General features: G+C 51.7%; 44 protein-coding genes and 1 other annotated feature (1 of these 45 running past the window's edge). Of the genes, 19 read left to right on the top strand and 25 right to left on the bottom strand.

What is annotated here, in order from left to right; all coding sequences use genetic code 11:
* Nucleotides 1-38 precede the first annotated feature (38 nt).
* Nucleotides 39-1622, bottom strand: a complete 1584-nt coding sequence (locus tag D6029_RS06545) for an EAL domain-containing protein (RefSeq protein ID WP_120063981.1) — start codon at nt 1620-1622, stop codon at nt 39-41.
* 132 nt (nt 1623-1754) lie between these two features.
* Here D6029_RS06545 and D6029_RS06540 point away from each other — a divergent pair, with 132 nt between their 5' ends.
* On the top strand, nt 1755-2477 hold the full coding sequence (locus tag D6029_RS06540) for a GntR family transcriptional regulator (protein ID WP_120063980.1): 723 nt from the start codon (nt 1755-1757) through the stop codon (nt 2475-2477).
* Here D6029_RS06540 and D6029_RS06535 read toward each other — a convergent pair.
* Complete coding sequence (locus tag D6029_RS06535) at nt 2465-3664, bottom strand: enolase C-terminal domain-like protein (protein ID WP_120063979.1); 1200 nt, start codon at nt 3662-3664, stop codon at nt 2465-2467. The genes D6029_RS06540 and D6029_RS06535 overlap by 13 nt on opposite strands.
* Before the next feature lie 304 nt (nt 3665-3968).
* On the opposite strand from D6029_RS06535, the gene D6029_RS06530 reads away from it, so the two are divergent.
* On the top strand, nt 3969-5339 hold the full coding sequence (locus tag D6029_RS06530; RefSeq protein WP_120063978.1) for a PTS transporter subunit EIIC: 1371 nt from the start codon (nt 3969-3971) through the stop codon (nt 5337-5339).
* 105 nt (nt 5340-5444) lie between these two features.
* On the opposite strand, the gene D6029_RS06525 is transcribed toward D6029_RS06530, so the two are convergent.
* The 4 genes from D6029_RS06525 to D6029_RS06510 are packed head-to-tail and all read right to left on the bottom strand — an operon-like array spanning nt 5445 to nt 8754.
* Nucleotides 5445-6116 carry a methionine ABC transporter permease gene (locus tag D6029_RS06525; RefSeq protein ID WP_120063977.1) on the bottom strand — a complete coding sequence of 224 codons (672 nt, stop codon included), beginning with the start codon at nt 6114-6116 and terminating at the stop codon, nt 5445-5447.
* Entirely contained in the window at nt 6101-6892 is a 792-nt protein-coding gene (locus D6029_RS06520; RefSeq protein ID WP_120063976.1) for a methionine ABC transporter ATP-binding protein, read from the bottom strand. Before D6029_RS06520 ends, D6029_RS06525 begins: the two co-directional genes overlap by 16 nt.
* Nucleotides 6889-7698 carry a MetQ/NlpA family ABC transporter substrate-binding protein gene (locus tag D6029_RS06515; RefSeq protein ID WP_120063975.1) on the bottom strand — a complete coding sequence of 270 codons (810 nt, stop codon included), beginning with the start codon at nt 7696-7698 and terminating at the stop codon, nt 6889-6891. Before D6029_RS06515 ends, D6029_RS06520 begins: the two co-directional genes overlap by 4 nt.
* Before the next feature lie 18 nt (nt 7699-7716).
* A complete protein-coding gene (locus D6029_RS06510) occupies nt 7717-8754 on the bottom strand; it encodes an isopenicillin N synthase family dioxygenase (protein WP_120063974.1) in 1038 nt (345 codons plus the stop codon).
* A gap of 308 nt (nt 8755-9062) precedes the next feature.
* On the opposite strand from D6029_RS06510, the gene ykgO reads away from it, so the two are divergent.
* The gene (ykgO, locus tag D6029_RS06505; protein ID WP_120063973.1) at nt 9063-9203 is read left to right on the top strand and encodes a type B 50S ribosomal protein L36; all 141 of its coding nucleotides are present in this window, start codon (nt 9063-9065) and stop codon (nt 9201-9203) included.
* A gap of 40 nt (nt 9204-9243) precedes the next feature.
* Here the strand turns inward: ykgO and D6029_RS06500 are convergent, their stop codons facing one another.
* The 6 genes from D6029_RS06500 to acrA form a co-directional block, all read right to left on the bottom strand.
* The gene (locus tag D6029_RS06500; protein WP_120063972.1) at nt 9244-9702 is read right to left on the bottom strand and encodes a YlaC family protein; all 459 of its coding nucleotides are present in this window, start codon (nt 9700-9702) and stop codon (nt 9244-9246) included.
* Between the two features lie 102 nt (nt 9703-9804).
* Nucleotides 9805-10359, bottom strand: coding sequence for a maltose O-acetyltransferase (gene maa, locus D6029_RS06495; RefSeq protein ID WP_120063971.1), 555 nt, complete (start codon nt 10357-10359; stop codon nt 9805-9807).
* 219 nt (nt 10360-10578) lie between these two features.
* On the bottom strand, nt 10579-10797 hold the full coding sequence (locus D6029_RS06490) for an HHA domain-containing protein (RefSeq protein ID WP_034493744.1): 219 nt from the start codon (nt 10795-10797) through the stop codon (nt 10579-10581).
* Between the two features lie 28 nt (nt 10798-10825).
* Nucleotides 10826-11200 carry an Hha toxicity modulator TomB gene (gene tomB, locus D6029_RS06485; RefSeq protein ID WP_120063970.1) on the bottom strand — a complete coding sequence of 125 codons (375 nt, stop codon included), beginning with the start codon at nt 11198-11200 and terminating at the stop codon, nt 10826-10828.
* A gap of 677 nt (nt 11201-11877) precedes the next feature.
* A complete protein-coding gene (acrB, locus tag D6029_RS06480) occupies nt 11878-15027 on the bottom strand; it encodes a multidrug efflux RND transporter permease subunit AcrB (protein WP_120063969.1) in 3150 nt (1049 codons plus the stop codon).
* A 22-nt stretch (nt 15028-15049) separates the two neighbouring features.
* The gene (gene acrA, locus D6029_RS06475) at nt 15050-16249 is read right to left on the bottom strand and encodes a multidrug efflux RND transporter periplasmic adaptor subunit AcrA (RefSeq protein WP_120063968.1); all 1200 of its coding nucleotides are present in this window, start codon (nt 16247-16249) and stop codon (nt 15050-15052) included.
* Nucleotides 16250-16392: 143 nt separating this feature from the next.
* On the opposite strand from acrA, the gene acrR reads away from it, so the two are divergent.
* On the top strand, nt 16393-17034 hold the full coding sequence (acrR, locus tag D6029_RS06470) for a multidrug efflux transporter transcriptional repressor AcrR (RefSeq protein ID WP_120063967.1): 642 nt from the start codon (nt 16393-16395) through the stop codon (nt 17032-17034).
* Nucleotides 17035-17165: 131 nt separating this feature from the next.
* A complete protein-coding gene (gene mscK, locus D6029_RS06465) occupies nt 17166-20546 on the top strand; it encodes a mechanosensitive channel MscK (protein ID WP_120063966.1) in 3381 nt (1126 codons plus the stop codon).
* A gap of 3 nt (nt 20547-20549) precedes the next feature.
* Here the strand turns inward: mscK and rsmS are convergent, their stop codons facing one another.
* Together rsmS and priC are read right to left on the bottom strand one after the other, a co-directional pair.
* Nucleotides 20550-20705, bottom strand: coding sequence for a pleiotropic regulatory protein RsmS (gene rsmS / locus D6029_RS06460; protein WP_120063965.1), 156 nt, complete (start codon nt 20703-20705; stop codon nt 20550-20552).
* A 38-nt stretch (nt 20706-20743) separates the two neighbouring features.
* Nucleotides 20744-21280: a primosomal replication protein PriC gene (priC, locus tag D6029_RS06455; protein WP_120063964.1), complete on the bottom strand. Its 537-nt coding sequence runs from the start codon at nt 21278-21280 to the stop codon at nt 20744-20746.
* 51 nt (nt 21281-21331) lie between these two features.
* On the opposite strand from priC, the gene D6029_RS06450 reads away from it, so the two are divergent.
* The 4 genes from D6029_RS06450 (at nt 21332) to D6029_RS06435 (ending at nt 24824) form a co-directional block, all read left to right on the top strand.
* Nucleotides 21332-21709, top strand: a complete 378-nt coding sequence (locus D6029_RS06450; RefSeq protein ID WP_120063963.1) for a DUF454 family protein — start codon at nt 21332-21334, stop codon at nt 21707-21709.
* Between the two features lie 126 nt (nt 21710-21835).
* Complete coding sequence (gene apt / locus D6029_RS06445; RefSeq protein WP_034493753.1) at nt 21836-22387, top strand: adenine phosphoribosyltransferase; 552 nt, start codon at nt 21836-21838, stop codon at nt 22385-22387.
* 100 nt (nt 22388-22487) lie between these two features.
* Nucleotides 22488-24407: a DNA polymerase III subunit gamma/tau gene (gene dnaX, locus D6029_RS06440; protein ID WP_120063962.1), complete on the top strand. Its 1920-nt coding sequence runs from the start codon at nt 22488-22490 to the stop codon at nt 24405-24407.
* Nucleotides 23740-23804, top strand: a sequence feature (DnaX frameshifting element). Its footprint overlaps the gene before it by 65 nt.
* Nucleotides 24408-24494: 87 nt before the next feature.
* The gene (locus D6029_RS06435) at nt 24495-24824 is read left to right on the top strand and encodes a YbaB/EbfC family nucleoid-associated protein (protein WP_034458087.1); all 330 of its coding nucleotides are present in this window, start codon (nt 24495-24497) and stop codon (nt 24822-24824) included.
* Nucleotides 24825-25018: 194 nt separating this feature from the next.
* Here the strand turns inward: D6029_RS06435 and D6029_RS06430 are convergent, their stop codons facing one another.
* Entirely contained in the window at nt 25019-25924 is a 906-nt protein-coding gene (locus D6029_RS06430) for a LysR family transcriptional regulator (protein ID WP_120063961.1), read from the bottom strand.
* Between the two features lie 110 nt (nt 25925-26034).
* Here D6029_RS06430 and D6029_RS06425 point away from each other — a divergent pair, with 110 nt between their 5' ends.
* From D6029_RS06425 to D6029_RS06395, 7 genes are all read left to right on the top strand, one after another.
* Nucleotides 26035-26901 carry a pirin family protein gene (locus D6029_RS06425; RefSeq protein ID WP_120063960.1) on the top strand — a complete coding sequence of 289 codons (867 nt, stop codon included), beginning with the start codon at nt 26035-26037 and terminating at the stop codon, nt 26899-26901.
* Between the two features lie 62 nt (nt 26902-26963).
* Nucleotides 26964-27641 (top strand): isochorismatase family protein, encoded by a 678-nt coding sequence (locus D6029_RS06420; RefSeq protein ID WP_120063959.1) that lies wholly within the window; start codon nt 26964-26966, stop codon nt 27639-27641.
* A gap of 108 nt (nt 27642-27749) precedes the next feature.
* Nucleotides 27750-28355: a recombination mediator RecR gene (gene recR, locus D6029_RS06415; protein ID WP_120063958.1), complete on the top strand. Its 606-nt coding sequence runs from the start codon at nt 27750-27752 to the stop codon at nt 28353-28355.
* A gap of 117 nt (nt 28356-28472) precedes the next feature.
* Nucleotides 28473-30347 carry a molecular chaperone HtpG gene (htpG, locus tag D6029_RS06410; protein WP_120063990.1) on the top strand — a complete coding sequence of 625 codons (1875 nt, stop codon included), beginning with the start codon at nt 28473-28475 and terminating at the stop codon, nt 30345-30347.
* A gap of 173 nt (nt 30348-30520) precedes the next feature.
* Nucleotides 30521-31165: an adenylate kinase gene (adk, locus tag D6029_RS06405; RefSeq protein ID WP_034458097.1), complete on the top strand. Its 645-nt coding sequence runs from the start codon at nt 30521-30523 to the stop codon at nt 31163-31165.
* Nucleotides 31166-31299: 134 nt separating this feature from the next.
* Nucleotides 31300-32262, top strand: coding sequence for a ferrochelatase (hemH, locus tag D6029_RS06400; RefSeq protein ID WP_120063957.1), 963 nt, complete (start codon nt 31300-31302; stop codon nt 32260-32262).
* A gap of 63 nt (nt 32263-32325) precedes the next feature.
* On the top strand, nt 32326-33630 hold the full coding sequence (locus D6029_RS06395; RefSeq protein ID WP_120063956.1) for an inosine/guanosine kinase: 1305 nt from the start codon (nt 32326-32328) through the stop codon (nt 33628-33630).
* Here the strand turns inward: D6029_RS06395 and D6029_RS22915 are convergent.
* The 3 genes from D6029_RS22915 to D6029_RS06380 all read right to left on the bottom strand — a co-directional run bounded on the left by D6029_RS22915 (nt 33627) and on the right by D6029_RS06380 (nt 36994).
* Entirely contained in the window at nt 33627-33857 is a 231-nt protein-coding gene (locus D6029_RS22915; protein ID WP_472297465.1) for an inner membrane complex domain-containing protein, read from the bottom strand. The genes D6029_RS06395 and D6029_RS22915 overlap by 4 nt on opposite strands.
* A gap of 46 nt (nt 33858-33903) precedes the next feature.
* Nucleotides 33904-35562 carry a YbaL family putative K(+) efflux transporter gene (ybaL, locus tag D6029_RS06385; protein WP_120063955.1) on the bottom strand — a complete coding sequence of 553 codons (1659 nt, stop codon included), beginning with the start codon at nt 35560-35562 and terminating at the stop codon, nt 33904-33906.
* 223 nt (nt 35563-35785) lie between these two features.
* Nucleotides 35786-36994 (bottom strand): MFS transporter, encoded by a 1209-nt coding sequence (locus D6029_RS06380; RefSeq protein ID WP_120063954.1) that lies wholly within the window; start codon nt 36992-36994, stop codon nt 35786-35788.
* 189 nt (nt 36995-37183) lie between these two features.
* Here D6029_RS06380 and ushA point away from each other — a divergent pair, with 189 nt between their 5' ends.
* Entirely contained in the window at nt 37184-38836 is a 1653-nt protein-coding gene (ushA, locus tag D6029_RS06375; protein ID WP_120063953.1) for a bifunctional UDP-sugar hydrolase/5'-nucleotidase UshA, read from the top strand.
* A 130-nt stretch (nt 38837-38966) separates the two neighbouring features.
* Here ushA and D6029_RS06370 read toward each other — a convergent pair whose 3' ends face one another.
* The 7 genes from D6029_RS06370 to D6029_RS06340 form a co-directional block, all read right to left on the bottom strand.
* Nucleotides 38967-39854, bottom strand: coding sequence for an AraC family transcriptional regulator (locus D6029_RS06370; protein WP_120063952.1), 888 nt, complete (start codon nt 39852-39854; stop codon nt 38967-38969).
* An 82-nt stretch (nt 39855-39936) separates the two neighbouring features.
* Entirely contained in the window at nt 39937-40416 is a 480-nt protein-coding gene (ybaK, locus tag D6029_RS06365; RefSeq protein WP_120063951.1) for a Cys-tRNA(Pro)/Cys-tRNA(Cys) deacylase YbaK, read from the bottom strand.
* Nucleotides 40417-40739: 323 nt separating this feature from the next.
* Nucleotides 40740-41546: a TraB/GumN family protein gene (locus D6029_RS06360; protein ID WP_120063988.1), complete on the bottom strand. Its 807-nt coding sequence runs from the start codon at nt 41544-41546 to the stop codon at nt 40740-40742.
* A gap of 99 nt (nt 41547-41645) precedes the next feature.
* Complete coding sequence (gene copA, locus D6029_RS06355) at nt 41646-44153, bottom strand: copper-exporting P-type ATPase CopA (protein WP_120063950.1); 2508 nt, start codon at nt 44151-44153, stop codon at nt 41646-41648.
* Nucleotides 44154-44230: 77 nt separating this feature from the next.
* A complete protein-coding gene (locus tag D6029_RS06350; protein ID WP_208642668.1) occupies nt 44231-45655 on the bottom strand; it encodes a TolC family protein in 1425 nt (474 codons plus the stop codon).
* Nucleotides 45645-47036, bottom strand: coding sequence for a beta-barrel domain-containing protein (locus D6029_RS06345; RefSeq protein WP_120063949.1), 1392 nt, complete (start codon nt 47034-47036; stop codon nt 45645-45647). Before D6029_RS06345 ends, D6029_RS06350 begins: the two co-directional genes overlap by 11 nt.
* Nucleotides 47033-49201 (bottom strand): type I secretion system permease/ATPase, encoded by a 2169-nt coding sequence (locus tag D6029_RS06340; RefSeq protein ID WP_120063948.1) that lies wholly within the window; start codon nt 49199-49201, stop codon nt 47033-47035. Before D6029_RS06340 ends, D6029_RS06345 begins: the two co-directional genes overlap by 4 nt.
* A gap of 519 nt (nt 49202-49720) precedes the next feature.
* Here D6029_RS06340 and D6029_RS06335 point away from each other — a divergent pair.
* Both D6029_RS06335 and D6029_RS06330 read left to right on the top strand, forming a co-directional pair.
* A complete protein-coding gene (locus D6029_RS06335; RefSeq protein WP_167455977.1) occupies nt 49721-52141 on the top strand; it encodes a C2 family cysteine protease in 2421 nt (806 codons plus the stop codon).
* 218 nt (nt 52142-52359) lie between these two features.
* Nucleotides 52360-57187, top strand: the 5' portion of a protein-coding gene (locus D6029_RS06330) for an autotransporter-associated beta strand repeat-containing protein (RefSeq protein ID WP_120063946.1). The gene runs 4667 nt beyond the window's last position; only the first 4828 of its 9495 coding nucleotides appear in the window; it begins with the start codon at nt 52360-52362; its stop codon lies off the right edge, out of view.

The raw sequence follows: 57187 nt of genomic DNA, 5'->3' as shown, positions 1-57187 counted from the left end.
CCACCATTTGCGCCGGAATAGCCGGATGACGCTGGCGCTTATCCGATCGACGAACTCGGTTTTACCCGTCTGGCGCGATCGCTTGCCACCCACTGAATAAAGTCGTCTTTTGCCAGGGCTTTGCTGAACAGCCAGCCCTGGCCGTACTGCACGCCTTGTTCGCGTAACCACGTCGCCTGGCGTGGCGTTTCAATACCTTCGGCGACCATCAAAATCCCTAACGCATTAGCCATTTCTATAATATGTGGCGTGACGTTTTTATATTCCAGCGCATCGACAAACGACTTGTCGATCTTAAGAATATCAACATCAAGATCTTGTAAATAACTCAGGCTTGAGTAGCCCGTGCCGAAATCATCAATGTAGATGGCGTGACCCGCTTTGCGATATTGCGCAATGATCGGCGCAGTAATTTTGGGGTCAGCAAAACCGCGCTCGGTAATTTCAAATGCGATTTGTCCCGGCTTGACGGAATAACGCGCAAGGTAAGGGTGAATAACCTCAAGAATATGCAAACTGTGTACATCGCTAACCCCCAAATTAACCGAAATATGGTGGTCAGGATGTTGATTTAGCCAGTCGCCCAGCTCGGTGAATATATGCTCAATCACCTGTTCGGTTAATTGCGTGACCAGCCCGGTTTGCTCTGCCAGCGGAATAAAGACATCCGGATTCAGCATTGAGCCATCGGCTTGTTGCCAGCGAATCAGGGCTTCTGCGCCCACGCTTTCACCACTTTGCAGGTGAACAATCGGCTGATACACCACGCTAATTTCATGGTTCTTAATGGCATCCATCAAGCGGTTACGTGGCGATAATAAACGGCGCAGAATACTGACCAGGAATGCTCCGGCAGCAAGGCTAATCACCAGACCAATCGGCAGCCAAATAAACAGTTGTTCATACCAGACCCGACTCATTGGCTCGCGCGACGCCCAGGCAATCATTGCCAAACCGAGTTCGTTATCCCGGCGGATAATATAAAAATCATCGTCGCTCTGAAATTCATCCACGCCCTGCGTAAGCGGTGTACGCCAATCATCAGGAACATAATGACTATTACTGGCAATCAGCTGGTTTTTGCCCAGACCTACCATCGCAATATTTAAGGTGTATTTGCCAAACGGCAGAATATCAATAAAAGACATGGGATCGATAAGCGCCAGATGAGGCGGTTTGCCGATATACACCATCTTCCGTTTAAAACCCGGTGTCGGCGGTGTGGTGTACCAGGCGCTATATCCATCGGGGCCAATACGATCCGGTTCGTCAATGGGTTTACTTTGATTGAATGCTTCCAGTGAGGTGCAGAGAATATGGTTATTCTCCTGGAACATCACCTCTTGCACGTAGCGATATTTAAGTGAGACGCGGTGCATGGCTTCTGCATGTGCACTTGAACACGTAAGGTCTTTAACCTGGTTGATTTCATCTATGGCAGCAACAGCCTGCTCGACGACTTTGCCAGTGCGAAACATGGCGTGATCGGCAAACTCGGCTAATTCCTCATGAAAAACAGCTTCAGCATTTCGATGAGCAAAATAGACGCTGAGCAAAATAGGCAACAGCACGGCCAGGATCAGCACACCACTTACCAGGCTTATCAACTTACGGGTTGTCATTCTTTTAGACCCAGTTAAGAGGTTCGTTTTTATAAGAGTTTTCCATAGACGAGGTTAGTCTATCTCACCTGGATATAGGATGTTATGTTTAAAATAGTCAACATGTGAAAGTGAGCCTCTGGTGAGTCAGTGATGAAGAAAAAAGAGTTTGTTATTCAGGATCTATTAAGCAAAATTTACCAGAACAGTGATAACCAGAGACGCAAATTACCGCCTGAACGCCAGCTTGCCCTGGAATACGATGTTTCGCGTTTTACTATCCGCAAAGCACTGGAGAAATTGGTCAGTATTGGCGTGGTCGAGATTATTCAGGGTTCCGGTATCTGGATTAATTCTCAGGCCCGGAATAACCCGCTGGTTTATAACTCCATCACCGAAAAGCGTTTTGACCAAATGGCCTTTCGCATGGTGAATCTGCATAAAAAATTACCCGGCCTCGAAGAACAGCAGGTATTTGGCCTGGGCGCTGATGAGTATATTTGGCAATTTTGCCGCCTGCGCTATGTGGATGATCAAAAAGTACAAATTGAAACATCACAGATGCCCGTGAAGGATTTTCCCGATTTGAATCAGAAGGTTATTGAAAAGTCCATTCAACAGTATGTACTCAGTAAAGGTTTCCGTATTTCACACTTATTAACCAGTTATCAAGCGGTCGCCATTAGCAAAGAACAAGCAGTATTGCTGGAGTGTAAAAAAGGCAGCCCGGCGATGCGTATCATCAACCGGGGCATTCTCGAAGGAGGACGCGTTTTCGAAATTAGCGATATCGTTGATATCAATTATTCCTGTACTTACGTCACTCCCTATAACCACGACAACTTAGCTTATCGGCAGGGGACTCAAGGCGTGTGAATCGCGCCATTCGGCAAACGGCTTTGCGTCCATTCGTGTGGGCGATATTCCACCGGGAATGATTCGGCTTTTTGCTGATCGAACCCGACTCCAATACCCGGTTTTTCCAGTGGATAAATATATCCTTGCTCCGCAACAGGTGCGCCTGGGAATACGGATTCAGTATTTGGCTTGTTCGGGATAAATTCCTGAATCGCCGCATTATGCAGATGAATATTTAAATGGGTATTCACGGCCACACCAATCGGCGTCATGTCTGACGGGCCGTGCCAGGCGAGGCGCACGCCAAATGCCTGGCAAAGAATCGCCAACTTCAGCGCAGGCGTAATCCCACCAATTTGTGAAACGTGGCAGCGGATGAAATCGATACGGCGATTCACAATCAAATCATGCCATTCAGCCGGATTATTGAATAACTCCCCCATGGCGAGCGGAACTGATGAATGTGCGCGCACTTGCTCAAGCCAGGCACTTTGCTGCGGTGGCAGAATATCTTCGATAAACCACGGCTGGTAAGGCTCCAGGGCTTTTGCCAGTTGCACAGCTTGCTGCGGGAACAAGCGCTCATGCACATCATGCAGAATATGAAATTGGTTGCCGTATTTCTCACGCAGCGCTTTAAACATCGCTACGGTGTTCGCCATGTATTCATCCTGGTCATAATATGCGCCCGGCGTCGGGGATTTTGTGGCGTGTAAACCCTGCGGTGTGCCGCCATAAAACCCGAGTTGGCAGCGGATGTAGCGATAACCTTGTGCCAGCAGTTTGTCGACTTCGAGGTACAACCCTTCCAGCGTTTCACTGGCGGCGTGGCTGTAAGCGGCAATCGCGTCTTTCGATTTACCACCAAATAGCTGATACAGCGGCATATTTGCCAACTGGCCTTTGATGTCCCACAGCGCCATATCGACACCGGCAATGGCGTTGTTGATCACCGGGCCGTTGCGCCAGTAAGCATTGACCGTCATCATTTGCCACAGGTCTTCGATGTTATTGGCATCACGCCCGATCAGCAGCGGTTTGAGGTATTCATCAACCATGGCTTTGACCGCAATCGGGCGCTGCTGGAAAGTGGCACAACCCAGCCCGGTAACGCCTTTGTTGGTCGTCACACGCACAGTCACCAGGTTATGGCGGTCGGGGCGGGTAATAAAGCATTCGATATTTTCAATAAGGGTTGGTAGCACGAGATGACTCCAGACGCGGTTTAATCACGGTCAATGACTTATCAGATTTAAGGTTTCTGTTTATTACTATCACCTTATTTTTGAGTGCCGGTAAATCATTTTTTTTGCTTATTTTTATTGGTCAGGAAAAGGTGCGTAGAGTGTGAAAAAACCATACCAATTTGCTTGAAGGTGGGTTTTTAACCCTTTTGTGGTGGCTAATTGTGACCGTGTTCAAAGTTTATTGGTTTGTTTTAGTGGTTGTGATTCCCTAACATCACTGGCATTCAGCACATAACAATAAGCAATTCTTTGGGAGTGACAAATGGGGACTCGTGATGCCATTAATAATATTATTCACCTGATTGGCGGTGCGGATAATATTAGTAAAGCCTGGCACTGTATGACGCGCTTGCGCTTCTCTCTGGTTGACGAAAATAAGATTGATCAGACGGCCATTAAAAAAATACCCGGCGTTTTAGGGGCGCAAATTCAAAGCGATCAATTTCAGATTATTATTGGCCCGCAGGTTAATACCTGGTACGAACAACTGACGAATGTGCTCGGTTCATCGCCAGAGCAAACCGCAGATGCGAGCCAGAAGAAAACACGCAAAAGCCTGGTGTCGATGTTTATGGATACCGTGTCTGGCGTGTTTGGCCCGATTGTTCCCGCCATCGCTGGCGCCGGGATGATCAAAGGCCTGCTCGCGGGGTTGATCGCGCTGAAAATGGTTTCAGCCAAAAGCGATACGGTGATCGTCATCGATTTGATTGCTAGTGGCGTGTTCTACTTTTTACCGTTCTTCCTTGCCATTTCTGCCGCTCGTATCTTTAAAACCAACGAGTATTTAGCCGCTGCGGTCGCCGCCTGCCTGATGTATCCGTCGCTGATTGAAGCGGCAAAATTGCTGGCGAGTCATTCCCCAAATGCGGTGGATGCGTTCTATTTTCTGAACGTGGTGCCGATTTCAGTCTTTAACTACGCATCAAGCGTGATCCCGGTTATTTTCTCGGTGCTGGCGCTGAGTTACATCCACCGTTGGGTGGATAAATTTATGCCGGACGTGCTGAAAACCGTGTTTACGCCGACGCTGACTTTGTTCCTTTCCGCACTGGTTGCGCTGGTGGTTATCGGGCCGCTGGGGATTTATCTGGGTAAAGCGCTGGCGTGGTTTATCGAAGGGCTGTTTGGTGTTTCGGCAAGTTTTGCCGGGCTGGTGGTTGGAGCGATTCGCCCGGTGGCGATTTTAACCGGTATGCACCACGCGATGACGCCGATTGCGCTACAAAACTTCACCGACCGTGGCTATGACATGCTGATGCCAATGATGTTTATGGCGAATATGGCGATTGCCGGTGCAACGTTTGCCATCTGGAAGCAAAGCAAATCTCGTGAAGAACGGGCGGTGGTGTTGCCTGCGGCGATTTCCGCTCTGCTGGGAATTACCGAACCGGCATTATTTGGCGTGCTGACTCGCTATAAGAAAGCGTTTATTGCCGCCACGGTGGCAAGCTCTATCGCTTCGGCGTTTATCGCCTTCTTCGGCGTGCGTTTGTATGGCTATATTTTATCGAGCATTTTCAGCCTGCCCGCGTACATTGGCCCGTATTTTGTGTTTGCGTTAATGGGCGTGGCGCTGGCTTTGGTTTTGTCATTTACGCTGACGACTTTGCTGGTGCGTGAGAAAGCCTGAAAAACTGGCGGATGACGCTTGCGCTTATCCGCCCTACGAAAGATTACGGGTGTTGTGGTGTAACGGATGTGGTAGGTCGGATAAGCGTCAGCGTCATCCGACACTTTAACGTCGGTGTGCGAGTCTGCGCACCAGACGATCACCCACACTTTGTACCAACTGCACCATCGCCACCAAAATCACCACCGTTCCGACCATCACCTGGTCGTCAAAACGCTGATAACCATAGCGAATCGCCAGATCCCCCAGACCGCCGCCGCCAATCACCCCCGCCATCGAAGAAAAGCCAATCAGCATCACCACGGTGAGGGTAATCCCGGCCAGCAGCGCGGGCAGCGCTTCGGGCAATAACACTTTGCCGATGATATGCCACACATTGCCGCCCATGGATAAAATGGCTTCGATGCGCCCTTTATCGACTTCATCCAACGCGTTTTCGACCACCCGCGCAAAGAACGGGAATGCGCCAATCGTAATCGGAACCACCGCCGCAGTGCTACCTAACGTGGTGCCGACGATTAACCGCGTGAAGGGGATCAGCGCAATCAACAACACAATAAAGGGCAGCGAACGCCCGACGTTCACTACGCTGCCGATAATCTGATTTAGTTTTGGGGCTGGCAGCACGCCATCGCGGCGGGTGAGGAACAGTAATACGCCTAACGGCAAACCGATAATCACCGTAAACAGCGCCGCAAGACTCACCATGTAAAGCGTGTCCAGCGTGCCGTCGAGCAGTAACGGCCACAAATCTTCCCAGGCTAGGCGACTTCGCATAACACTCTCCCTGAAACGCCGATGCGGCGTAAAAATGCTTTTTCTGCCGCATCGCCAGGTAACAATGCCTGGCGCAGGCGGGAATAGGGGGCGACTAACAATTCAGACAGCGAACCGCTTTCGATGAGTTTGCCGTGCTCAAGTAATGCCGCGTGGTCGCAAATGGCTTTCACCACTTCCAGTTGATGAGTAATCAGCACGATGGTGACGCCGAGTTTACGGTTGATGTCCATCAGCAGCGCCAGCACAGAGGCGGTGGTTTCGCTGTCTAACGCGCTGGTGGCTTCATCGCAAAGTAATACGTCAGGATGAGCGGCGAGGGCGCGGGCAATGCCCACGCGCTGTTTTTGCCCCCCGGAAAGTTGTGAAGGGAAGGCGTGTGCTTTATCGCTCAGGCCGACTAATTCGAGCAGCTCATGAACACGCTGTTGGCGCAGTTCACGTGGCTGCCCGGCGATTTCCAGCGGCACCGCAATGTTGTCTGCCACGTTGCGCGCATGAATCAAATTGAAATGCTGAAATACCATGCCGGTGCGCTGGCGATGAGCGCGCAACTGGCGATTATTCAGCGTGGTGATGTCCACGCCGTGCATCAGAATGCGGCCCGACGTGGGCCGCTCCAGTAGATTGAGACAGCGAATCAAGGTACTTTTCCCGGCGCCACTGCGCCCGAGAATGCCGTAGATTGCGCCTTCTGGCACAGTCAGTGAGACGTCATCCAGTGCCGGTTGGCCTCCTCCGGCATACACTTTGCTCAGCCGCTCAAGGGTAATCATGATTGAGGCGCGGCAACCGGGATCACAGAACCGTTGAACTGCTTGCGAATAAAATCGGCCACCTGTGGCGATTGCAGATCTTTCGCCAGCTCTTTAATGCGCGGATCGTTGGCTAAATCCGGGTTCGTCACCAGAATATTGGCATACGGATTATGCGTCGCACTTTCCAGCCCCAACGCATCTTTTGACGGCGTTAAACCGGCTTCCAGCGCATAGTTGCCGTTGATCACTGCCAAATCCACATCATCAAGCGAGCGCGGCAATTGCGGTGCTTCGATTTCAACAATCTTCAGATGTTTCGGGTTGCTGGCGATATCACGCGGCGTGGCCTGGTTTTGCGCCGCATCTTTAAATTCTGACTTCAGCGTAATCAGCCCTTTGTCCTGCAATAAATACAGCGCACGGCTCAGGTTGGTGACGTTGTTCGGCAGCGCGATAGTGGCGTTATCGGGTACCGATTTCAGGTCTTTGTATTTGTGCGAGTAAATTCCCAGCGGCTCGATATGAACGGTGGCGGCAACGGTGAATTTTTTACCGAGCGCTTTTTCCTGTTCGCGCAAATACGGCACATGCTGGAAGTAGTTGGCGTCGACATCGCCGTTCGCCAGCAATTCATTGGCATTCACGCCGTTACTCAGTTCAACCACTTTGAGCTTTAAATTGGGATCGAGTTTTTGTACGAACGCCAGGATTTCTGCGTGCGGCACCGCATCGGCGGCAATGCGTAAGGTGTCGGCGGCGTGAGCGCTGAAAGCCAGAGTCAAAGACAGCGCGATCCCTGCCAGTTTAAAAGAGGCATTTTTCATGGTGTTTTCCTTTAATGTTTAAGCGATGAGTTCAGTGCTGTTACGCAAGACATCCGGGTAATAACGTTCCGCCACGTCAGGGTGCGAGCGCAGGCGGCCTTTTAAATAGTTCCAGCCAACATCGCGCAGCAAGGGGTTTTGCGGGTCACTTTCCGGCCCTAAAGCCTGTTGTGCGAGTTCGGGCGGCAGGGCATAAACCGGCACCACGGCGTCGAGCTGTGCGCCGAGGAAAAAGGCAATCGACTGGCGCTGCTGCCCGACTGGCGGCGAAATCACGCGGTGAACGGTGGCGCGTAAATAGCCATTGGTCGCAAGCTCCAGCAACTCACCAATATTCACCACAAAACTACCGGGCAGCGGCGCGGCATCGACCCAGTTATCCGGCGAGACTTCGACCTGCAAACCTTGCTGCTGGTCTTGCAGCAAAAAGCTCAGGAAGCCGGAGTCTTTATGCGCCCCGACGCCCTGATTGCTATCCGTTGCGGACTTTCCTGGATAGCGAATCAGCTTGATGTGCTCGTTGGGTTTATTGCCGTACAGGTTATCGAAGCTGTCAGCCGGTAATTCCAGCGCTTGTGCAAAGGTGCGCAGCAGTTTGAGCGCGACCGCAGTCATCTCGCGTTGGAACTGTAAAAGGGTCGGTTTTAGCGTCGGTTGCGCTTCAGGCCACAGGTTGGGCCCTTGTAGCCGCAGCCAGCCGGGCCGGGATTCATCAACGGAAAGTGCCGGGCGTTCAGCACCAATATCGAACTGTTCACGCCAGTCAGGTTTGCCGCGCGTTAATTCGCTGGCAGCGCGGTTGTAACCGCGAAAATGAGGAGAGTGGATCATTGCCACTTTCTGTTTTTCAGCTTCTGGTAAAGCGAAAAACTGTTGTGCTTCATCCTGAACCGCTTGTTGCAGTTCCGGGTTGATACCATGGTTTATGAGATAGAAGAAACCAATGTCACGAGCTGCGAGGCGCAATTGTTCGAGAAATGCAGCGCGGTCGGTTGCTGTGCCCTCAAGGGCTAAGAGATCGAGTATTGGCAATGCCTTGATCGTTGTTTTGCTCATTCTGGACTCCGCATATTTCAGATTTTTTCTTGCTAGGTTCTGATTTTTTCGCCCGACAATTTGTTTCACAACAACAGCGCTGATTCATGATTTATCCCTTCTGGATTGATGTGATGTGCATGGAATTACATTGCCCCAGGCACGCCGAGCCTCCCAATATTGTTATCTTCTAAGTTATTGCCGTGCGGGGTTCTAAGCTTTTGCGGGATTTAGCTATGGCGGGTTTTGCAGACAAACTGGCTTGCGTTTTAGTCGCTCATCTTTTATCTTATTGTTATGTTATAAAGTAACAATAAAAAGGTGTAAACATGAAGGTTTTAAATTCGTTACGCAGTGCTAAGCAGCGCCATCCGGATTGCCAGATAGTGAAGCGCAAAGGGCGGTTGTATGTGATTTGCAAAAGTAATCCGCGTTTTAAAGCGGTGCAGGGCGGGAAAAAGCGGCGTTAAAACAAGGGGCATTGGCCCCTTATTTTGCTCATTTGGAAGGTCAGGTGCGGGCGAGCGAGAAGATATCGTAGAAAGAGAGTTCGCCTTTGGTGGTCACCATTTTATGCAGCAGCGATTTTTTCTGTTCGTCAACGCCAGGGGATTGCAGGATTTTATCAATCAAAGTTGGCGGCACGTTGCGCGTGTTGTACCACTCGCCGTTGTAGCAAACGCGTAAGTCCAGCACATCAATATCGTCGTAACGATAGCGCGGATTGACATCAAAAAAGAAAAAGCCGTTGAGCAGCGCAAATAACACGACCAGCAACCAGACTGAACCGGCGAGCGTGTCCGACTCCAGCATCACCCAAAGTGTGGCAAACCAGCCAATCCACATGCCGATAAACAAACCCGGATGTTTGCGAATAAAGCTGATGCTAAAACGCGGGCGATTATCGCGTTTTTCATCGGCATTGAGTTGCTCAATGGTGTCGGTGAGCAGGCGCTGAATTTCAGTCATGATGGGCCTTTTGAACAGAAACGCTACAGGCAGGGAACTGTTATTTTAAGAATCCCTTGCGGGGCGTAAAAGTAACAGTTCTGCCAAAAAAAAGCATAACAGTTAGTCGACCATTTTAATCAGGCGCGCTGGGTTCCCGGCCACGACTGAGTTTGCTGGAATATCTTTTGTGACGACTGAGCCTGCGCCAATCACCACGTTATCACCGATGGTGACGCCGGGATTTATCACCGCACGCCCGCCAATCCACACATTGTGCCCAATCGTAACGGGTTTCCCGAATTCCACACCGCTGTTGCGGGTTTCGGCATCCAGCGGGTGCGTGGCGGTATAAATATGAACGCCTGGGGCCAGCATGCAATTGTCGCCAATATAAACCGGGCAAACGTCGAGGATCACACAGTCGAAATTAGCGTAGAAGTTTTTGCCGAGGAAAATATTGTAGCCATAATCGCATCGAAACGAGGGTTCAATATATGCATCCAGGCTTTGACCAAGCAGTTGGCCCAGCAATTCGGCACGAACAGCCTGTTCATCAGGAGCGGTATGATTAAAGCGGTGAATCAAGTGACGAGCGTTAACACGATCGGCACGAAGTTGCGTGTCAGCAGGGCGATAGAGTTCGCCTGCTATCATTTTCTTTTTTTCTTCACTCACGGCGATGCCTTTAATAGATAATCGGGACAGCGGTTAACGTAAGCGATTAGTTTGTAATTAATGTGAGCGCTCTTTCATTTTGTGATTGTAATCACACAGTTAATTCTGAGTTTTAACAATCAAAGATGAAGGAAAGCTGTAGACGCATTGCTCCAGCAGGCCGATGGTGTAACAGCATGTCAATCTAAATGCCAAAAACGTAATAATAATTCAGAAGTATTAACGAATAAATGACCATACAGAGGGTGGTATTTTATCGTAAAGCTTATTCATGGTCAGTTCCGCAAGACGGTGGTCCGCAGCTGAATAAAATACAGCCAATTCATTATCTGATAATTCGTATTTATTCTTTTCAATCACACGTTCTAATGTATCAATTGTTTGGCAGCGTCGCAGGCGCATCAAATAATCGGTCTTTGTTAATGGTTTTGTAGTCATGAAATCACCTTATACATCTTGTAATAGTTTAAAAGGATAGGCTTACAGGGTTAGCGCGGCTCTCTGTAACAAAACATCGGAATAATCGGCTTCCGGACTTTCTCCATTTCTGGAGGTCCTGGGCATTGATGCCGTAGTTACTGAACAGCATAAATGTATCGTCCAAATATTCATCAATTTGTTCAATCAATTTACTCTCATCATCGTACTTAATTTTGTAATTAAGTGCGAAAGCAGCAATGTGCTCAATCAATTCATTTAACTGCAAGTTAATGGCCGACGTAGGATCATTAACCCAACCATGATTACTCTCGCCAAGGTTGGTAAGGCAGTCATGATACATGTTTTCGCAGAGAAATTTAAGCTGCGCGATATCATGCCTTTTTGGTGAGTATTCGTCCATAATGCAGCCCCTTTTATCGAAGAAAATTTGATAAACATAACGCGTTGGGGTGGACACACCTGGATGAGGTGGGGATCAATTACAACGATTATTCCATATGCTTTTACTATAAATCAATCCGTAGCAGATTTCCTTTCGGTATTACGAAAAATTACATTTGTTGTAAAGCTGTTTACGCTAACGCAATGTTTATTAAGAGTTTCACGATTTTTAAAAGCTTTTTCCTATAAATTAACCAAAATGGCTACTCCAGGAAATAGTTTATTTTCAAGAGGTTAATTTTATGTTGCCCGATAGCCAATTGATGCGGTGCAAATAAATAAGATGATTAGGACTTATCCTAATAAATAAGTATGAATCAGTTTTGGGTGTTTAGCCGGGAATTTAAGAAATATCTTGGTACACATTCAGGATTAGTTGCGGTTATATCGCAACATTTTGAAACCCATCGTATAAAAAATCGACATCGCTGATTTATTAATTAATATGACAAATCTGACTTCGCATATACCCGTTAGCATTCGAGTTGCAGGTAGGCGGCCAGGGAACTTATCCCGATGAGCTTACTTAAGTAAGTGATTCGGGTAAGTGAGTGCAGCCAACACCCCTGCAGCTTGAAGGATGATGGGTATAAATAAAAAGGGCCGCTTGCGCGGCCCTTTAGATGCTTAACTCACTTACTTGTGATGTTCTACTGCGTGGGTGTGTTCTACATCTTCAGACTTACGGCTGAAGCGGCGGCGTACCACCACGAAGAACACTGGTACGAAGAAGATAGCCAGAACAGTTGCTGTCACCATCCCGCCCATTACACCCGTACCTACTGCGTTCTGTGCACCTGAACCTGCACCAGAGCTGATTACCAGTGGCATTACACCAAGGATAAACGCCAGTGATGTCATCAGAATCGGACGCAGACGCATACGAACCGCTTCGAGTGTCGCTTCAATCAGGCCTTTGCCTTCTTTTTCCATCAGGTCTTTGGCGAATTCCACGATAAGTATCGCGTTCTTCGCCGACAAGCCAATGGTTGTCAGCAGGCCTACTTGGAAGTACACGTCGTTAGTCAGACCACGGAAGGTGGCGGCAAGTAACGCACCGACAACACCGAGTGGAACAACCAGCATAACCGAGAATGGAATCGACCAGCTCTCGTACAATGCAGCCAGACACAGGAATACCACAATCAAGGAAATCGCATACAGGGCAGGGGCCTGGTTACCAGACAAACGCTCCTGATATGACATACCCGTCCAGTCGTAACCGATACCGGTTGGCAGTTTGCTCGCCAACTCTTGCATCAGATCCATTGCTTCACCGGTACTTTTACCCGGTGCGGCCTGGCCTAGGATTTCCATGGAAGGTAAGCCGTTGTAACGTTCCAGACGTGGTGAACCATATTCCCAGTGCGCGGTTGAGAACGCGGAGAATGGCACCATCTGGCCGGTCGAACCACGGACATACCAGGTGTTGATATCGCTTGGCAGCATACGGAATGGCGCATCCGCCATCAGGTAAACTTTCTTCACACGACCACGGTCGATGAAGTCGTTCACGTAGCTACCACCCCATGCTGCACCCAGCGTTGTGTTGATATCACTGATAGAAACGCCCAATGCCTGCGCTTTTTCCTGGTCGATATCGACTTTAAACTGCGGCGTATCTTCCAGACCGTTTGGACGCACGCCCACTAACAGGTCAGGATGTTTTGCCACTTCGCCAAACAACTGGTTACGCGCCTGAGTCAGTTTTTCGTGCCCAAGGTTTGCCTGGTCAATCAACTGGAAGTCGAAGCCCGTTGCAGTACCCAGTTCTACGATAGCTGGCAGGTTAAATGCGAACACGATGGCATCTTTGATTTTCGAGAATTCGGCGCTTGCGCGACCAGCAATGGCTGGAACCTTATTCTCTTCACCCGGACGCTCATCCCAGTCTTTCAACGATACGAATGCCAGACCGGTGTTCTGCCCTTGTCCAGAGAAGCCAAAGCCGTTAACGGTAAACACCGAGTTAACGTTGTCTTTCTCTTTTTCGAGGTAGTACTTGCTCACATCATCAAGAACGGCTTGTGTACGTTCTTGCGTTGCACCCGCAGGCAACTGCGCCATGGTCAGGAACACGCCCTGGTCTTCATCTGGCAAGAAGGAACTTGGCAGACGAATAAACAGGAAGGCCATGCCAACCACAATCAGCAGATACAACACCAGGTAACGACCGGTGCTACGCAAGATGTTACCGACGCTGTCGGTATAATGATGCGTGCTCTTGTCGAACATGTTGTTAAACCAGCCGAAGAAGCCTTTCTTCTCGTGGTGTTCGCCTTTCGCAATCGGCTTAAGCAAGGTGGCGCAAAGTGCGGGTGTCAGAATCATTGCCACCAGTACAGAAAGCACCATTGCCGATACGATGGTAATAGAGAACTGACGATAGATTGCCCCTGTGGAACCGCCGAAGAACGCCATCGGTATAAATACCGCTGACAGAACCATCGCGATGCCCACCAGAGCGCCCTGAATCTGTTCCATTGATTTACGTGTGGCTTCTTTCGGTGGCAATCCTTCTTCCACCATCACACGCTCAACGTTTTCTACTACGACGATGGCGTCATCCACCAACAGGCCTATCGCAAGCACCATCCCGAACATCGTTAGGGTGTTTATCGAATAGCCAAATATCGCAAGGATAGCGAACGTCCCCAGCAGTACCACCGGTACGGCAATCGTTGGAATCAGTGTGGCGCGGAAGTTCTGCAAGAACAGATACATTACCAGGAACACCAGCACGATGGCTTCAACGAGGGTTTTTACTACCTCTTTGATGGAGATTTTAACGAACGGCGTGGTGTCGTATGGATAAACGACTTTCAAACCTGCCGGGAAGAACGGTTGCAGTTTTTCCACGGTGGCACGTACCGCATTGGCGGTATCCAGGGCGTTAGCACCGGTTGCCAGTTTGATACCTAAACCAGACGCAGGCTGGCCGTTGAATCGTGCGACAACGTTATAGTTCTCGCCGCCCAACTCAACTTTTGCCACATCTTTAAGCAGAACACGTGAGCCATCTTGATTCACTTTCAGCAAAATTTTGCTGAACTCATCGGCAGATTTCAAACGAGTCTGAGCAATGATAGAGGCGTTAAGCTGCTGGCCTTTAACCGGTGGAGTACCGCCTAACTGACCTGCTGCTACCTGGGCGTTCTGAGATTTGATAGCGTTAATAATATCTACCGGCGTGAGCTGGTAGTTGTTCAGTTTGTTCGGGTCCATCCAGATACGCATGGCGTACTGAGCACCAAACAGCTGAACGTCACCCACACCACGCGTACGGCTGATTGGGTCTTTAATGGTTGCGCCGACGTAGTCCGAAATATCTTCCTGCGTCATGGAACCGTCGGTATTGATCATACCGAGAACCATCAGGAAGCTACTGGAGGACTTCTCAACGCTAACACCTTGCTGCTGTACTTCTTGTGGCAGCAGCGGCATTGCCAGTTGCAATTTGTTCTGCACCTGAACCTGTGCGATATCGGCATCAGTGCCGGAATCGAAGGTAATGGTGATGGTGACAGAACCCGAGGAGTCACTGGAAGAGGACATGTACAGCAGGTTATCGATACCGTTCATGTTCTGTTCGATAACCTGTGTCACGGTATCCTGTACCGTCTTCGCATCAGCACCTGGATAGTTTGCAGAGATAGAAATCGCCGGTGGCGCAATGGTTGGATATTGCGCGATAGGCAATTTCATGATCGCAAGCCCACCCGCCAACATAATAATGATGGCGATTACCCAGGCGAAAATAGGGCGATCGATAAAAAACTTAGCCATGTCTTAACGGCTCCTGTTTAAGTTAAGACTTCGTTTGTTCAGACTGTGCGCCAGCGGCTGCTTGATCCTGACCTTTATTATCTGCTGCCACTTCCTGCGCCTTCACCTGAACACCGGGTTTCACTTTTTGCAAACCGGTTACAATTACGCGATCGCCATCTTTCAGCCCTTCAGTGACTAACCATTTGTCACCAATCGCTTGTGTTGCAGTGATATTGCGAACTTCTACTTTGTCGTCTTTACCAATCACCATTGCGGAAGCATCACCACGCGGTGTACGAGTCACACCTTGTTGCGGCACTAACAACGCATCTGGATTGGTTCCTTCTTCCAGTTTCGCGCGAACAAACATGCCTGGAAGCAAAGTTTTGTCCGGGTTCGGGAAGATGGCACGCAAAGTAATAGAGCCGGTGGTCTGGTCAACCGTCACATCAGAGAACTCTAAAGAGCCTTCCTGAGCGAAAGTGATACCGTCTTGAGTGACCAACTGGACTTTCGCTTTACCGTTTTCTTGTTTCAGTTTGCCGTCAGCCAGTTCTTGCTTAAGACGCAAGAAATCATTGCTGGACTGGGTTACATCGACATAAATCGGGTCGAGCTGTTGAACGGTTGCCAAAGCTGTTGCCTGGCCGCTCGTAACCAGCGCACCTTCTGTCACAGAAGATTTACCAATACGACCGCTAATAGGCGAGGTCACTTTGGTATACGCAAGATTGATACGAGCAGATTCAACGGCGGCTTTAGCGGCAACGACGGAAGCATTTGCCTGTTGAGAATCGGCAAGCGCGGTGTCGTAATCTTGTTGACTGATGTACTTAGTACCCAAAAGTTTCTGATAACGTTTAAGCGTCAGCTGAGCAATGTTGGCACTTGCCTGTGCTTTAGCGAGGTCGCCTTTGGCGCTGTCATAAGCCGCCTGGTAGGTTGCAGGATCGATTTGGTACAGCGAAACGCCAGCTTTAATTTCACTACCTTCTTCAAAGTTGCGTTTCAGAATGATGCCACTTACCTGTGGACGCACTTCTGCAATACGATATGCGCTGGTACGGCCTGGTAGCTCTGTAGTTATCTGCAAAGGAGCACTTTTCAAAGTCACCACACCCACTTCCGGGGTATGTGGGGCACTCTGTTGTGTCTCTTTGTCATTACATCCTGTAAGCACTAAGCTGCCTGAAAGCATCAGAACGGCCGCCAGAGGCGTAAACCCTCTGTTTTTGTTCATATGTAAACCTCGAGTGTCCGATTTCAAAGTTGTTCAATGGATCAAGTGTCCACAAACCCATTGCTGCGTTTATATTATCGTCGTGCTATGGTACATACATTCACAAATGTATGTAAATCTAACTACCGTTATTTCACCCACTTATGGCACGAAAAACCAAACAACAAGCACTAGAGACCCGCCAACATCTTTTAGATGTTGCAATCCGCTTGTTTTCCCAACACGGTGTTTCCGCAACTTCGCTGGCGGATATCGCAAAGGCAGCTGGTGTCACCCGTGGTGCAATCTACTGGCATTTCAAAAATAAGTCGGATTTGTTTAATGAAATCTGGGAGCTAACTGAGTCCAGTATTGGTGACTTAGAAACTGAGTATCAGGCAAAATTTCCTGACGATCCACTTTCTGTTGTCAGAGAGTTACTTATTTACATATTACAAGCAACTGTCACCGATGAACGCCGTCGCCTGATGACTGAAATCATCTTCCATAAGTGTGAATTTGTCGGGGAACTGGCTGTTTTACAACAGGCCAGGCGCGAACTTTATATGGAAGGTAATGAAAGAATCGAAAGCAGTTTGCAGCGTTGCATTGATGCAGAAATGTTACCAAAAAACTTACGCATCTCCCACGCCGTTATTCTCCTTCGTAGTTATATCACTGGGCTAATTGAAAACTGGTTAGTTGCGCCCGACAGCTTCGATCTTCATGGCCAGGCGGAAGACTACGTGGCTATATTATTGGAAATGTTCCAGAACTGCCCAACGCTGCGCTCTATCCCACAATAAAAATAAGCATATTAGGGTAATTCTGAACATAGTTGACCAAGGCTTTTCCGAAAAGACGTGGTAATCTTGCGGCTCGTATTTCGTCTTTAACTCGCCTACTTTTTCGGCCTGTTTTTAAACACTGTCAAACTATGCCGCAACTCTTGTGTTCACTGTATTCACGTCGTATTTCTGCGCAGTTTTTACTTATCACATTCCTCAGCCTTTTTTGTGTGCTGGCGCAGCCAGTCTGGGCGAAAAGTAATTCCAGCGATCTCCCAAGCCGCGAAGAAATTCAAAACCAGCTCAACGCGCTGAATAAGCAAAAAACGCTGTCGCCCAATGACAAACTCACTCAGCAAGACCTCAACGAAACGCTTGAGGCGCTGGACAAAATTGATCGGGTCAAGGACGAAACGGCAAAGCTTCATCAGCAGGTCACCGAAGCGCCAAAAGCATTACGCAAAGCGACTGAAGCATTAAATGAACTGAAAAATCAGGCCGAGAATCAGGCCAATGAAGAGGCCGAAATTGAAGCGCTGAGTTTGCGCCAGCTCGAGACGCGTCTGAATGATTTGATGACGGATTTGCAAAACTCGCAAAGCGATTTAGCCACCTGGAACAGCCAGCTAATTTCTCTGCAAACCCAGCCTGAGCGGGTGCAGAACGCCATGATGGCGGTATCGGCCCAGCTTGAAACCATTCGCAACCGTCTGAACGGGGTGACTCCAGGGGCGGTGGAGCTGCGTCCAAGCCAGCAAACATTGTTGCTGACTCAGCAGGCGTTGCTTAATGCACAACTCGATCAGCAGCGCGATAGCCTGAAAGGCAACACCATTTTGCAGGATACCCTGCAAAAGCAGCGTGACTATACCAACGCCCACATCAATCAGCTTGAGCACACGCTGCAATTGTTGCAAAAAGCGGTCAGCAGCAAACGTTTGACGCTGACTCAGCAAACGGCGCAGGAAGCCATCGACTCCGAAGACACGGTTAAAATTCAGCAAAACCCGTTGGTAAAACAAGAGCTGGATATCAACCATCAGCTCAGCCAGCGCTTGATTGACGCCACGCAGCATGCCAATGAAATGGTGCCGCCGAGTATTCGCATCAAAAACACCCTCGACCGTGCGCTGCAATCTGAGCGTAACCTCAAAGAACAAATCGCAGTCCTGAAAGGCAGCCTGTTGTTGTCGCGTATTCTTTATCAACAGCAACAACAAAACTTGCCGTCGGCGGAAGATACCGAAGACCTGACCAACCGTATTGCGGATATCCGTCTCGAACAATTTGATGTCAACCAGCAGCGTGACGCGCTTTTCCAGCCTGACGAACTGGTGCAGAAAATAGAAGATGGGCACACCGATGAGGTGACGCCTGATGTTCACGACGCGTTATTACAAATTCTGGATACGCGCCGCGAATTGCTCGATCAACTGAACAAACAGCTCGGCATGCAATTGATGCTGGCCATCAATTTGCAGAACAATAAGCAACAACTGCAAAACGTCACCAAATCGCTCGATCAGATTCTGACTGAGCAAATTTTCTGGGTGACCAGTAACAAGCCGATGGACTGGGACTGGCTGAAATCTTTGCCTTCCTCGTTGCGCGACCAGTTTAAAAACGCCCGCCTTAACTTTAAAGGGCCAGAAAGCTCGCTGAAAATCATCGCTATTTTGTTGTTGATGATTCCGGCGCTGTTGATTGCTGGCGTAATACGCTGGCGCTTTAAAGCTATCGACCGTTACCTCGAAAAACAGGCGAGTCGAGTAGGGCAATTACGTAATGACAGTCAGATGCTGACGCCGAAAGCGATAGCCCTCACGCTGGTGAAAGTGCTGCCTGGCGCGCTGGTCATTTACGCGATAGGGCTGGTGTTTGCTGGCATGGAAATGAACATCAGCGAGTCCATGCTGGCGTTTTGCAAACAACTTTCCCTGTCGTGGTTAGTGTTCGGCTTAACCTACCAGGTGCTTTCCACCAATGGCGTTGCCGTCAGCCACTTTAATATGGCGCCGCAATTGTGCAGCCACTATCGTCGCCAGCTTGTGCGCATCGGTTGTGCGTTGTTGCCGCTGTTATTCTGGTCGGTACTGGGTGAACGTTCGCCGTTGCATCTGGTGGAAGATGCGCTCGGGCAGTTGATTATCTTCTTCAACTTGCTGCTGATTACCGCGCTGGTATTCCCGATGTGTCGCGAAAACTGGCGCAACAAAAACAACCATACCATTCAGTTGTTTACCGTCACCATGATGGGCGTAGTGCCTGTTATCCTGATGGTGCTGACAGCGATGGGGTACTTCTATACCACGCTTCGCCTGGCAGGGCGCTGGATTGAAACCATCTACCTGATTCTTATCTGGAACCTGGTTTATCAAACCGTGTTGCGCGGGTTGAGCGTTGCAGCACGCCGCATGGCTTATCGCCGCGCAGTATTGCGCCGTGAAAACCTGGTGAAAGAGGGCGCAGAAGGCGGCGAGCCGGTAGAAGAGCCACCGCTGGCACTCGACCAAATCAACCAGCAAACCATGCGTCTGGCGATCATTGCGCTGTTCGCGCTGTTTGCCATTGTGTTCTACACCATTTGGTCAGATTTGTTCGGCGTATTCGGTTATCTCGATAGCATCCAGTTGTGGAACTACAACGGAACGGAAGCCGGTGCTGCGGTGGTGAAACACGTCACCATGGGCAGCCTGTTATTTGCGGTTATTGCCTTCGCCGTTGCGTGGGTGCTGATTCGCAACTTACCGGGCTTGCTGGAAGTGCTGGTGCTCTCGCGTTTGCAAATGCGCCAGGGCGCGTCGTACGCCATTACCACCATTCTTAACTACGTGATTATTGCCATCGGGGCGATGACCATCTTTGGTTCGCTCGGGGTGTCGTGGGATAAATTGCAATGGCTGGCGGCGGCGTTATCAGTTGGCCTCGGCTTTGGTTTGCAAGAGATATTCGGGAACTTCGTTTCAGGTCTGATTATCCTCTTCGAGCGCCCGGTGCGAATCGGCGATACCGTTACCATCGGCACCTTCTCCGGTAGCGTTAGCAAAATCCGTATTCGTGCCACGACGATTACCGACTTCGACCGCAAAGAAGTGATTATCCCGAACAAAGCGTTTGTCACGGAGCGCCTGATCAACTGGTCGCTGACCGATACCATCACCCGTGTGGTGATTCGCCTCGGCGTTGCGTATGGATCCGATCTGGATAAAGTGCGCGAGATCTTGCTCAAAGCGGCTCACGATCATCCGAAAGTGATGCACGATCCGGAGCCGACGGTGTTCTTCACCACCTTCGGGGCCAGCACGCTCGATCATGAATTGCGCTTGTATGTGCGTGAACTGCGCGACCGCAGTTACACCGTTGATGAGCTGAACCGCAGCATTGATCGTCTGTGTCGTGAGAACGGTATTAACATCGCCTTCAACCAACTGGAAGTGCATTTGCGTAATGATAAAGGCGATGAGCTAACCGAGGTGAAGCGCGATAATAACGGTAAATCAAACGGCGGCGACATCGTCCCGGCGCAGTAAAAACTAGCGGGGAGTGTTCTCTTCCCGCTTACGCAAAAAATCCTGACGGACAATCTCCAGCGCGGCAAGCGCGGTTTCCGTCGGGATTTCATGTTGTTCCAGCAGCATAATCAAATCGACCGCCAGTTTGACTTCCTCTGGTGCGTTATCCAGCGACATTTCATCCATCCATTCAAGTAAGTTATTGGGGAATAGCGTTAGCTTAGCCCACGTTCGCGGCGTTCTATCGCTCTTTCAATACGTGTTAATGCCTGGCGACAGCGCTGCAAGCGGCCTTCGAGTGCGGCCAGCTCCTTCTGGAGTTTTTGCTGCCCGGCGAGCGTGGTCTGAATAGAAAGCTGGCTTTCGCGATCGCTGATCATAATCTGGATGCGGCGTTCATAATCCTGATGCGTCGAAAGCTTTTCATATAAATTCTCTGCAACCACGGGCTGCGGATCGTTTTTGCGCATCTTCACAGTGGCAATTTCACGCTGCAAAGCCGCAATTTGTGCCACCAGCTTTTCGGCAATATAGGCAACTTGCTCCGTGCGGCCCACTTTCACGCTAAGCTGTAGCTGTGCAAGATTTGCCTGAACTTCGGTCAGATAATCTTTGAGCTGCGTGCTGTGCGTGGAAAACAGCTTACTATCGAAACGGGCTTGTGAGGCGCGTTGCAGCGAGATAGGGGCAATGAGTTGCGCGAGTTCCGCGACGCGAACATCCAAAGCTTGTAACAGCGCAGCGGTTTTCACAAAATGACTCTCCAGTGGTGCATCCAGGTGTAAAGACGGAATGAATAAAGCATGAAGCGGACTATTTTAATCATCATAGGTTGGCTGGCGGTAGTCCTTGCGACGTTAGGTGTGGTGCTGCCTTTACTTCCGACCACCCCATTTTTACTGCTGGCAGCCTGGTGCTTCGCTCGTTCATCGCCGCGTTTCCACCATTGGTTATTGTATCGCTCATGGTTTGGCAGTTACATCCGCCATTGGCAAGTTCATCGCGCACTGCCACCGGGCGCCAAACCCAGGGCGTTGATTTTCATCGTGTTAACCTTTGCGGTCTCTCTTTACCTGGTCAACATTCTTTGGGTCAGGCTACTATTATTGATGATGATGTGCGCACTGCTGTTCTTTATGTGGCGCATGCCGGTAATTGACGAAAAGCAACAAAAGCCATAAAGCGCATTTGCGGTGGTTGCAATTGTTGGTGCCAGCCAGTAAATTCGACCGTTTTCGAGCACGGTATGACGGTTTAATAAACAGTCTCGTGCTTTGTTAGAACCATGTTTTTAGCAGGCATTAATTATGACCGCGACTGCGCAGCAGCTTGAATATCTGAAAAACAGCATCAAAAGCATTCCAGACTACCCAAAACCTGGGATCTTATTCCGTGACGTTACCAGCTTGCTTGAAGATCCGAAAGCTTACGCCACCAGCATCGAATTATTAGTCTCACGCTTTAAAGACGCCGGTATCACCAAAGTAGTGGGTACTGAAGCGCGTGGGTTCTTGTTTGGCGCACCGGTTGCGCTGGAATTAGGTGTTGGCTTCGTGCCTGTTCGCAAGCCAGGTAAACTGCCACGCGAAACGATCGCTGAAAACTACGAGCTGGAATATGGCACCGATCAGCTGGAAATCCACGTTGATGCTATCCAGCCGGGCGACAAAGTTCTGGTGGTAGACGATCTGCTGGCGACCGGCGGCACCATTGAAGCGACCGTGAAACTGATCCGCCGCCTCGGTGGGGAAGTGACTGACGCCGCGTTTATCATCAATCTGTTTGATATTGGTGGTGAGCAGCGCCTGGAAAAAATGGGCGTGAAAAGCTACAGCCTCGTCCTTTTCCCGGGTCACTAAGTTCAGCCTCAGCTCTATTTTCAGAAGCCTCGCCCACAAGGTGAGGCTTATGTTAGCATTACCCCCTCAATTCACACCCGCGATGTAGAGCCTATCTCGTATGAGCTACCAGGTCTTAGCCCGTAAATGGCGGCCACAAACTTTTGCTGATGTTGTCGGCCAGCAACACGTTCTGACTGCGCTGGCTAATGGCTTATCCATGGGCCGAATCCACCACGCCTATCTCTTTTCCGGGACGCGCGGCGTGGGTAAAACATCCATCGCTCGCCTGCTGGCGAAAGGGTTAAATTGCGAAACCGGCATCACTGCCACCCCTTGCGGCGTGTGCGATAACTGCCGCGAAATAGAACAAGGTCGCTTTGTTGACCTGATTGAAATTGATGCCGCCTCGCGCACCAAAGTAGAAGATACCCGCGACTTGCTGGACAACGTTCAGTACGCCCCGGCGCGTGGCCGTTTCAAAGTCTATCTCATCGATGAAGTGCACATGCTCTCCCGCCATAGCTTCAACGCCTTGTTGAAGACGCTGGAAGAGCCGCCATCGCACGTTAAATTCTTGCTGGCGACCACCGATCCGCAAAAACTGCCGGTCACCATTCTTTCTCGCTGCCTGCAATTCCACCTGAAAGCGCTGGATGTCGAACAAATTCGCCATCAGTTGGAACACATTCTTGGCGAAGAAAAAATCCCCAGTGAAACGCGCGCGCTGCAACTGCTGTCTCGTGCCGCAGATGGCAGCCTGCGTGATGCGCTAAGCCTGACCGATCAAGCCATCGCCAGCGGTGATGGGCAAGTGACGACCGCCGCCGTCAGCGCCATGCTCGGCACGCTAGACGACGACCAGGCGCTGTCGCTGATTGAAGCGATGATTCAGGCCGACGGCGAGCGCGTGATGAGCTTGCTTAACGATGCCGCCGGGCGCGGCGTCGAATGGGAAGCGCTGCTGGTGGAAATGCTGAGTTTGCTGCATCGCGTGGCGATGGTTCAGCTTTCGCCTGCCGCATTGGGCAGCGACATGGCCGCCATCGAACAGCGTATGCGCGAGCTGGCGCGAGTCGTGCCGCCTGCTGAAGTGCAGCTTTATTATCAAACTCTGCTGATTGGCCGCAAAGAGCTGTCCTGGGCACCCGATCGCCGCATGGGTGTTGAAATGACGCTGCTGCGCGCGCTGGCGTTCCATCCACGCAAGCCATTACCTGAACCCGAGCAACCGCGCCAGGCACCGAGTATTCCGCTGGTCAACCCTGTTCCGGTTCGCCAACAAACATCGGCCCCGCCGCCACGGCAAAGTGAAACGCCGCTGCCAGACACCACCAGTCAGGTGCTGCAAGCGCGAACCCAGCTCATGCGTCAGCAGGGAGCCAACAAAGCAAAAAAGAATGAGCCGGCAGCGCAAAATTTAGCGCGGCCGGCGGCAAAAAACACCGCACTGGAACGTTTAGCCTCGGTCACCGAGCGCATTCAGTCCCGGCCCGCAACAGTAGAAGAAAAACCCGCGCCGAAGCCAGAGGCTTATCGTTGGGTATCGCAGAACGTTTCTGATGCGGTAGAAGAACCGGTCGCGACGCCAAAAGCGTTGAAGCGTGCGATGGAGCATGAGAAAACGCCGGAACTTGCGCAGAAACTGGCACTCGAAGCCATTGAACGCGACGGCTGGGCAGCTGAAATTAGCCAGCTCGTGTTACCCAAGTTAGTGCAACAACTGGCGCTCAATGCCTGGAAAGAGCAGGACGGCAACCGAGTTTGCCTGCACTTGCGCCCGGCGTTGCGGCATCTCAACTCGCCAGCGGCCATGAAAACCCTGGCTGACGCGATGAGTGCTTTTAGTGGCGAAACTGTTGAGCTGACTATTATTGAAGATGATAATCTCGCACAACGCACCCCGCTGGAATGGCGTCAGGCCATCTATGAAGAGAAGCTGGCGCAGGCGCGGGAATCTATGAGTGCTGACAACAACATCCAGACGCTGCGTCGTTTCTTTGATGCGGAACTGGATGAAGACAGTATTCGACCTATTTGACAGACCGGCCCGTCCGGTTTGTTGTAAACCCTGATAGCCGATAATCGTACACTGCGATTAGTCGGCCCGAGCAAAAGAGAGAAGACTATGTTTGGAAAAGGCGGTCTGGGCAACATCATGAAGCAAGCCCAGCAGATGCAGGAAAAAATGGCCCAGGTTCAGGAAGAAATCGCCCAAATGGAAGTCACCGGCGAATCAGGTGCTGGCCTGGTCAAAGTAACCATCAACGGTGCTCACAACTGCCGTCGCGTGGAAATCGATCCAAGCCTGATGGAAGACGACAAAGAAATGGTTGAAGACCTGGTTGCTGCGGCCTTCAACGATGCCGCTCGTCGTATCGGCGAAGCGCAGAAAGAGAAAATGGCTGGCGTGTCCAGCGGTATGCAGTTGCCGCCAGGCTTCAAAATGCCATTCTAATTTTCCCGTCATACTTCGCGTTGTGGGGGCGTTGGCTGCACTCACAAACCCCAGTCACTTACTTATGTAAGCTCCTGGGGATTTGCTCACTTGCCGCCTTCCCACAACGCGAATTATTTAGGGAAATTTGGAGATTTCATCGCTTTTGTAGGTCGGATAAGCGCAGCGTCATCCGACATAAAAACATACACGAATCACTCCTCCTCAAACCCCGCATAACTCTCCACCAGAAAATCAATCAACGCCCTGACCGCCGGTAACTGACCGCGCCGTGACGGAAACACCACGTGAATCACTTCTCGCCTTGTTCGCCACTGCGGTAACAAACGCATCAGACTCCCGTCCGCAATCTGTTTGTTAAGCATCAACATCGGTAACTGAACAATCCCCACGCCCGCCAGAGCCGCCGCTCGCAGCGCAATCATATCTGTCGTCACAAAGCGCGGTTTATGGTGCAGCGTCACTTCCTGGTTATCCGGCCCGAACAGACACCAGCGGTATACTTGCTGAGGTTTTGACAGCGCCAGGCTCGGCCAGTGCTGAAGATCGGCTGGCGACTGAGGCTGCGAAAATCGCGCCACCAGCTCCGGGCTGGCGACCAGACACATACTGCGATCTGCCAGTTTACGCATCACCAGATCACTATCTTCCAGCGGCAATGGGCGCACCCGCACCGCTAAATCGACGTTTTCGTTGAGCACATCAACCTGGCGATTCGTCTCCTCAAGTTGCACCGTTACCTGAGGATACAGCGTCATAAATCGCGCCAGCATCTCGCCGATATGCACATGCAGCAGCGCAATCGGGCAGGTCAGGCGAATTAACCCGCGTGGCTCAGCGCGCAACGTATTAATCGCTTCCTGCGCGGCTTCGGCTTCAATAATCATCGCTTTGCAATGGCGATAAAAAATCTGCCCGGCTTCCGTCACCGTAAAACTGCGCGTTGATCGCTGGATCAGGCGCGTCTCCAGGCTTTCCTCCAGCAGGGCGATACGGCGACTCAGGCGGGATTTTGGGATCCCGATGACGCGGCTTGCGGGAGAAAAGCCCCCGTTATCCACCACTTGCACGAAATACCACAGGTCGTTGAGATCTTGCATTGCCATTGTCCTGTATATGGAACACTGAGTTCATTTTCAGAGTCTACCGCGCCATTCGTCTTACGAGTAATCTTTATCTCAACAGAAATCGACACTCAATGGAGATAACGATGAAATCAATTCTTGGCGTTTATTCAGCACCGCAGTCCCACTGGGTGGGCGATGGTTTCCCGGTTCGCTCACTGTTTTCTTACTCAAAATTTGAAAAACAGCTCAGCCCATTCTTGCTGCTGGACTACGCAGGCCCGGCTGATTTTAAACCGAGCACCAAAGGCCAACGTGGCGTTGACGTGCATCCGCATCGCGGTTTTGAAACCGTCACCATCGTCTACAAAGGCGAAGTGGCGCACCGCGATTCCACCGGCAGCGGCGGGGTGATTGGCCCAGGCGACGTGCAGTGGATGACCGCCGGAAGCGGCATTTTGCACGAAGAGTTCCATTCGCCCGCCTTTAGCGAAAAAGGCGGCACCCTGGAAATGGTGCAGTTGTGGGTCAATTTACCGGCGAAAGACAAATCAACGCCGCCGAACTACCAGTCGATTACCTATGCGGATATTCCCGTCGTTCCGTTGCCAGATAACGCCGGTCAGGTACGCGTTATTGCCGGTGAAATGGACGGCACAAAAGGCCCGGCACACACGTATTCCCCACTGCGTGTGCTGGATATGCGACTGAACGCGCAAAGCGTAACAAATCTGACGCTGCCGGATGGCTGGAACACCGCGCTGGTAGTGCTCAAAGGCACCGTGCTGGTTAACGGCCAGGAAGTCGCTCGGGAAGCGCAGTTAGTGGTGCTGGATGCCAAAGGTGAAACCGTCACGCTGGAAGCTAACAACAACGCGGTTGTGCTGGTGTTGAGCGGTGAGCCGCTGAACGAGCCAGTAGTGGGTTACGGGCCGTTTGTGATGAACACCCGTGAAGAAATCAAAGAAGCGATTGATGACTTTAACCAGGGCAAATTTGGTCAAAAAGTCTAATTCACTCTGACGGCTACCGTTCTGGTAGCCGTTATTTTTCAGTAATTAAAAAGGATATGAAAATGACACCTGCAAACTTTAACGGACAAATTCCAACCATTGATGCGAACGACGCAGTAATGCTGCTTATCGACCATCAAAGCGGTCTATTCCAGTTGGTGCATGACATGCCAATGCCAACGCTACGCACTCACGCCACCGTGCTGGCTAAAATCGCCACGCTTGCCAATATTCCGGTCATCACTACCGCTTCTGTGCCACAAGGCCCGAACGGGCCGCTAATTCCTGAAATTCACCAGTATGCTCCACACGCTCAGTACGTACCGCGTAAAGGTGAAATCAACGCCTGGGACAACCCTGATTTCGTGGCAGCAGTCAAAGCAACAGGTCGCAACACCTTGATTATTGCGGGCACAGTGACAAGCGTGTGCATGGCATTCCCGGCGATTAGCGCGGTGGCAGAAGGTTTCAAAGTCTTTGCAGTGATTGATGCTTCCGGTACTTACTCCAAAATGGCACAGGAAGTGACGCTGGCGCGTGTCGTTCAGGCGGGAGTAGTGCCAATGGATACCGCAGCGGTAGTGGCTGAAATTCAGCATACCTGGAATCGCGATGATGCAATGGAATGGGCGAATCTGTGGGGCGGCGTATTTATTGAGTACGGCTTACTGATGGAAAGTTACCAGAAAGCGCAGGATGTTGTGACGAATCAAGAACAACTAGATTCTCAGCGCGGTTAAATAAATTCCCCCTTTGCGAGACATCGCGCAGGGGGAATATTTTTTCCTATACCGCCGCGCGGGGCTAATGTTAGCCTATGCTCCACTCTTTTTTCAGAAGTCTGAGCGATGCAAACCAGTCCTTTACTTACCACCCTTATGGAATCCCTGCGCTGCCTGCCAGGTGTTGGCCCTAAATCTGCCCAACGTATGGCGTTCGCGCTCCTGCAACGTGACCGCAGCGGTGGCATGCGTCTTGCTCAAGCACTAACTCGCGCGATGTCTGAAATTGGGCACTGTGCTGACTGCCGTACCTTCACCGAACAAGAAATTTGCGCCATTTGCGCCAACCCTCGCCGCCAGGAAAATGGCCAAATCTGCGTGGTAGAAACCCCTGCGGATATCCACGCCATTGAAGCTACCGGCCAGTTTTCCGGGCGTTATTTTGTGTTGATGGGGCACCTTTCGCCGCTCGACGGTATCGGCCCGCAGGACATCGGCCTGGATCGCCTCGAACAGCGCCTGGAAACCGAAACCATTAAAGAGCTGATTCTGGCGACCAACCCGACCGTTGAAGGCGAAGCGACAGCCAACTACATTGCCGAACTCTGCGGGCAATATGGCGTGGATGCCAGCCGTATCGCGCACGGCGTGCCGGTCGGCGGCGAGCTGGAAATGGTCGATGGCACCACGCTTTCGCACTCGCTTGCTGGACGTCACAAGATTAATTTCTAATCACTTGCGGGGAGGTTTTTAATCCTCCCGCTTGAAAACCCTCCTTTCTATCCTCATATCACCCTCAGCTTTTTAAAACCCCCTGCGTATTTTGAATTTGTTGAGGTATCAATGACCATGAAAGGACAAGAGACTCGTGGCTTCCAGTCTGAAGTGAAACAACTTCTGCACCTGATGATCCACTCCCTCTATTCAAACAAAGAAATTTTCCTGCGTGAGCTGATCTCCAACGCCTCTGATGCGGCAGACAAACTGCGCTTCCGCGCCCTGTCTCAAGCAGACCTCTACGAAGGTGACGGCGAACTGCGTGTTCGTGTCTCGTTTGATAAAGAAAAACGTACCCTGACTATTGCCGATAACGGCATCGGTATGACGCGTGACGAAGCGATTGACCACCTCGGGACTATCGCAAAATCTGGCACCAAAGCGTTCCTCGAATCCATGGGTTCTGACCAGGCGAAAGACAGCCAGCTTATCGGCCAGTTCGGTGTGGGTTTCTACTCGGCATTCATCGTGGCGGATAAAGTCACCGTGCGCACTCGCGCTGCGGGCGTTCCAGCGGATCAGGCTGTGTTCTGGGAATCTGAAGGCGCTGGCGAATACACCGTTGCGGATATCACTAAAGCGGATCGCGGGACTGAAATTACCCTGCACTTGCGCGAAGGCGAAGATGAGTTCTTAGACGACTGGCGTGTGCGTTCGACCATCAGTAAATATTCCGACCACATCGCGCTGCCGGTTGAAATCGAAACCCGTGAAGAGAAAGATGGCGAAACCATCCTCGGCTGGGAAAAAATCAACAAAGCGCAGGCTTTGTGGACGCGCAGCAAGTCTGAAATCAAAGATGAAGAATATAACGAATTCTACAAGCATGTGGCGCATGACTTCACCGACCCACTGACTTACAGCCATAACCGCGTGGAAGGCAAGCAGGAATACACCAGCCTACTGTACATCCCGTCGCAAGCGCCGTGGGACATGTGGAACCGTGACCATAAACATGGCCTGAAGTTATACGTGCAGCGCGTGTTCATCATGGACGACGCTGAACAGTTTATGCCGAACTACATGCGTTTCGTGCGTGGCCTGATTGACTCCAACGACCTGCCGTTGAACGTCTCGCGTGAAATTCTGCAAGACAGCCGCGTGACGCAAAACCTGCGTAGTGCGCTGACCAAACGCGTATTGCAGATGTTGGAAAAACTGGCGAAAGACGACAGCGAAAAATACCAGACCTTCTGGAAAAACTTCGGTCTGGTGCTCAAAGAAGGCCCTGCGGAAGATACTGCGAACCAGGAAACTATCGCTAAACTGCTGCGCTTTGCATCGACTCACACGGATTCTTCCGAGCAAACTGTCTCGCTGGAAGACTACGTGTCACGCATGAAGGAAGGGCAGGAGAAGATTTACTACATCACTGCCGACAGCTATGCCGCCGCGAAGAGCAGCCCGCATCTGGAATTGCTGCGTAAGAAAGGCATCGAAGTCCTGCTGCTTTCTGACCGTATCGACGAATGGATGATGAGCTACCTGACCGAGTTCGACGGCAAGGTATTCCAGTCTGTCAGCAAAACTGACGAATCACTGGAAAAACTGGCTGACGAAGAAACGCCGGAAGCGAAAGAAGCTGAAAAAGCGCTGGAGCCGTTCGTTGAACGTGTGAAAACGCTGCTGGGCGATCGCGTGAAAGAAGTGCGTCTGACGCACCGTCTGACCGACACGCCAGCGATTGTCACCACCGACAGCGACGACATGAGCACGCAAATGGCAAAACTGTTTGCCGCTGCGGGCCAGGCTGTGCCTGAAGTGAAGTATATCTTCGAGCTGAACCCGGATCACGGTCTGGTGAAACGCGTTGCGGATACTCAGGACGAAGCGCAGTTTGGCGAGTGGGTTGAATTACTGCTCGACCAGGCGCTGCTGGCTGAACGCGGCACGCTGGAAGATCCAAACCAATTCATTCGTCGAATGAATCAGTTACTGGCTTCCTAAGTTTAACCCTCACTCTGGTTTTCTCCTGTGGGAGAGGGTCGGGGTGAGGGCATTACCCGCCAACTAACCACACCTGAAATACCTGCCATTCTTGAGGTGAATACGCCTTTAATGGTAAGGTCTCCGCCTCTGCTTTAAATAATCAAAAATCCAAACGAATGGGGAATTACGCAATGCGTATTATTCTGCTTGGCGCTCCGGGCGCAGGTAAAGGAACTCAGGCTCAGTTCATCATGGAGAAATATGGCATTCCGCAAATCTCCACCGGTGACATGCTGCGCGCCGCAGTAAAATCTGGCTCAGAGCTGGGTAAACAAGCAAAAGACATCATGGATGCCGGGAAACTGGTTACAGATGAACTGGTTATCGCGCTGGTGAAAGAGCGTATTACCCAGGAAGATTGCCGTAACGGCTTCCTGTTAGACGGTTTCCCACGTACCATTCCACAAGCTGATGCGATGAAAGAAGCGGGCATCAACGTTGACGTGGTTCTGGAATTTGCTGTACCAGACGAATTAATCGTTGAGCGTATCGTTGGCCGCCGCGTACACGCGCCATCTGGCCGCGTTTACCACGTCACCTTCAATCCACCAAAAGTGGAAGGCAAAGACGACGCAACGGGCGAAGAACTGACTACTCGTAAAGACGATCAGGAAGAAACCGTGCGTAAGCGCCTGGTGGAATACCATCAGATGACGGCTCCGCTGATCTCTTACTACAGCAAAGAAGCTGAAGCCGGTAACACCAAATACGTAAAAATCGACGGCACTCGTAAAGTGACCGAAGTGAGCGCAGAGCTGGCTAAAATCCTCGGCTAATTCGTAGCTGAGATAAAAATACCGGGACTTGTGCCCGGTATTTTTTTGCCCATTTCTCAGCCTTTCGCTGTAATCGGTTCTCCCGTGGCGCTTTTACGTTACAATTATCAGCAATTTATTGATAAGGAGCGGAAATGAATCAGGAAAAAGTGGGCATCTTACTGGCGAACCTTGGCACACCTGATGCTCCGACTCCGGCTGCGGTAAAACGCTATTTACGCCAGTTTCTCAGCGATAAACGCGTTGTTGATACCCCGCGTTTGCTGTGGTGGCCGCTGCTGCGCGGCGTGATTTTGCCGCTGCGTTCTTCCCGTGTTGCCAAACTTTATCAATCCGTATGGATGGACGAAGGCTCGCCGCTGCTGGTTTATAGCCGCCGTCAACAGGCCGCACTGGCCGCGCAATTGCCAGATGTTCCCGTCGTACTCGGCATGAGCTACGGCACGCCGTCGCTGAAAAGTGCGGTAGAAGAACTGATGACGCACCACGTTGACCATATCGTCGTGCTGCCGCTGTACCCGCAGTTTTCCTGCTCGACCGTCGCCGCCGTTTGGGACGAATTAGGGCGCATTTTTGCCGATTACCGCTCTTTGCCGTCGATTTCGCTGATTCGTGATTATGCTGACGACGAGTCCTACATCAACGCGCTGGTGGCGTCGGTCAGAGACTCTTTTGCAAAGCACGGCGAGCCAGATTTGTTGCTGCTCTCCTATCACGGCATTCCCCAGCGTTACGCCAACGAGGGTGACGATTACCCGCAACGTTGCCGCGACACCACGCGCGAGTTGCTTTCAGCCCTCGAACTGCCACCAGAAAAAGTGATGATGACCTATCAATCGCGTTTTGGCCGCGAGCCGTGGCTGATGCCGTATACCGACGAAACCCTGAAAATGTTGCCTGAAAAAGGCGTCAAACATATTCAGGTGATGTGCCCAGGTTTCTCGGCGGATTGCCTTGAAACGCTTGAAGAAATGGCGGTGCAAAACCGTGAAGTGTTCATGGAAGCTGGCGGCACGAAATATGAATATATTCCGGCGCTGAATGACGACCCGGCGCACATCGCCATGATGATGAATCTGGTGCAGAAATATCGTTGATCCCGCTTATGGCCGTTAATGTGCTACCATTTCCGGCCTGATTAGCAACCTCCGAACAAAATCATGAAATTTCCCGGCAAACGTAAATCCAAACATTACTTCCCTGTCAGCGCGCGCGATCCTTTACTGCAACAGGTTCAGCCTGAAAACGAAACTGGCACTTCCTGGATTGTCGGGATCGACCAAACGCTGGTGGATATCGAAGCCAAAGTGGACGACGAATTTGTTCATCGCTACGGTTTGAGTTTCGGCCATTCGCTGGTGATTGAAGACGATGTTGCGGAAGCGCTGTATCAGGACCTGGTGAAAAAAGATCTGATCACGCACCAGTTTGCCGGTGGCACCATCGGCAACACCATGCACAACTATTCGGTATTAGCCGACGACCGCTCTGTTTTACTGGGCGTGATGTGCAGCAATATCGAAATCGGCAGCTACGCCTACCGCTATTTATGCAACACCTCCAGCCGTACCGATCTCAACTACCTGCAAGGCGTGAATGGCGCGATTGGCCGCTGCTTTACGCTGATTGGCGAGCAGGGCGAACGTACTTTTGCCATCAGCCCAGGCCACATGAATCAGCTTCGCGCCGACAGCATCCCAGAAGAAGTGATCGCCGGTGCGTCTGCGCTGGTGCTGACTTCCTACCTGGTGCGCTGCAAAGACGGCGAGCCGATGCCGGAAGCTACCATGCAGGCCATCGCCTATGCGAAAAAGCACAACGTGCCGGTGGTGCTGACGCTCGGCACTAAATACGTGATTGCTGAAAACCCGGAGTGGTGGCAGGCGTTCCTCAAAGAACACGTCTCGATTCTGGCGATGAACGAAGAGGAAGGGCTGGCGCTGACGGGCGAAAGCGACCCGCTGCTGGCGGCGGATAAAGCGCTGGATTGGGTGGATTTAGTCTTGTGTACCGCAGGGCCGGTTGGCTTATACATGGCGGGCTTTACGGAAGAATCGTCCAAACGCACCACGCAGCATCCGCTGTTGCCGGGCGCGATTGCCGAATTTAACCAGTATGAATTTAGCCGCGCGATGCGCCACAAAGATTGCCAGAATCCGCTGCGTATTTTCTCGCATATAGCGCCATACATGGGCGGGCCTGAGAAAATCATGAACACCAACGGCGCGGGCGACGGTGCACTGGCCGCACTTCTGCATGACATTACGGCGAACAACTACCACCGTTCTAACGTGCCAAACTCCAGCAAGCATCAGTACACCTGGCTGACTTATTCGTCTTTAGCGCAAGTGTGCAAATACGCGAATCGCGTCAGTTATCAGGTGCTAAACCAGCATTCTCCGCGCCTGACCCGTGGGCTGCCAGAACGCGAAGATAGCTTAGAAGAGTCTTACTGGGATCGTTAATTAAACGCCCTCACCCTAACCCTCTCCCCCAGGAGAGGGAACTCTACCGTTTTCTCCTTCTCGCCCAGGAGAGGGAACTCTACCGTTTTCTCCTTCTCCCCCAGGAGAGGGAACTCTATCGTTTTCTCCTTCTCCCTCAGGAGAGAGAACTCTACCGTTTTCTCCTTCTCCCCCTGGAGAGGGAACCCTACCGTTTTCTCCTTCTCCCTGGGGAGAGGGAACTCTATCGTTTTCTCCTTCTCCCTTTGGGAGAAGGCCGGGATGAGGGGGAACTCAAGCCACCGGCTTATCCAACAACCCCATCATCGTATTCGCAATCTCGCGCTCACCCATCACCACCTGATTCGCACCACGCTCGGTAATGTAATCCACCTCATCGTCATAATGGGCGCGGGCAATAATCTCGATATCCGGGCACTTGGCGCGTGCGGCGGTGACAATTTCCCCGGCCTCATAGCCATTTGGAATCGTCAGCAACAACCAACGAGCACAATCCAGATGCGCCAGATTCATGATTTCCTCATTGGCGGCATTTCCCAACACCGCACGAATCCCGCGCTCTCGCAGTTCATCAACCCGGCTACGTGACGTTTCAATCACCACCAGCGGAATACCCTGCGCCATTAATTTCTCACCCAGCAAACTTCCCACGCGCCCGAAACCTACCAGCAGGGCGTGATTGCAAATATCGACCGGAATTTGCTTCTCGTCTTCGATAGCTTCTTCCAGCGTCTGCTCTTCCAGCGTTTCAGTTTTTTCGAGATAACGCTCAAGAATCGCAAACAAAATCGGGTTCAGCATAATCGACAAAATCGCCCCGGCTAGCACCAGATTTTGCCCGGTTTGCGGCAGCAGATTCAGCGCCATGCCCAGTCCCGCAAGGATAAAGGCAAACTCACCAATCTGCGCAAGGCTAGTGGCGATGGTTAACGCCGTTCGCTGCGAGTGGCCGAACAGGCGCACCAGGAAGAACGCTGCCAGCGATTTACCAAACACAATAATCGCCACCGTGCCCAGCACGGCGAGCGGTTCCTGAATCAAAATTAGCGGGTCGAATAACATCCCGACGGAGACAAAGAACAGCACCGCGAAGGCATCGCGCAGCGGTAAAGTGTCATGAGCCGCGCGGTGGCTTAGTTCAGATTCGTTGAGCACCATCCCGGCGAAGAATGCGCCGAGTGCGAAGGAAACATCAAACAGTTCAACGGCCCCAAAAGCGATGCCCAGAGCCAGCGCCAGAACCGCCAGTGTAAACAACTCGCGTGAACCGGTAGCCGCACTGCGCGCCAGAATCCACGGCACCACGCGACGGCCAACAATCAGCATAATCGCGATAAACGCCACCACTTTGCCGATGGTTAAACCCATATCCAGCGATAATGTCGCCAGGCCAACATCGCCTTTTTCCAGCATATTGGCCACGGCGGGCAGCAGCACCAGCGTTAGCACCATCACCAGATCTTCAACAATCAGCCAGCCAATGGCGATTTGCCCGCGCTGGCTGTCGATTAATTGCCGTTCTTCAAGAGCGCGCAGCAGCACCACGGTGCTGGCGGTGGAAAGACAAAGACCGAACACGATACCGGTCATCAACGACCAGCCCATCAGCGATGAAAGCGCCATACCCAGCAGCGTCGCCACACCAATCTGGGCGATAGCTCCGGGAATGGCGATGGCCTTTACCGCCATCAAATCCTTGAGAGAGAAATGCAAACCGACGCCAAACATCAGCAGGATAACGCCCAGTTCAGCTAATTCTGGGGCAAGTTTAGTGTCAGCGACAAAGCCTGGCGTAAAAGGGCCGGCCAATACCCCAGCTAATAAATAGCCCACCAAAGGTGATATACGAAGTTTGTTGGCGAGCATACCGAGCAAAAAGGCCAGTACGAGGCCGCCGACAATGGTGGTGATAAGCGGGGTGGCGTGATGCATTCCGTCTCCTTTCGTGATTAATCCGATCCAATATGTCCAAAATCCTACTTTTAGTTTATGACAATTTTTTAATCGATGTGCGTGTTAAATAGAGAGTTTCTTTAAAAAAGGCGCATATGGACAAAAATGCGGGGCTGAGGGGCGTTTTGTACGTTTAATTTAGGAAAGGTCTGGCCGAATGTGGGGATGATGCAGGGCCAGAGAGTTTCTCTGGCCCTTATAACTATGACTTATGGCGGTTGTCAGGCAGGAATATGGTCAATATGCCGAGAAGTGGCAGGAAAGCACATATTTTATAGACTAATTCGATACTTGTATGGTCGGCAACCAGGCCGAGAATGGCAGCTCCCAGGCCGCCCATACCAAACGCGAAACCAAAGAACAGGCCGGAAACCATGCCGATACGCCCTGGCATCAATTCTTGCGCATAAACCAGAATTGCCGAAAACGCCGAGGCAAGAATAAAGCCGATAATCACCGTCAGGATGCCCGTCCATTCCAGCGAAACATACGGCAGGAACAGAGTGAATGGCGCAACGCCCAGAATCGAACCCCAAATCACGTATTTACGGCCAATCTTATCGCCCACCGGCCCGCCAATTACCGTTCCCGCGGCCACCGCGAACAGGAAGGCAAACAGGTGGAACTGCGCGTTTTGCACCGACAAACCAAATTTATGCATCAGGTAGAAAGTGTAATAACTGCTGATGCTCGCCATATAAAAATACTTAGAGAAAATCAGCACCAGCAACACAGACACCGCCTGAATCACCTTCTTGCGCGGTAACGGGTTTACGATCGGCGCGGCGGTTTTGCCTTTCGCCATGCGGTGTTGCGCGGCGTACCAGCGGCTGATTTGCAGCAGCACGATAATCGCCAGCAAAGCCGCCAGCACAAACCAGCCGACGTTGCCTTTGCCGTATGGCGCGATAATCAGCGCTGCCAGCAATGGCCCCAATGAGCTACCAAAGTTGCCGCCCACCTGGAACAGCGATTGCGCCAGACCATGACGACCGCCGGATGCCATACGCGCCACGCGGGAAGATTCCGGGTGGAACACCGACGAACCCGTACCAACAAGACCCGCCGCCAGCAGCACCATCGGGAAACTACCCGCCAGTGCCAGGATCACCAGGCCGCAAAGTGTGAAGCACATACCAATCGGCAACGACCACGGCATCGGGTATTTGTCGGTGTAGTATCCTACCACCGGCTGGAGTAGCGATGAGGTCACCTGGAAGGTCAGCGTAATCATCCCGATTTGCACAAAACTCAGCGAGAACTCACTCTGTAGTAGCGGGTAAAGCGCCAGAATGAGCGACTGAATCATATCGTTGAGCAAATGGGAGAGGCTGATTGCCCCCAGAATGCCGAACGCGGTGCGAGCCTTTTGCGGCTCAGGCGTAGCGAGAGTTTGGTCCGAGATTGCCATAAATACCTGTAATTATTGGATTGATTGTTTTTTAACCCAGTTCACTGATGGAACCGTAGGAAATCATTACTCAGCTAACATACCTTCTGGAAAGTTCTGAAGAAAGTCACAAGAGTGAAAAGTTATTTGTCTATGCTAGTAGGCTTCTGTTATTGGTGCGTAAGCAATTATTGAATATGGAGATTTGCGATGAAGTTCGTAGTGAAAGGGGTGACCACCGCACTGCTCATGGCAGTCAGTTTAACCAGCGCATCTGCACTGGCCTGGGAAAAAGATAAAACTTATAACATCACCATTTTGCACACCAACGATCACCACGGGCACTTCTGGCGCAATGAACACGCCGAATACGGCCTTGCGGCACAAAAAACGCTGGTGGATAGCATTCGCAAAGAGGTCGCGGAAAAGGGCGGCAGCGTGCTGTTGCTGTCGGGCGGTGATATTAACACTGGCGTTCCTGAATCCGACTTGCAGGATGCCGAACCTGATTTCCGTGGCATGAACTTGATTGGCTATGATGCGATGGCTATCGGTAACCACGAATTCGACAAGCCGCTGACGGTATTACGCCAGCAAGAAAAATGGGCAAAATTCCCCCTGCTTTCAGCCAACATTTACCAGAAAAGCACCGGCGAGCGTCTGTTTAAACCATGGGCCATCTTCAAGCCGCAGGGCATTAAAATCGCGGTTATTGGTTTAACCACGGATGACACGGCGAAAATCGGCAACCCGGAAAATTTCACCGATATCGAATTCCGCAAACCGGCTGACGAAGCCAAACTGGTGATTCAGGAGCTGCAATCCACTGAAAAACCGGACGTGCTGATCGCCGCAACGCATATGGGCCACTACGATAACGGCGACCACGGCTCTAACGCGCCTGGCGACGTCGAAATGGCTCGCAGCCTGCCTGCGGGTGCGCTGACCATGATTGTCGGCGGCCATTCGCAAAACCCGGTCTGTATGGCGGCGGAAAACAAAAAGCAGGTCGATTACGTGCCGGGTACGCCATGTGCCCCGGACCAGCAAAATGGCATCTGGATTGTTCAGGCGCATGAGTGGGGCAAATACGTGGGTCGTGCGGATTTCGAATTCCGTAACGGCGAGATGAAACTGGTGCATTACCAGCTGATCCCAATCAATCTGAAAAAGAAAATCACCTACGATAACGGTGAAAGTGAGCGCGTGCTTTACACCCCACAAATCCCGGAAAACCAGCAAATGCTTTCCCTGTTGACACCATTCCAGAACAAAGGCCAGGCGCAGCTGAATGTGAAAGTGGGTAGCGTAAACGGCCACATGGAAGGGGATCGCAGCAAAGTTCGCTTCGTGCAAACCAACCTGGCGCGCTTGCTGTTGGCGGCACAAATGGATCGCACCGGTGCTGATTTTGCAGTAATGAGCGGCGGTGGTATTCGCGATTCGATTGAAGCGGGCGACATCACCTATAAAGATGTGCTGAAGGTTCAACCGTTTGGTAATACGGTGGTTTATACCGATATGACCGGCAAAGAAGCGACGGAATATCTCAGTGCGGTCGCACAGAAGAAACCTGATTCGGGTGCTTATCCTCAATTCTCGAATGTCAGCTTTGTGGCAACCGCTGCGGGTCTGCAAGATTTGAAAATTAAAGGCGAGCCAATTGATCCTGCGAAAACCTACCGTATGGCGACGTTAAACTTTAACGCCTCCGGCGGTGATGGTTATCCGGCAATCGATAAAAAACCGGGTTATGTGAATACCGGTTTTGTGGATGCTGAAGTGCTGAAACAGTACATCGAGAAGAATTCTCCGCTCGATGTGAATGCTTTCGAGCCGAAAGGCGAGGTGAGCTGGAAGTAAGTTTTCCCTGGCCCTCACCCTAACCCTCTCCCACGGGAGAGGGGATCGTCCGTCTTTCTCCCTCTCACTAAAGCCAGACGGGGCGAGTCTTTCTCCCTCTCCTTGGGGAGAGGGCCGGGGTGAGGGCGTCCTACTTCAAAGGCAACAAAATATCCGTTTGCTGCGCATGTTCCGGGTGGTTTTTATCCAGTTCCAGATAGCGGAAATACACCGGGAAATCGCGTAGTTCTTCACCACTTTGCGGCAACCATTGGCGATAAAGATAGTAAACGCTGTCGCTGATTCGCTCATAAGCGCCAACATGCCGAACTACCGCGCAACGCCCGCCGGGTAGCGTTTTCCCGATCACGCCCTGCGGATTTTGAGGCACCACACCCTTCGCAACCAGGCTCAACTCACCACATACATCAAAGCGAAACTCTTCACCCGGCGTAGTGGCGGGGTCGCTGTAAGGCACGCCGTAAGTGCCTTGCGTGGTGTAGTCCGAAAGCCCGGATGCTTTGCGCCACTCAATAAAGTTTGCGACCGTATTATTAACGAGCATCGGGTCGCCAAGGTGTTCCAGCACCGCCACGTCCATCGGTTCGACAGTAATAATTTTCACGTCCATATTTTCTAACCTCTGCTGATTTTCCCGTCCGGGAAATTGAAAATGCACATGCCAGTCAACCCAGACAGGAGCTTTGCGAAACTCGCCGGGGGTCAGGCCGAAGGTATTTTTGAAGGCGCGGGAAAATGATTCAGGATTTTCAAATCCAGCATCCAGGGCAATATTAATCATTCTTTCCTGCGGGTTGCTCACCAGGCGGAAAGAGGCCCGTTTGAGGCGCATTAACTTGATGTAACGGCTAATGCTGATCCCACAGAATTGGCTGAATTGCCGATGAAAATGAAAACGCGAAAAACAGGCTACTTCGCTGAGTTGCTCGACGGTCAACGGGCTATCAAGATGCTGTTCGATATAGGCAAATACTTGCTCAAAACGTCGGGTGTAAAGTTGTTGTCTTTCGCTATTCATTATTCCTCCCTCAAGCGCTTACTTTGCCAGTGACTCTCTTTTCCGTCCTGACTGAGATTGCTCTTTTGGGAGGAAATAACGATCAGTCGCGGCGGGCTATTTCAGCAAAAGTAGCATTCAGTATTTTTGCCAGATCCAATGCGGCAAGTTCGATATCCAGCCCACGTTTACCGCCTGACACGTAAATCGACGGGAATTCCTGCGCGGGTGCGTCGATAACCGTTGGCAACAGCTTCTTCTGCCCCAGCGGGCTGATACCGCCAACCAGATAACCTGTAATGCGTTGCGCCACCATCGGGTCAGCCATATCCACTTTCTTCGCGCCCAACGCTTTGGCAACTTTTTTCAGGTCGAGCTGCCCGGAAACCGGCGTGACGGCGACGGCCAGATGTTTCATATCACCGTTAATCGCCACGAGCAGCGTTTTATACACCTGCTCTGCATTAAGGCCGAGCTTGCGCACCACTTCATCGCCGAAGTTGGTTTCGTTTGGATCGTGCTCATAGGCATGTAATTGAAATTGAATGCGGTTTTTTTCAAGAAGTTTTACTGCGGGTGTCATGTTACCTTCTTAGTGCTTTTGTCTGAAAAGCGCACAAATTATTAAGCTGCGTGATAACTGTGTGAATTACTATAATGTCACTTAATAGTGATAGCGTTAATGGTCACATTGAGCGACAATTCTTCATCTGGTTGTTAATTCGACCAGAATAACTACAAAAATAGTAAATTCCTCTTTGACGGGCCAATAGCGATATTGGCCGTTTTTTTATCTCCCCGTCATACTTCAAGCTGCCTCTTTGTTGGCTGCGTTCAGTCGCCCAGGTCACTTACTTATGTAAGCTCCCAGGGACTCTTTCTCTTGCCGCCGCGATGCAACTCGAATTATTTGGGGATATTTTTCAACAAGTCAGGCAAATTCCCCTTCCCGTAAAGATGCAGCGCGCCGACGGCAATAACGTAGCGCCCGGCGGGTAACTGCTGCAAGAAACGCTGCCACTCAAGATTCCGTTGATGCATAAGTACATCGTATAACTCATCGCCAAAAGTATTAGGCAATGCCACATTTTTGCTCTGCGGCGGGGATTCCAGCCACCAGCTAATCATCATTTGCAGCAATCGCGCATTGGTGTGCCAGTGGGTGAGCGTATCGGTTAACAGCGGCATTCCGCCGTTGGGCAAACGAGTCAAAATATCAATCTGATGTTCCGCACCTTCCAGCTCAATCACCGGAATCGCCATCGCTTTTGCCGCTTCCAGCATCTGAAAATCTATTCCGTAATCGGCTCGTAAACCCAGACGCTGCGCCTGATGAGCCTGGAGCACCAGCGCAATTTGCCAGGCGGGCTGGTTATCAATCTGGCTGAGCGGGATATCCAGTTCCTGGATTAACGACACCACTTGCGCCCAGTCTTCGGCTGACAAACGTTGTTCGAGGGGGATTTCTTCTTCGATTTGTGCGAATGGAGAGCCGCCCTGGGTGATGTCGGCTTCGACAATCAGCGCGTCGGCTTCCCGGAGTTTGTCGATGAGCTTTCCGGAAAGCGGCGCCATATCGCGCGTCCCCATATGGATACTGCCGACCAGGTGAAGATGGCGATTGCCGGGCAGAACAATATCCAGAGCGGGCCAGGGATAGTCGGGTTTTGAAAGGCTTGAAAACAATGCGGTAATTCGCGATAGCAGACCCATTGGCAGATTCCCTGGCAAAAAAGTTATGCTACCGCTGCGATGCGCCGGGTGCAAATCGCAGCGGGGATTTCGGTGGATAAGCGCAGCGTCATCCGACATTTAATCTTTCGGTTTAAAACGCAACAAACGGTTGGCGTTGCTGACCACGGTAATCGACGAAAGCGCCATTGCCGCCCCTGCCACCACCGGGTTGAGCAACGTTCCGGTCAGCGGATACAAAATCCCGGCGGCAATCGGAATCCCCAGCGTATTGTAGATAAACGCGCCGACCAGGTTCTGCTTCATGTTGCGCAGCGTGGCTTTGGAAATTGCCAGCGCATCGGCGACACCCACCAGGCTATGGCGCATCAACGTGATGGCTGCGGTTTCGATAGCCACATCGCTGCCGCCACCCATCGCAATCCCCACTTCGGCCTGTGCAAGCGCTGGCGCATCATTGATCCCATCACCCACCATCGCCACCTGGCGGCCTTGCTGTTGCAGCTTTTTAATCGCTTCGGCTTTGCCGTCTGGCAACACGCCCGCAATCACTTCATCGATGCCCGCTTCTTTCGCAATCGCATTGGCGGTGGTTGGGTTATCGCCGGTCAACATTACCAGGCGATAGCCGTTACGGTGCAGGCGTTGCAGCGCGCTAACGCTATCGGCACGCAGCGGGTCACGAATCGCAAACAGCGCAACCAGTTTGCCATCGACGGCTAACAGAACCGGCGTTGCGCCACGACTTGCCTGCGCTTCAATTTCTGCGTCCATGGCTGTGGTATCGATGTTTTGTTCAATCAGCAGCGCTTTATTACCGAGCAACAACTGACGCCCTTCGGTTTCGCCACTCACACCCAGCCCACGCAACGTGCGGAACGCATTCACCTGCGGCAATTCGACACCGTCGGTTTTGTCGAGAATCGCCCGCGCCAGCGGGTGACTTGAACCTTGCTCCAGTGCGCCAGCCAGTCTTAGCGCATCGGCTTCAGACCAGTTGTTACCCGTGCTGACCGCCACCACTTGCGGTTTGCCTTCCGTCAATGTGCCGGTTTTATCGAACACGATAGTGTCCAGCGTGCTGGCGCGTTGCAGCGCATCGGCATCGCGCACTAACACGCCAAACTCAGCGGCACGGCCCACGCCGGAAATTATCGACATTGGCGTTGCCAGTCCGAGCGCACAAGGGCAGGCGATAATCAGCACCGTAGTGGCAATCACCAGCGTATAAACAATTTGCGGAGCCGGGCCGAAGAAGTACCAGATGGCGGCGCTAAACAAGGCAATCAGCACCACGACAGGCACGAACACCGCCGAGATTTTATCGGCAAGTTGGCCGATTTCGGGCTTGCTGCTTTGCGCCTGGCGCACCATGCGGATAATGCGTGAAAGCGTGGTGTGGTTGCCGGTGGCGGTAGCGCGGAACAGCACGCTGCCGTCTTGCACCACGGTGCCTGCGTGAATCGGCTCATCGGTAGATTTTTGCTGTGGCACCGGTTCGCCCGTCAGCATCGCTTCATCAAACCAGGCTTCGCCCTGAGTGATTTCCCCGTCAACCGGCACGCGGTCGCCAGTGGTTAAACGCAAAATCATTCCGGCGGTGACTTCCGCCAGCGGCAGCGTTTTTTCACCTTCATCGGTAACGACTCGCGCCGTCGGCGGCGTTAAATCCAGCAGGCGTTCCAGCGCTTTAGACGAGCGTTGGCGAGCGCGTTGCTCGAGCATATGCCCGAGATTTATCAGGCCGATAATCATGGCGCTGGCTTCGTAATAAAGGTGGCGCGCTTCCATCGGGAAGTGCTGCGGCCAGATATTCACGGTGATGGAATAAATCCACGCCGCCCCGGTTCCGAGCGCGACAAGCGTATCCATAGTGGCAGTTTTGTTCAGCAAACTGCGCCACGCGCTGCGGTAGAAATGCCCACCGGCAAACACCATCACGCCTAGCGTGACCAGGCCGATGGCTAACCACAACGAGCGGTTATCGTCGGTGACCATCATATTGTCGCCGAACATTCCCCAGACCATGACCGGAATACCGACGGCAAGCGCCACAATTGCCTGCCAACGGAAGCGTTTAACGGCGGCGTTGGCGGTTTCTTGCTGGCGTTCGCGGCGTTTCGCGTCATCTTCGATGGCTTCCGCGCCATATCCGACGCTTTCCACCGCTTTAACTAATGATTCGGCAGAGGCAGACCCCATAATCAGGGCGCTGCGCTCGGCAAGATTCACCCGCGCAAGGCTGACACCGGGCACGTTTTGCAACGCACTTTGCACCCGGGTCACACAACTTGCACAGCTCATGCCGTTGATCAACAACTGTTGGCTATCGTCGTCATCTTCGGCGGCTGTCGGAAGCGAGGTATTAGCCGCTGTCAGTGCTTCCGACGGGATTGATGACTCTGTCAGCGGATCAGACTTTGGGTGGCTGGCCGCTGTCGCTTCGTACCCGGCTTGTTTCACGGTGTTGATAAGCTCCTCAACGCTCGCCGTTCCGGTAACGCTGGCGTGAGTTTGCGTGACATCGGCCTGTTCAACGTCCGGGCGTTGTTCCAGGCTTTCTTTTACGCGTTTAACGCAGTGACCACAGGTCAGGCCATCAAGATTAAGATCGATAACGTGAGACATTTTCAGACTCCTTTTTTGAAAGTAGGGTAAGCGTAAACCTTCCCCTCAGGGGAAGGTCAAGCGATACCCGTCATTTTTCAAAATGCCGATGCGTCGGCGGCTGGGAGTTGGCTTAAGATCCCGGTATTCGCCAGCAAACTTAATCGTGCGGATTGCCACTCGGCGATAGCCTGAATGCGCTGCTGTTGGGCGTCTGCCAACGCGGATTGTGTGTTTAACACCTCAAGAATATCCGCCACATTTTTATCGTAGCGGCGTCGCGATGAGTCAACGCTGGCCTGGGCTGCATCCAGTAATTGCTGGCTTACGGTCAGCACACCGAGCGCAGTTTTCGCATCGGCCCAGGCTTTTACAACGTCAGTGAGAATATGTGCCGTGGTGTCTTCGAGTTGCGCCGCACTTTGTTCAGCCTGCGCCCGGGCTTCCTCAATTTTATAGTGGCGACTAAAGCCATCGAACAGCGGAACAGAGACGGTCAGGCCGATATCTTTATCTGTCTGGCTAATGCTCGACAATCCCTGGTTTGGAAAACCATTGCGCGAAATATGCGCCGTCATATCCAACGTGGGCAGGCCGTCCGAACGTACCTGAATAATCTTGTCCTGGTCGGCCTGCCATTTTGCCCGTGCCTGCGAAATAGCCGGGTGGCGGCTTTGCGCCTGTTTCAGCCATTGATTTAGATCGTGAATATCCGCAGGATTGACCCGCTCAGGCTGCGTGGGTAAATGAACGGCGGTGGCGAGGTTGATTCCCATCGCCTGCTTGAGCAGCGCGAGGTTTTTTTGATAATCCCCTTCGGCGTGCATTGCATTAAGTTGCGCTTTTGCCAGCGCCGTCGCGGCTTGCAGAGTATCGTCCTGCGTGGTGGCACCTTTGCTTTCACGGCGCTGAGCCACCGTTAAGGTTTGCTGTGCGAGCTGCGCAATTTGCTGACGGGCATTCATCACCGCCTGGCTGGTCATCGCCTCAAACCAGGACTGAATCACCGACGCCATGGTTTTTTGCAATGCTGCGTCGTGCCCGGCAATGGCCGCCAGCAGCATTTCGTTTGCGGCTTCCCGGTTTGCGCTGCGCCCGCCAAAATCGAATAAGCGCCAGTTTAGCGTGCCGTAAAACTGGTTGCCGATGTTCGTCGAAGAGGGCTGGTGCGAGTCGGAAGAATACGTAGTGGTGTCTTTAAGGCGGCTGACCGACCCGGTAATCGTTGGCAGATACGCCGCTCTCGCTTCGCCGACCACGCCGCTTTGCACTTTAATTTCCGCCCATGTGGCGCGGATTTGCGGGTTGTTGCACAGTGCCGTGTCTACCGCGTCTGTCAGCGCCAGCGGCTGAGTAAAATCCACCGCGCTGGCGCAGTCGATACGGCTGGCATCCGGCAGCGTTGCGCCGTCTTGTAATTGCACGGGCTGCGCCAGTAGCGGGTCGTCCAGCATGTCGCTTGCCGCTGGCTGCACCCACAATCCGAGCAGGCAAAACGTGACGAAAACCTTTCTAGCGTTCATTCAGGCTCTCATGTGTGTGTTGAATCAGCGGCGAAAGGAAGTATTCAATCACCCGACGGCTGCCGGTTTTAATTTCAATACTGGCGCTCATGCCCGGCCTGAGGGCAGACGCCTTGCCATCAATGTCCATAGTTTTGTGTGCCAGTTTGATGTGGATTGCGTATTGCGAATTCTGCGGTTTTTGCGCGCTCTGGCTGTTATTGGTTGGTGTGTTTTCGGGCGAGTTGCTCGTCCCGGCATTCAGCGCATCGCGTGAAACATAAGTGACTTCCCCCGGCATCATGCCGTAGCGGGTGTAATCAAACGCCTCGATTTTTACCGCCGCCTTTTGGCCTTGATGAATAAATCCGATGTCTTTGTTTTCGACGATGGCTTCTATCTCAACCTGGTTTTGCGCGGGTACGATCACCATCAAAGGCTGGGCGGCGCTGACCACTCCGCCAACCGTATGCACTGTTAACTGTTGAACGGTGCCGTCAACTGGCGCGGAAAGCTGGAGCTGAGTTTGATGGGCGGCAGCGCGTTGCACATCCTGATGCGCCTCGGCCTGCTGGCGCATCCCATCGTTCAGATCGTCTTCGGTTTTCTTGCGGGTTTCGGCAATAAACGCCTCGCGCTGATGGCGGGCATCGGCGAGCTTGCCGGTCAGCTCAATCATCTCTTGTTCTTTTTCCTGCCAGGAAATGACCGAAACGTCATGATTCGCAGCCAGCTCTTTATAGTTCTGCGCCCGCTCCTGAACCAGCGGCAGTTGCTGGCTATAACGGGTAATTTCACCGTCCAAATCTTGCAGATGGCTTTCGACATTCAGCCACTGGCTGGCAAGCTGGAGGCGGGCATCGGCGACCTTTTCAGGAGCGATGTTGTCGATATTGCCGAGTGCGATAAATTTATTGGCGGCGAGCGAATCCAGCAGCGCGCGCGAACGCGCGACCTGCAATACCGCAGTTTCCAGACCAACTTGCGCACGCATTTTTTCGTGGTCAATCATTTGCGTATCGAGTACCAGCAATGGTTCACCGGCATGTACCTTTTGCCCGTCGCTGACAAATATTCGCTCAACGCGCGCGGTTTCTACCGAGGCGATGGTTTTGGCATGAGCCGTTGGAATGATTTTGCCACTGGCGGAGACAATAATGTCGACTTTGCCGAACACCGACCACAGCACCAGGAAAACGATTAGCACCATTAGCAGGCGCGCCGTCCAGCGAGCGGTGGGGGAAACCGGGGCCAGTTGCAACGCCAGCGCGGCGGGTAAAAACTCCGCTTCGTCAGCTTTCAGTGTCGGTGGGGTGAGGGCGTGGCGCTGCTTCCAGAAGAAGGCAAAGTGCGAACGGTAGCGTTTCAACAGTTCGCGGCTGGCGCTAAAGTGCAAATTCATACGCGAGCCTCTTTGACTGTGCCTTGTTGCAGGCGATATAAATGCGCGTAGATGCCGTCCGGGTTTTGCACGAGTTCATCATGATGGCCCACTTCGGCAATCTGCCCGCGCTCCATCACCACAATACGATTGGCCTCGCGCACCGCAGACAACCGGTGCGCAATAATAATCACCGTTCTGCCCGCACAGATGCGGCGCATATTATCCTGAATGATTTTCTCGGATTCATAATCCAGCGCGCTGGTGGCTTCATCAAAAATCAAAATGCGCGGGTTGGAGATTAAGGCGCGGGCGATAGCAATACGCTGGCGCTGCCCGCCGGACAAGCCGGTGCCATGCTCGCCTACCATCGTGTCGTAACCTTCTGGTAACTCACAAATAAACTCATGTGCCCCGGCAAGTTTCGCGGCTTCAATCACCGCTTCTATCGGCAGCGTCGGGTTAGTCAGCGCGATATTGGCGCGGATCGAGCGGTTAAACAGGTTGTTTTCTTGCAGTACCACGCCGATTTGGTGCCTGAGCGAAGTGGTGTTGATCACTGCCAAATCGTGCCCGTCCAACAGCACTCGCCCGCGAGCGGGGATATAAAGGCGCTGCACCAGTTTTGTCAGCGTGCTTTTCCCGGAACCGGAACGCCCGACGATGCCAATCACTTCACCTGGCTTAATCGCCAGGCTCACGGTGCGCAGAACTTCTGACGCATCAGGGCGATAGCGGAAGGAAACCTGGTCAAATTCAATCGCCCCGGACAATGTCGGCAGACGTGATTTTTCGTCAACCACCTCAGGATGCGTATTTAAAATATCCCCAAGGCGACTCATGGAAATACCGACCTGCTGGAAATCATTCCACAGCTGCGCCAGGCGTAAAATGGGCTGCGAAACCTGGCCGGAAAGCATATTAAACGCGACTAATGCACCGACCGTCAGTTGGTTATCAATCACCAGACTGGCACCTATCCACATAATTGCGGCGGTCACCAGCTTACTAATCAAGGTGATAGCGCCATTGGTAATCGTGGAAATATTGGTCGCGGATAGCCCGGATGTCACATATCCCGCCAGTTGGTCATCCCAGTTTTTCACCCACCGTGGCTCAACGGCCATCGCTTTTACGGTGTCGATATTGCTGATGGTTTCGACCAGGAATGACTGGTTTTCGGCGGATTTATTGAATTTTTCATTCAGGCGGCGGCGCAAAACCGGCGTGAATACCACCGATAAAAAGATATAAAGCGGAATGGAAGCGATAACGATCAGCGTCAGTTTTACGCTGTAGCTAAACATCACCGCCAGGAAGATGAACGAGAAAAGAATATCGAGCACTACCGTGATGGCATTACCGGTCAGAAACGAGCGGATATTTTCCAGCTCACGGACGCGAGCAACGGAATCCCCAACGCGACGGCTCTGGAAATAAGCAATCGGCAAATTGAGCATATGGCGGAACAGGCGCGCGCCTAATTCCACATCCAGCTTGCTGCTGGTATGGGCAAATACCCAAGTGCGAATCCCGCTTAATAATGCTTCAAATATATTCGCTGCCACCAGGCCAATCGCCACCACATGCAACGTTTTCATCGCATGGTTAACCAGCACTTTATCCATCACCACCTGGAAGAAAAGCGGCGTGACTAAACCAATGAGTTGTAGCACCAGCGAGATGAGCATAATTTCACCCAAAATACGCCGGTACTTAATGATTGCCGGAATAAACCAGGTGAAATCAAATTTGGCGAGCGTGCCGCTGAAATTGACTTTGCTGGCGAAGTAAATAACCTCACCCGTCCAGATTTCGGCCAATTCATCAACATTAATAAACTCAGGAGGTCTATTTTCATGCTGAATAAGCAGGCGCGGTTTTACGGTGTGATTATCATTCTTACTTCCCGGGTCGTATTTTCCAAGAATAAAGTAACGCCCATCAAGATGTTGTGCCACCGCCGGTAACGCGGCTTTATCCATGCGGCGTGGATCCTGGCGAACCACTTTGGTTTTCAGCCCCAGAGAGTGCGCTGCCAGTAATATAGCCCGTTGGCTAAACACGAGTTTCCCGTTCGCGGACATCTCCATATGACCGGCGAGTTGATGCTCGAGGTTTATTTTGTCGACCACGACCTGGTGAAAAGCGCCGATGACCTGCAAACAGAAAAACCCGCTATCCATGAGATACCGCCGACAACATATAAGTCATTTTAATTAACAAGGCCAATAACAAGAGGGCTATACAGAAGGATATAGTGAAGTTGCGCGATTAAATATCACAGGGGGCTAAGGGTTGTCAAAATACGTCGCTTCATTAAAAATAGGTAATATTGGACATTTAAGGTGAGAGTTGAAGGGAAGGTGCGTTCTTTTTTTATTATTATCTTTAACAGTTATGCATCCTTTCATTATTACCTTTTTATTATTTGATCAGAATAAGTACGTTAATGTTTATAATCGTAAAATCCAACTTAAAGTTGTAACCTCGGAATTATTTTGAAATGTCCATATTTAATCTATTAGAGTGAAAAATGCGCTAAAAATAAACCTGCCGATAAATATTGTGATTGATAATATTTACCTGAATTCATCTATTTCTTTTTTATGAAGAAATGGGTGGATTACCCATCAATAATTATTTTCATCCTTTAGGGTTTTATTTAACTCTTTTTAGGTATGTATTCCGGCAAGGAGACAACTGTGTCTGATTCAACTCAAAACAACACTGCAATGCCTGACCTTAATAAAATTAGTTCATGGAGTCAGGCGGATTACGAGCTACTGACCGCCGATTTCGTCAGCAAAATGACGCCAGCGCAAATTTACGCGATGGGCCACACCTCATGGATGCCGGACGAAGCCGCTGCTGGGTTTACCGCCGAAATGGTGCAACAAATCAGTATCAGCATGTACTGGTTTAAGCCTGGTTGGGTCAACAACCTGAGCATGGAGGCGCTTCAGGGCCTAACGCCCGCTCAGATGGGTGAGTTCACCGCCAACACGCTTTGTGGTGTGGATGCAGCGCATTTATCCACTTTCACAGCCGAGCAGGTCGCGGGTATCAATTGCAGCTTTTACTGGTTCGATGCTAACTGGCTGAACAGCTTAAGTATTCCAGCATTTCAGGCTATCAATGCCAAACAACTTAGCGGCCTGACAGGTGCTAATCTTACCGGCATAGATAGTGCGCATGCGGCGGCCTTAACGGTCAGCCAGATAACCAGTTGGACGACCACCTTTTACTGGTTCAACTCAACCTTCCTGAACAATCTGAGTACAGAGACATTCCAGGCAATTAGCAGCAAGCACCTTAACGAGTTAACGTCGGCTAATTTCTTAAAGCTGGATAACCAACATCTGGCGGCATTAACCGCTGCGCAAGTTGCCGCCTCATCGCGTATTGGCGATTTGACCAGCGAGCAATTCGGTTATTTAGATATTTCCGGGTTGTCTGTTTCCGCCATTGGACAATTATCTAAAAAGGAATATCTGGGACTGACGGCGAAGCAGGTTTCAACATTCAGTGCTGAGCAAATTCAGGCATTGAAGAGTTTTGACTTGATTCCGGCGGCGGCAATCAATGGATTTACGCCGGTTCAAATTGCGGGCTTTGGCGATGATCTATCGTTGCTTCCGGCAGCATTCCTCAACAATCTCGATACAGCTATGTTTGCAGCCTTCACCCCAGCACAGCTGAGAACGCTTAGCCCAGCGACATTCGCGGCCCTGGACTACCAGCACTTCTGGACGATTAATGATTTACCGGCACTGAGCGATGTCATGTCGTCCTTGTCGACCGATCAGCTGCTAACCGTTTCTCAATTGATGTCGATTGAACAAATTGCGCAATTGCCAGAAAGCCAGAATTCATTAATTAACACGTCTGTAGAAACGGGATTCGCACTGGTTGATAGAATCAGCGACCCGGCGCTAAAAGAGCTGATGCACAATGCCGTCACCAACGACGCTTCATTATTCAGCTTCCAGTCGATTGAGTCTGTACTGAAAGATTTTGCCGCGCAATTAACCGGCAATCTCAGCGCCAACCAGTACGGTGATATCAAAAATTATGTGCAGGAAATTGGCAACGTTTGCGGAACTGACTCGGCAATCTATTCGCTGGTCAATGGGCTGATTGGTACAAGTGGTGCATCCATTAACTGGACGGCAACGGGGCCTGGCGAGCGAATCGGTAGCCTGGCTGCTGGCTCGTCTGTCACACAATTTAATCAGTTAATTTCCACCTGGTTTGATGGGGCAAACGCGCCAGCATCATCTTCAATGGCACATGTCGAAGGTCGCCCGCTGTTCGCCAAAGGGGGTCCATCCATTAATGACATTACTCAAGGAGGCGTTAGCGATTGTGCTCTTCTTTCAGCGCTTCAGGCGGTGGTGAATATTGCACCTGATTTCATTAAATCAATGATCGTTGAGAACCCAAATAACACCTATAGCGTGCGTTTCTTTAATAAAGGAGAGCCTCATTGGGTGACCGTCGATGGTAATGTTTGCAGCTACGGTGAGAATTCGGCTAATTCAAGTTGGGCGGCGATTGTTGAACGTGCGAACGTTGCTTTTGAAGCCACGTATATGAATGACATTAATAATTACTCAAGCCTGGGAGGGGGTCATATTAAGATGGAGGAGATTACCGGCGATACATTGACTTCATTCCGAGCGTTAGTAACGTCTGAGGAAAAATGGGACACCACTAATTTTGAAATCCTGAAAACGGCGGTGCTCAATGGTGCGCCGGCACAACTTTCCAGTTGGGCCAATTCAAAAAATACCGCGACCGGGCAAACAAACTTCGTGAGTGGGCATGCATTTGGAATTATCGGTTTTGATGAATCGACCCAGGATTTTATTTTGACCAACCCTTGGGGCGCTTACCGTAACGACAATGTTCAAGGAACATTTGAAGCCTCAATGGATGAAATGTGGCAGAAGGGAAATTTCAGCACCAACATTCTTATCGCAAATATAAACGACACTTCCGGCGCTGCCGGGCCGTTGGTTCACGCGATGGCGGCAATGAACACCTCGCCGTCGGCAGCGCTTACCCACTCTGCCTTACCTAATCATGTTAATAACGGAACGCTCGCCGCTTCACATGCCTGATAGTTAAGCCCTTCACCTCCGCCCAATCGGGTGGAGGTAACTCCCACCTTTTCAAAGCATTATGTGAGGCAGTATTAGTTAAGTCATACTTTTTCTGCCATTCCCATTCTCAATGCACAGCCATGTACTACTGTTATCTAAAGTATTTCGAAACGTGTTTGTCGTTTTCGTTATGTTTCAGCGCGTTATTACTCATTGTGGCTATGTAGAGATTGCTTATGAATAATATCTATCGACTGGTGTGGAGCCATGTTGCGAACAGTTTTATTGCGGTTGCAGAAACATCTCGGGCGGGGAAAAAGGGCGGCAGAGCGGGAAGGGGTGGTAAAAAGTTATTAGTGACAGCGTTAGTGCTTGCCGGGAGTTATGGAACTTCCGCCTTCGCTGACGATGTGCAATGGAGTGCTGAATATCCGAACTACGATTTCATCTCGCCATATGATCAAATTAGTGAGACGGGCTATGCGTTTACTATCGACAGCCTTACCGCCGCCAACCATTTTGCGCCAGGCACCACGCTTAACGTTCTCGGGCCGATACCCATTATTGCTGCGGGATCTGATGGTACTGCCACAAGTGTTACGGTGTTTAATGCGCTGCCGAATGGTTCGGGTACTGACCCCAACCGCATCACCATCATTAATGCTTCAGATTCTACTGGGGCAACCACGCCGATAACTCAAGCCAATATCAGCCAGTACAACTATTCACCGGCTCCAGCCACGCCACAAGAAAATAAGGAACTCAACGTTGAAGTTCCTGGCCTGGATGGCAGCTATCAAGTCATCAGTATTTATGATTCATCGACCTTTATTTCGGCAGTTGATGTTCCCGTCAGTAATATGATTTTGCCTATTTTTGATAGCGATTCTATTCGTATCTACAATAATTTTGGCATTACCTCAGTGGCATCAACCGGCGGGCAGGCCAATATTAATGTCGGCTCGAGCGATACTGCCGCACCTATTTCAGCCGCCGCTAATACTATTGATTTACTCACCAAAAACTCCGTACTGGCAAAAGCCGATGGCAGCGGAACCGCAACCAGCAGCACACAATGGCTTTCGGATAACTACATTCACTTTAGACCGGCGATTGTGTTGGCGAATGATACACAAGACATTCAGGCGCAAAGTTCTAAGTACGATTTCTCAATAACACTGCCCAATTATGAACAGGTTGGGAATAGGGTATTCCTGCTCGGCAATAAAACCTTTGTGATTAACTCTTCCACTGATATTGCAGGGGTAAACGACTTCCTGATCGGTGCTGGGGCTTATGCCGGTAAACCGCAGATTCAATATTGGCTAACGGCAGGTGCCACGGTAAATGGTGAAGTCATTGACTCGTCGGTCGAAGCACAAAATACCTACGACGCAATTATCACCGGAATGCTGGCGCAAGAAGAAAACACCAGCATCAAACTGACTTATCACGTCTGGGACGACAAAGGTATTCACACTAATAACGCCACGCTCGGCACCGGCAATTTAAACGTGATTTACGCCACCGGAGCGAATGCCTCGGGGCTGGTGGTGGCGGATGGTTCTCTGGCGGTGGATGGCGCGTCGGCGGTAATGCGTGCCGACAATAACGCAACCATCACCAACGATGGGGCAATCAACGCCTGGCGCAGTAGTGGGCGCAGCCCGACCTCTGTCGGGATGTCGACGACTGACGCGACGGCCATTAACAACGGCACCTTAAACGCCGGGCTGTTTATTGAAAAAGACGGCAGCAATCAGAATAAGTCTAACGCCGGAAGCGTGGGCATGGAAGGCGGCGGTGCCAGCATTCTGACCAACAACGGCCATATCAACGTTGCGATTACCGACACCACCACTAACAACGCGCGCGGTATTAGCGCGTCGGGAACGACGGCGGTTACTAACGCCGCCAACGGCACGATTGCGCTGGTCGGCAATAGCAATAACGCAGCAGGGAAGGCGGGCGGCTATGGGGTTTATCTCCTGGACAGCGCCACCTTTAATAACGCCGGCAATATCTACCTCGGCGTGACGCCTGTTTTAAATGCCACTGCACCCACAGCGGTGCCGATGACCGGGGGCTCTCTTTCTGCGGGGATCCACACGCAAAGCTCCGGCGCGGTGAATAACACCGGCACCATCACACTTGAAGCCAATACCCGTAACGCAGCCGGGATTTCCGTGCAGGGCGCGACAGGTGCCGTCACCAACAGCGGCACGATTAACGTTTTAGGCAGGCTCACCAATGGTTCGGCTGCGGCAAACTATGGCCTGAACGTGGTCGATAATACCGGCATCGTCACCCATAGCGGCACGATCAACGTGGATGGCGATAACAATATCGCGATAAACGTCTCGGCGCAGAAAGCGGGGGCGACAGTTTCCACAACCTCGGGCAGCTCGATTACCGTGGGTAAGGCGGGCGACACGGGCGGGAGTGACGGCCAACCGTACACTTATCGCAACTATGCGGTGTATGCCGAAGGGCTAAATACTCAACATGCGCAAGTGAACCTGAATTCCACTATCCGTCTGTTATCTGCCGGGGCCATTGGCGTTCACGCTCGTGGCGATGCGCAAATTGATATCAACGCCGCCTCCACGCTCACTTTTGAAAACACTCAACAGATGGGCTATTACGCCTGGGGCGATAAAGCGCAGATTAATATTGGCAGTGCGGCTATTAATGATAACGGCCAGAAAGACTCGATTTTATTCGCAGTTGACCACGGTGCCACGTTTGCAGGCAATGGCTCGGCTAGGGGTTATCAACTCACCGTCTCCGGCGAAAATGCGACCGGGATATTTGCCAACGGTCTGGATGAAACCAGCGGGATTAAAACCACAATCAACACCGGTACGGCGAGGATAAACGTCAATGGTAATGGTGCGGTCGGGGTAAAAGTCACTGGTGGCGCTCAAGGTACAATCAGCGACGGCGGCATTATATTGGGTGGCAATAATACAACGGCCGTAGTTATTGACGGGCGCAATTATAATATCGACAGCACGATTGACCCTGAAGAATTGCTAACTCAAGTCACCTCAACGGCGTCTACCACCGCCAGTTCCTTACAAAGCGGTATTGTTGGCTACAACATTTCGCATTTAGGGGAATTAACCTTAAATGGTACGGCGGGCATTGCGTTAGAAGGGACAAATAGCACCGGGATTTTGCTGCACGATAATGGCGCGGCGATTGTGAATGCCCCAGTCAGCGTTTCCGGCAGTAATAATATCGGCGTGAATATCCAGAACAATGGCGTATTGACCAATAACAATACGATTAGCGTCAGCGGTGCAACCGCAAGCGGCAACGTTGGCCTGCGTGTCGGCGGCGCGAATGCGGTCGTCAATCGCCTTGGCACCGTCAATGCGACCGGCGGCCTGGCGGCGGTTCAGTTGATTGGTTCGGGTGCCAATCTGACCGTCAACGGAACGGGCAACCACATCACGGCATCCGGCGGCGCTGACGGCGTGCGAATGGATACCGGAGCCACATCATTTACCGCTACTGACACCATTATTGATATTTCCGGCACCGGCGCGGGCATTAACAACAATGCTGATACGGCGAATATCAACCTCAATGGCGTGACGATTAATGCCGCCGATGGCCCGGCGATCCGCACCGCAGTCACTTTCAGCGCGGCTGGGGCCAATAACACGCTGAATGTTTCTGGTAGTGGCTATGGATTTGCCTTTATGAATGCGGCGGGTGCCCCAACAACCGGGAATCTGACCATTGATAATGGCTACACCATCAACGGCAATGGCGCGAACAGCGTCGGTATTCTGGCGCGAACCGCCGGGAATGTGAGTTCGGGCGCGACCATCAATATGGCGGCGGGTGCCGGTTCAGCGATTGTCGCCACCGATGGCGTGGCCAACACAGCGCGCACCATTACCAACACCGGCACGATAACCAGTCTGGGCACGGGCGCACCGGTCATTAATGCCTCAGGCGCGGGCAATACCACCATCAACAACAGCGGCACGTTGCTGGCGGCCAATACCACGGCGCAGGCCATTCTTACCGGCAGCGGGAATGACGTGGTGGCGTTAAGTGGCGCGGTGGCGAATACGCGTGGTGAAATCGTGTTGGGAACGGGTAACGACCAGTTTAGCTGGACGGCAGGAGCGTTTAACGGCGGGGTGACTTTCAACGGTGCGGACGGCAACGACAGCGCCACATTGGGCGATGTTTCGCTAGCGAACGTCACTCATATTCTCAGCGAAGGTGGCCCGAATAATACGCTGACATTGAACGGCACTCATCAGGGCGCGGCCCCGGCATTATTGGGAACCTTTAGCGCGGATGACCTGGCGAAAGGCACCAATATTGGCACCGGCTGGAGCACATTGACTCTGGATGGCGATGCCACCGACGCCCGTATTGTCGACGATCTGACGCTTGCAGGCGCTCAGGCTATCAACATCAACAACGGCGCGACGCTACGCAGCGGCGACAGCGCATCGACTTCTGGTGATGCCACTCTTCATAACTACAACGTCGCCACTTCCGGCGCGACAAGCTTGCTGTCGTTCGACGGCACAAGTGACCAGATTTACAGCGGGATTATCAGCGGCACCGGCGGCATGGAACGTATCGGCGCGGGCAAAACGACGCTGCTTGGCGATAACACCTACACCGGAAATACCTACATTGGCGCAGGATCAGAACTGGCGCTGGGCGATGGCGGCACGGTGGGGAGTTTGTCGGAAACCACTAACATCACCGACGACGGTATTTTGACGGTTGACCATTCTGATGATGTGACGCTAAACGGCGTGATTTCTGGCAGCGGCGCGTTCCGCCAGATTGGTAGCGGCATAACACGTCTGGGGGGGAACAACACCTACGCGGGAACCACTAACGTTGAGCAGGGAACATTGCTGATTAACGGTGTGCAAAGTGGCACCGGGCTGACCACGGTGATGACCGGCAGCACTCTCGGCGGCTTTGGCACGATTGGCGGAGATGTGGTGTTTCAGAGTGGCACGACCTTGCGTCCAGGCGATGACAACCGTGGCAATGGCACCGGCACGCTGACCATCA

The organism is Buttiauxella izardii (assembly GCF_003601925.1).
Lineage (GTDB): Bacteria > Pseudomonadota > Gammaproteobacteria > Enterobacterales > Enterobacteriaceae > Buttiauxella > Buttiauxella izardii.
Note: the sequence above shows the minus strand (reverse complement) of the source record. Positions and strands in the feature narration are given on the sequence as shown.

Bases quoted from the DNA above. Each gene is read 5' to 3' on its own strand.
- D6029_RS06545 (WP_120063981.1), bottom strand. From the start codon at position 1,622: ATGACAACCCGTAAGTTGATAAGCCTGGTAAGTGGTGTGCTGATCCTG.
- D6029_RS06540 (WP_120063980.1), top strand. From the start codon at position 1,755: ATGAAGAAAAAAGAGTTTGTTATTCAGGATCTATTAAGCAAAATTTAC.
- D6029_RS06530 (WP_120063978.1), top strand. From the start codon at position 3,969: ATGGGGACTCGTGATGCCATTAATAATATTATTCACCTGATTGGCGGT.
- D6029_RS06525 (WP_120063977.1), bottom strand. From the start codon at position 6,116: ATGCGAAGTCGCCTAGCCTGGGAAGATTTGTGGCCGTTACTGCTCGAC.
- D6029_RS06520 (WP_120063976.1), bottom strand. From the start codon at position 6,892: ATGATTACCCTTGAGCGGCTGAGCAAAGTGTATGCCGGAGGAGGCCAA.
- D6029_RS06515 (WP_120063975.1), bottom strand. From the start codon at position 7,698: ATGAAAAATGCCTCTTTTAAACTGGCAGGGATCGCGCTGTCTTTGACT.
- D6029_RS06510 (WP_120063974.1), bottom strand. From the start codon at position 8,754: ATGAGCAAAACAACGATCAAGGCATTGCCAATACTCGATCTCTTAGCC.
- ykgO (WP_120063973.1), top strand. From the start codon at position 9,063: ATGAAGGTTTTAAATTCGTTACGCAGTGCTAAGCAGCGCCATCCGGAT.
- D6029_RS06500 (WP_120063972.1), bottom strand. From the start codon at position 9,702: ATGACTGAAATTCAGCGCCTGCTCACCGACACCATTGAGCAACTCAAT.
- D6029_RS06490 (WP_034493744.1), bottom strand. From the start codon at position 10,797: ATGACTACAAAACCATTAACAAAGACCGATTATTTGATGCGCCTGCGA.
- tomB (WP_120063970.1), bottom strand. From the start codon at position 11,200: ATGGACGAATACTCACCAAAAAGGCATGATATCGCGCAGCTTAAATTT.
- acrB (WP_120063969.1), bottom strand. From the start codon at position 15,027: ATGGCTAAGTTTTTTATCGATCGCCCTATTTTCGCCTGGGTAATCGCC.
- acrA (WP_120063968.1), bottom strand. From the start codon at position 16,249: ATGAACAAAAACAGAGGGTTTACGCCTCTGGCGGCCGTTCTGATGCTT.
- acrR (WP_120063967.1), top strand. From the start codon at position 16,393: ATGGCACGAAAAACCAAACAACAAGCACTAGAGACCCGCCAACATCTT.
- mscK (WP_120063966.1), top strand. From the start codon at position 17,166: ATGCCGCAACTCTTGTGTTCACTGTATTCACGTCGTATTTCTGCGCAG.
- rsmS (WP_120063965.1), bottom strand. From the start codon at position 20,705: ATGTCGCTGGATAACGCACCAGAGGAAGTCAAACTGGCGGTCGATTTG.
- D6029_RS06450 (WP_120063963.1), top strand. From the start codon at position 21,332: ATGAAGCGGACTATTTTAATCATCATAGGTTGGCTGGCGGTAGTCCTT.
- apt (WP_034493753.1), top strand. From the start codon at position 21,836: ATGACCGCGACTGCGCAGCAGCTTGAATATCTGAAAAACAGCATCAAA.
- dnaX (WP_120063962.1), top strand. From the start codon at position 22,488: ATGAGCTACCAGGTCTTAGCCCGTAAATGGCGGCCACAAACTTTTGCT.
- D6029_RS06435 (WP_034458087.1), top strand. From the start codon at position 24,495: ATGTTTGGAAAAGGCGGTCTGGGCAACATCATGAAGCAAGCCCAGCAG.
- D6029_RS06430 (WP_120063961.1), bottom strand. From the start codon at position 25,924: ATGCAAGATCTCAACGACCTGTGGTATTTCGTGCAAGTGGTGGATAAC.
- D6029_RS06425 (WP_120063960.1), top strand. From the start codon at position 26,035: ATGAAATCAATTCTTGGCGTTTATTCAGCACCGCAGTCCCACTGGGTG.
- D6029_RS06420 (WP_120063959.1), top strand. From the start codon at position 26,964: ATGACACCTGCAAACTTTAACGGACAAATTCCAACCATTGATGCGAAC.
- recR (WP_120063958.1), top strand. From the start codon at position 27,750: ATGCAAACCAGTCCTTTACTTACCACCCTTATGGAATCCCTGCGCTGC.
- htpG (WP_120063990.1), top strand. From the start codon at position 28,473: ATGAAAGGACAAGAGACTCGTGGCTTCCAGTCTGAAGTGAAACAACTT.
- adk (WP_034458097.1), top strand. From the start codon at position 30,521: ATGCGTATTATTCTGCTTGGCGCTCCGGGCGCAGGTAAAGGAACTCAG.
- hemH (WP_120063957.1), top strand. From the start codon at position 31,300: ATGAATCAGGAAAAAGTGGGCATCTTACTGGCGAACCTTGGCACACCT.
- D6029_RS06395 (WP_120063956.1), top strand. From the start codon at position 32,326: ATGAAATTTCCCGGCAAACGTAAATCCAAACATTACTTCCCTGTCAGC.
- ybaL (WP_120063955.1), bottom strand. From the start codon at position 35,562: ATGCATCACGCCACCCCGCTTATCACCACCATTGTCGGCGGCCTCGTA.
- D6029_RS06380 (WP_120063954.1), bottom strand. From the start codon at position 36,994: ATGGCAATCTCGGACCAAACTCTCGCTACGCCTGAGCCGCAAAAGGCT.
- ushA (WP_120063953.1), top strand. From the start codon at position 37,184: ATGAAGTTCGTAGTGAAAGGGGTGACCACCGCACTGCTCATGGCAGTC.
- D6029_RS06370 (WP_120063952.1), bottom strand. From the start codon at position 39,854: ATGAATAGCGAAAGACAACAACTTTACACCCGACGTTTTGAGCAAGTA.
- ybaK (WP_120063951.1), bottom strand. From the start codon at position 40,416: ATGACACCCGCAGTAAAACTTCTTGAAAAAAACCGCATTCAATTTCAA.
- D6029_RS06360 (WP_120063988.1), bottom strand. From the start codon at position 41,546: ATGGGTCTGCTATCGCGAATTACCGCATTGTTTTCAAGCCTTTCAAAA.
- copA (WP_120063950.1), bottom strand. From the start codon at position 44,153: ATGTCTCACGTTATCGATCTTAATCTTGATGGCCTGACCTGTGGTCAC.
- D6029_RS06350 (WP_208642668.1), bottom strand. From the start codon at position 45,655: ATGAACGCTAGAAAGGTTTTCGTCACGTTTTGCCTGCTCGGATTGTGG.
- D6029_RS06345 (WP_120063949.1), bottom strand. From the start codon at position 47,036: ATGAATTTGCACTTTAGCGCCAGCCGCGAACTGTTGAAACGCTACCGT.
- D6029_RS06340 (WP_120063948.1), bottom strand. From the start codon at position 49,201: ATGGATAGCGGGTTTTTCTGTTTGCAGGTCATCGGCGCTTTTCACCAG.